Genomic DNA, 57671 nt, shown 5'->3' on the forward strand with positions numbered 1-57671 from the left:
CAAAGTATCCAACTTCTTACAATCCTCGTCATGCTAAAACAAGCATCAACTTTGTAGACGCACAAACAATGTTTTTTAACTGATTACTCAACAATAGTTACGTAACTATAGTTACACGCAATAGTTATGCGACTATATCGCGTAAACCGTAATCGCACGTTATCGTGGCAAAAATTGCAAAAATCGCAAAATCTGCCACGATAACTCGTTTTTGTATTTTATAAGTCCTGTAACGCAATTCTTTTATCTTCCGCAGACTGCTTAGACGACTTATCGTCTTTCTTAAGAGAATGCGCATAGCGAATAAGACTTCTTGCAATAAAGAACACTAAAGCACATATAGCAAGTGCAATAAGAATGTCAATTATTGGACCAAATAATGCATAGCTCATGATTCATCCTTTCTTTTTCTATATTCGTTTATGAGTGTTCGAGCTGTGTCAACATCGTATTTATCGTCAATAGCAAGACTCTTTACTAAAAGAACGAACGGGTCTTCTGGTTCATTGTCGCTTATTCGAATTTTTTCAATGAGCCTGTTAAGCCTGATTCTCATCGTTGGGTAAGAGACTTGATACATTTGCGACATTTCTTTTAACGATCCAGACGATAATACAAAGTTCTTTATAAACGACATGTCTTCGTCTGTGAGATTAGCCATCCATCTTGGAATATGATCCATATCACCCCTTTCTTCAGCCTATAAACTTTAATTAAATTAAACTTTTATTAAAAATATTAAAGTCACTGTATGATTTTGTCAAGAATAAGCATAAGAAATATGATACAAAGCGACATTTTTATGTCGCCAAAATTGTCGTCTTGTCGCCAGCGCAAACAATGGAGATACGCAATAAATGGCGAGAAATCAACATTTATGATAATCTCATAAAAATAACGCGACATTTTTATGTCGCCAATGGGTACAAAATTTAGTCATTTTGCTTAGCATTAAGAACGTTCAATAAGTTTATAATTTCATCGAGTACGCTTGAAAATGTTATTCCTTTCGTATAGCTATATTTTTTCGAATAATTTTGCCACTGTTGATTTTGCGTATAATCAGTTTTAAAAGACTCTAGAAGCTTAATTATCTTATTAAAATCTAATTCTGTTTCACGATATAAGAAAGTTCTTTGGCAAGCTATCACTAATTGCGAAAAATCAATATCATTCTTTTTTAATTTTAAAAGAATAAAAATATCATAAAAATCTTTACTGCGACTATTTAAAAAATTGCGTGAATAAATAGTCTGGAGCTTTTCCGCTAATATACTTTCAACGTTATAAGCAATAATTGGGAATGTTTCATCAGTAAAAATAGCTTTATAGTAGTAATTTATTGGCTGTGGCGTAACAACATCACCAGTAGCAATATCCAAATGAACAATTTGTTTAATATTTTCCAGCTCACACAAAATTGTTGCGCGATACCCTCCATAATCATCGCTTTCTTTAATAGCTATAATAGACTGAATAGAAAAACTTATATCATCTTTTGAATCTGCAAAAACTTCTGTTAGTTGTTTTTTAACTTTTTCTTCTGAAAGTTCCATTTTATGAAACTGAAAGTCAATATCCACCGTACTGCGGGAATTGATACCTATTATGTTTGACAGAAGGAATCCACCTTTGAAAACATAGTGATTTGAATAATGACTTTGGCTTAATCTTTTCAAAATAACTTCAAGAAAATAATAAGTCATAACAGAATTAAATGTTAAACCAGTCTTTTCGGACATTTTATGACACAATGCTGTCAGTTTTGCTTTATTCACAGTAGCACTTCCAGTGTTTGCTTAACTTTATTGGATATATTCATTTTTATTGCATACTCATGAAGTTTTATAAGATCTTTCCCGTTATACTTACTATAAGCTTGAAGAGTTTTAACAAAGAGTTCAGAATCAATGCTGTTTCTGTTTATTATAAAATCACAAATAATACGTTCAAAATCATAGACACGTACTTCATTCCCCATTGGGGTAGCCGTTTTAGTAACGCCTAACTTGCTATACAATCTTGAAACCCAATGAATAGCTAAATTTGAGGGTGGATTATTAAAACGATATCCTCTAGGAACGCTTACTTCAAAATGTTGTGGAATTTCATCTGTAAAACCTTGAAGATAAAGAGCTGAAACATAAGAGAATACGGCCTGTGGATAACGATATTGAAAGAAGTAATATTCGTCATAATCACCATTGGAAGAGAGAAAAATCCCCCTTTCAATTCGATTAAGAACACCTTCGTCTTTCAAACGAGTTAAATATATAGTTGGAATATCTAATGTTTTACAATCCTTGTATGTAATTATTCCATGATTATTATCTAAATAGTTAAGGAGTATCTCTTTGTTTGACACAATAGCCTCACTTCTGTTGCTTTCATACTAATATTTTATATTTTTTGTAGTGTAAAAGCAACAAAGAATTGCAACGCTATATTTTTTTAAGCACGTTATCGTGGCAAAAATTGCAAAATTAGCAAAAACTGCCACGATAACTCCATAAGTACGTCTCTACTTAAAAATAATTCCAAAACGGAAATATCCTTAAATATTGATTGTTGGAAACATACAAACTGCTAATAGTAAAAGTTTTTAAAAGTTTTCTAAAAGCACTATCGTTAAAAATAGGTACGCCTATTTGTGTAGATAAAATCTGCACGTTAGTATGTTGATAATTTACAAAACAAGAATCACGAGTAGGTGCTTATTATGACTAATCCTTTGCGCGGTATACGAGAAGAGGATATTGTTGAGTACTTTAAAGCGCATAATCTTTCAGTTGGTAAAACGTATGTGCTTACTATGAAGTACGACCCTTGGTGGAAAGATTTAATCAAACTATTTTTATTACCTCGATTATTCTATGTAGCGCAAAGCGTTGATGCGCGTATTGTTGCCGCCACTGATAATGAGTTTATTGTTGTTAATCCGAATGCCATTTTAGGCTCGGGCAATCTAGCTAAATTAGACGATAAGCATCTTCATCGCATTACGTGGAATCAACTCACTAATTTTGAAGTTATAAATAAGCCAACAACTCAAATAATTCGCTTTACTGTCAATAGTAAAACCGAAGAATGGAGTGTGCCAACGGAAAGTGCTAGCGTATGGCACTTTAATGTGTACAATCTTGATAATTTGAGAAAAACAATACAATCGCACATCTCTTGATAAGTGGATTCCCAAACAAGATACCATATATTGTATGAACACTACTTACGCAATTGTTGATAATGACACGCTTGTATTGCGATATATGCAACTTCTTCTAAAAAGTCGTTTGCCTGAAAACTTTGTTTGTGCATGGATGTGTTCTTCTGCAAAACAAGCTATTCATCGTTGCGTTACAGAAAATACTCCTGACGTACTTTTAGTAGATATGTCAATGAGGGAAATGAGTGGCGTTGATGTAATTAAAGCAATTCGCGAGCGCAATAGCAATATTGTTTTAATTGGCATTACTTCCTACATGTTAGATGAATACGTATTGCAAGTTGCTAAGTCGGGTGGTCAAGCGTTAATACATAAAGACAATTTATCAGACGTAGTTGCAGCTATACAATCGCGCACAACAAGCTATGGGTGTCCAGAATTGCCACAATATATTGACTATTTTCACACTCCGCAAGAATCATTTAATATGATTTCTCAACTTCCGAAGACTTCAGTTTTGTCTCCTCAAGAATCGGAAATTATGCGCTTGTGCAAACAGGGGTATTCTACGAAAGAGATTGCAGATCAGCTTAATGTGAAAGTTTCAACAGTCAACACGCATTTACGGCGTATTTATGGAAAACTTCACGTCCGAAGTCGAATGCAGGCGCTTGCTGCGCTCGCAAAATATTCGCATGACATATAACGTGTAAGAAATTAACGTGTAAAAGTAGGTAGTTATGAAATTATTAACGCGTATGATCAATTTTTTGCCGCATGATGCTTGGCAGAAAATTGGAATTGGTGCAATCATAAGTTGTACTTTGATTCTTGAAATTTGTTTCTATAATAATCTTCATTACTACTCTAATTGTCATGCAATTGCGGTTGAAATAGTATGGATTGTAATCTGCTTATGCATTGCAATATGGCCTCGTAAAGCATCTTTTATTGTGCTTATTTGGATGCCGTTGGTAATTATTGCGCCAAATATCAACTATTCATCTATGATGCTTACCATATTGATTTGTTTGGCAATTGCTGTAATTACTCAACCTTGGTACACCGTGCTTTCTTCTTGCGGGGTATCTTCATGGTTTTTTATTATATGCGATTTTCAAAACGCTTATGTGTTAGCGTGGTGGCTTCTTATCACTCTTATTTCTAGCGCAATCGTAAAATACTATATTTCTACTATTCACCAGCAACAGGAACAGTTATTTGCACAGCGTTACAACGTTTTTCAAAAATATACCACTATTGCAGCAATTCGCATGCACGATGAAGTAACTAATGAGCTTTCCAGCATTATGATGATGGCTCAACAATCTATTGAACCTCAAACAACTCATGACCAAGAGCATGAAAATTCGCGAGAGATTCTTCAACGTGCTACTACAACTGTTCATAGAGCACGTAATATTATTTCTCTTCTTGACAATGCTGCAACTGCAAGCACTGGCGATGTTATGCAATCGACTACATGTTATAAAGATTTTTGCACAGGCTTACGTGTTTTATTTGACTGTGAACAAAAGTCATTTGAAAAGCTTGGCTATATTGGTTCCATTGACTTGAGTAGTGATTTAACTGCCGAAGATTCTCGGTCAATCCATTTGCCTTTTGAAGAATGTGCTCAAATTGAATATATTTGCAGAGAACTGCTTGCGAACGTAAAAAAGCATGCTGCAAAGCCTAAAGAATACGCTATGAATGTAATGCTTAATGACCATGAATGTCATATTACGTGTATAAATAGTGCGCAACGCGGTATTCTTGCTAACTTGCAATTAGGATATGGACTGCGTTTTCATAAGATGCTTGCGGAACAAGTTGGCGGAACTTTTAAAGTTATTGAAGATGGCGATTCGTGGATTATTAATGTACACGTTCCACTTCATGTAGAGAAATAGCCATTGTGCAAGAATAACTTATTGTACTTTCTTGCGCTTTAATCGAGTACTTAGATCTATTTCAATCGAGTATTTGGATGCGTTCTTGCGAAACAGATTCAAGCAAGCGGTTAATCTGTGATGCAAAATTCTGTTTTGTTGCTATGTTATAAGAGTTATCGTGGCAAAAATTGCAAAAATCGCAAAATCCGCCACTACAACATGCGTCATGTTTACAACGTTAATCAACTATTACAGTGCGCACATTCAATGATTAAAACCAAAATCACACATTTTAATATATTAAATATATTTGATTGATATTTACAGCAAAACAATACTCATAACAGCAAAACAACAATTCTAGATACATAAGGCATCGTTTTATGATTTTATTGACATCAATATAAATGCAATAGTAAAATTTTCAGTGTGTTGTTTAGTTGCACAGTAAAGATGCATGCAACTAGCGCTTTGCTAGTTTCTTTTATCAGTACGTGCTAAATATTAAAATTTTATGATATTTTTTATTCTTTTATGAAGGAGGTAAATAATGAATTCGTTAAAGGACATTTGTAAACGCAAGTATGCGTGGTTATTATTTATTCCACTTGACGCAATATGCATACTTACTCTTGCATATAGATATTTTATTAACACATCGAACGCGTATATTTTATATGCCGGTCTTGCATGGACGAGTGTAGTAAATCTTGTATTGTTGGCTTGTGTTATTGCATTTTGTCGCGAGCGCAAACGCTGGATAATGTCAATAATATTAGTAGCACTTTTTGTTATATCTACGCTTATTTGCATGTATGCACAATCATTAGCAGAACTACTACAAGTTCCTATGACAAATTATGCATATTATCCAGGCTCTGAAGTAAATACAATTCTCATATGCTTGAATTTTTGCGTACATAGCGTATTGGTTATGATTCTTGCATTTAATAGCGATAAGACTTACAACGAGAAAAAACAATCATAAAATAGTACATCTTGCAATATTGTTCCTGAGAGCAAAGATTTTAAAAACGTTCATTCTTTCTGTGCAAAATATTTGTGGATTGTTTTAGTAGTAATTGATGCTATAAGTGTTATATTGCTTCTTAGATTTTGGCTTACAGGATTGCACAATACAGTTAATTCAACATTGTATAATGCATTGCAATTATCTGGATTTTATGTACCAATTTGCTTCGCTATTGCTGTGTTATGCTTGTGCAACGATTCAATGCGCTGGAAAGCGGTAATACCTATTGTAATTATTATTTTTGATACATTAGGTACATTGCTATGGTCGAATGATACAGAAGTATCGTATGGATATTCAATCAATCCATACCCTGGTCCTCATATTTTCACTCTTGTTACTATGTGGAATTTCTACATAATAACTTGTACAGCTTTTGCTTTAATGTTGCACGAATATAAGAAAAATGTACGATTAAAGGCGATTGATAGCGTTCAAAACGAAAAAGATTAGATGATGATTCTTTTCTTTTGCTAAGAGCGAGCGCGTTATGTAATTATTTTGCAGAGTTAATTGAAGACTCTTTGCGCGCAACGTCAAGCGCTTTGTTGAATGCGTCACTAGTCCAACTTGCTCCAGCAACAACCGAAATATGCAAATCTTTTAGCGGCTTCCCAACGATTTTGCTAGAAATCACCTTAGAGAAAGCGTCCATATGCTTTTTTGAAACAGGCGTAAAAGGGTGAGGTGTGATTTCAACGCTGCTCACATTGCCGCTTGCAATATTTAGATTCACGTCAAAACTGTCTTCTGCAACTGGACCATATGTAGCTTTGATTTTATATTCGCCATCTTTGTAATTACCAGTGTCGACTTTATGCTGATTTTGAGGATTTTGAGGATTTTTAGAATCTGCAGAATCCTCAATTTGCGCAGAAGATTGAGATTGTTGAGCTCCAGAATCATACTTTCCAGAAGGATTACCACCATCGTCCGCGCTTTGACCAGAATTACCAGCAAACTCATCGTTCATTGGCACAGCATTAGGCTCACCGCAAGCAGAAAACATAGCAGATGACGCAGCTATAGCCGCAAGCGTAGCCACAGTTTTTGCAACTTTTTTAGTCTTCAACTCATTGCGTGAAACATCGTGAAACGTGTTATCTGAAACCATAAAACATCGCCTTCAAATCTTGTATATTTTAAAACTTCGCGCAACTAATCATCTAAATTCGCTAATTTAGGCGACTTAGTCGGATCATGACTTTGTAAAACTTCAGCAACACTTTCATCAACATGAGCACTTGTAAAAGCAGGCTTTCCACCAATCTCCTCGTACGTTTTGCGCGCATCATCATTATTCCAACGCTCACCAACAAGAACACCGTGATTGAGCATAATTTCTCGATCTGCACATTGAGCTACCAAAGAATCGTGAGTTACAACAATAATAGTCGTTCCCTGATTGTGTAGTTGTTTAAACAATTCGAGCACAATCTGCTCATTTTTTTCATCCAAATTACCAGTTGGCTCATCCGCAAGCAGCAACTTCGGGCAGTTGATAAGTGCGCGAGCAACACAAACACGCTGTTGCTCACCACCTGAAAGTTGGCTTGGCAAATGATGAGCGCGATCCTTCAAACCAACTCGATCCAAAGCATCCAAGGCTTCAGCTTCGTCAACAACAGAATGATAATATTGCGCAACCATAACGTTTTCAACAGCAGTTAAATGCGGAACAAGATAAAACTTTTGGAACACAAGTCCAATTACATTTTTACGAACGTCTGCAAGTTGTCCAGAATTAAGATCTTCAAGTTTTCTACCTTGTAAAGACACAGAGCCTTTAGTCGGAGAATCCATGCATCCAATAATGTTCATTAAAGTAGTTTTTCCAGATCCGCTAGATCCAACAATTGAAAGCCACTGCCCTTCCGGAACAGTAAGCGACAAATCGTCAACAGCGCGAAGAGATCCATAAATCTTGGAAATATGATCCAAAGTCAAAAGCATTTTTGGCTTAAGACAAGTACTTTCCAGCTTATTTTCTATATTCTGTGTCATATTAAATCCTTATTCTGTGTCATATTAAATCCTCAACTAAACTCACTAAAATTCTCAATTCAAACCTTGAATAATTTAAAAAGATTTTGCTTAAAACTATTCTTCTCGAAGAACAATCGCAGGATCAATTTTCGAAGCCTTCAAAACAGGAGGCAAAGCAGCAACACAAGATGCAATTACACTAAAAGTAACGGAAAACATAACTAACCACCAATTTACACTCAAATCTCTGGAGAATACCATCCTCGCAAGCAATCGCGCAAACACATAACCTACTGCAGTACCTGCAATTCCGCCAATAAAGCCATATAATCCAGACTCCATAGTGAACTCAAAGCAAATACTTCTCTCACTCGCACCCAAAGCTTTACGCAAACCAATCTCATTTCGTCTCTGCTGCACAATCGAAGATATAGTAGTGCTCACACCAACCATCATCAAAACAAGCACAACTAGCGAAACTATGCAAAACAGGCTACGAAGCATCGTAATAATTCCAGTGTCAGCAGCAGTGACTTTAGTAACTTGCTGAGCGCGCACACGCATAGAAGTCATATCGTTGATACTTCTCACAACAGCATCAACACTAGGAGCAGAAGACGAGTAAGCAATCACATCTGCTCCGCGCTTTATTCCTGTAAGAGTATCCACATCCGCATTAAGAGCATACAACATAGAATCTTCAGCTCCGCCAGTATCCAAGATGCCACAAACACGGAAAGTTGTGCCGTGAGTATCCATAATATCCGTTGAAACTCTGCCTTCAACAAGTTTTTGTTGAGATGAATTTTGCGCAGAATTATTCGCAGACTGAGTTGTAGATTGACCCGTAGATTGACCTGCAGATTTACTTGAAGACTTATCAGAAGACCTATCAGAAGACTTATCATCATGCTTGTCTGCAGGCTTATGAGAGCCAACAGTATTATCAGTAGATCTATACGCAATCGAAATACGAGATCCTATTTTCAATCCCATAGCGTGAGCTACGTCACGCCCAACCATCACATTTCCACTACTAGGCCAAGCGCCGTCAACATTCCAATGCTTATTTAATGACTTCACTAAACGAACATCAACACCAGCAAGCACATACGGAGCTGCATTGATTCGCACATTTTCATAGCGATACGTAGCAAAACGCATAGCACCTTTTGCGAGAACCATATCATTCGTATGTAAAACCATTGCACGATCAATACCGTTTTTCCACTCGCCATCAATTGGCGTTACGATAATATTTGCTCCATAGGCACGCATCTCATCACTCATCTGCTGAGGTACAACCAAGCATATTGCAGCCAAACAAAACAGAGTAGCAGCACCAACAAGAGTTGCAATAACAGCCATTAAAGCACGCGATTTACGGCGAAATACCGCGCTAAATAGCATTGTGATAAACATCGTATTATTTGACGTCATATAAGATTTACCTGCCATGAAGCACCTCCGCAGGACGCACGCTTAAAATCGAACGAATCGATGAGCCTGCAGCTACAAGAACAGTTAGCGCGAGCAACACAAACACAAGCACGAAAACCATTGGTCGGAACGAAATCGCAGAGCTAAACACAGTAAAACCAATAATCTGAGCTACTGAAAAACCAAAAATCATACCGAGCAATGCTCCGCCGAATGCAATAACAGCAGTTTCCATAAGCATAAGACGCATAACAGCACCATCTCGAGCACCCAATGCTTTGAGCAATGCAAGCTCTCCAGAACGCTCCGAGATAGAAGCTGCCATAAGATTTGCTACAGCAACTGCAGCAGCAATCAAACTTAATGCAGTCATCAAAACCATAACAGCACGAGTTTTATTAAGCACGTTTCCTTGCAACGCTGCGACTTGACGAACCTGCTTTGCTACAGCTTCCGGAATAACCTCTTCAATTTGGTAAGTAATAGAACTCGGGTAAGCCGTGCAATACCAAGTTTCCCACTCTTCCTGACTTAAAGCTGCCGGATTCTTAGCAGCTTTACGCGCTAAATCATTCTCAGGAGTAGTAAGTGCCTTTACTTCAATCGAATCAACCATATTCGGCTTATTTGCAAGGTTTTGAGCGTCAATAGAATTTGTGTAAATTGCATTATCGTCATCATCACCAGATTCATAAACACCCACAACGCGCAACGAAACATGGCGCCCTGAACGAAGCAAACGCAAACTCTGACCAAGTTTTACATGTAAACGCTCAGCTAATTTAAAACCAACCATTGCCTCAGATTGATTATCTTTTGCCCATCTTCCTGAACGTATCTTCCACCACGAGCGCAATCCTTTAACTCCTACAACTGTTGTTTCACCAGAAGCGAGCGAAAGCTTGCGATTAAACCAAGTTCCAATAATCGGAATTACTAAATTAGAAGAAGATTTAGATTCCAAATCTGCATGAACTCTTATTTTCGGCGCAAAATTTGTGATATTAAATGCCCAGAAAATCATTTTAATTTTCGCAGCATCCGATTCTTTCAAAAAAGCAGTTGACTCTTGGCTTTCTGCAACAGATAGACTACGTAAAGAAGAATTCGTCCGCTCTCTAGAAGCATACAAATCATTCACTACAGCGTTAGATTTTGGCTGAACAACAATATTTGAACCATATGAGCTAAGCTCTGCGTTAATTTTATCTCCAACATCGTAAACAACACTAAGCATGGCAACACTCACGCATGCGCTTAAGCAAACTACAAGCGCGATTAGAACGCGTTTTTTTAATTGTCGCACAAGAGATCGAGCAACCATGCGTATCATAAACATTTAAAGTTGCTCCTTACTTAAAATGCGAGCTAAGCGCATCTAAATCAGCAGTATGAATAGTGATTTTGCCGTGCGAAGCTTTATACGGGAAAGGAATAGGATTACAGCCACCCTTAAATCCAATTGTCGCTAAGTTAATTGCTACATCGCATTTGCGGCAAATAATTTTACCGTCTTTCTCGTAATATCCTGCATCTCCGCAATTTTCACAAGCATCCAATCCAACTCCGTACGCTCCACCATTCTTTTTAATAATAATAAAGCGCATAATAGTTCCATCTTTCGCTTTGTATTGGAAGCGATGAAGGTGGCCATCAGAAATTTGCACGAAGTTTATAGTTGCAATTCCATCATGCAATTCGTACGGTTCAGGAGGAGTCAAAGTTGGTTTAACATTCATAAGAGATACGCCAAAAGTAAGCGTAAGTATTACAGTAACAGCAGCCAGAAACGCCGCGAGCGCAGACTTTCGAGATTTCCTCTTAAATGCTCGTTTTACGCGCATCTGTGCAGTATTTTCTCCAACTGTTTCCGTCTTAAAACCGATTATGACAGAAGCAGCAGCAGGAATTAAAAACACGCAAATTTGCGCAATAATCATCATGTGAGCATTGTTAATAAGCCAAACAAGCACACTGAAAGAAAAATCATCTATGTAAAGAAGAATACTTCCTTGCATGATTTGCAAAAGTGACGTTACGTGCTGAACAAGCAAAATAATCATGCTAAGCACAATTGCAATTTTGAATGAAATTGCGTTAGACGTAACTCGCAATGAACGCACCATAAGACTTAAACAAATAGCTACAATAACACCAAGAACAAATCCAAGAGCACGAAGTAGCATATCGGAAGTAAAAGGCGGAGTACTTGAATCTACGAAAATCGTAAGCTGCAAAATCACGTCTGGAAGAGCATAAAATACAGTAAATGCTAACGAAACCGCGCCAATCGCATTACTTATATGTATTAGAATAGGGCGCTCACGCCAGTTTTCAACAGTTTTATGTGAGCAAACTACAACAACAATAGCTGCAATATCTATTGGAACTGCAATGCATAATGCAGGCATGTTAATAAAATTGCGCTGATTTATTACTACGCTTGCGCGAAGAATAGCAAAAATAAGTGCAGCAACTGTGCCTAAAGATAATCCATATAATCTCCATCGCGCGCTTATAGGCTTATCTTTTCCTTCTCCAACACTAAGTGAGGAATTTAATCCCATTGTAAGTAAAGCAAGAGGGAGCAGCCCAGGCAGCACTGTAACAAACAGTCTGAGCATAACTCCCTCCTTTGCTATTATTTACGATCTATAATTCAATAATTGCTAACAATATAATTCAATAATTGATGACAATTACCAACTATTGCTTACTGTTACCAATAATTACTAGCAATTAGTAATTATTACTACCATTGACGAGGAGTGTACTTCCAATCATCGAATGTTGCTTTGATTGGCTCAGTCCAGAATCTGCCGGTCACACCTGTAGCAGGATCAACGTGCAACATCCAACCCTTCTTTTCTGGGGATTCAATTGAAAGAACGAGCTTATAGTTACCAGCCTTGTCAAGCTTAACGTTTGCACCATAGTGAGGACCGTCAGAAGCATTCATTTGCATGAAAGTACCTTTACCTGCAGACTCTCCACTAGACTTGTCAACAATCTCATAATTCACAGTCAAATCTGGAATAAACTCGCCTTTACCGTAGCCAAGCTTAGTACCTTCCTTATTCGCGTGAATATCTGCCTCAAGATGGAAACTAGCCTCTGAAGCTTTCAAGCCCATTCCTGCAGGGACCATATCAACTGGTTGGAAATACACTGCACCGATAGTAAGAGGACCAATGTTTTGATCTTGATGAGGTCCAACTGGTACTTCTTCAAAGCCTTTATCTTCACCTTTATCGTCAGCTTTCTGCTCAGAAGACGCTGGCTTATCAGCACTCTTAGCAGAATTACCATTAGAGCCGCAACCGCAAAGCGCGAGCATACCAGCAAGCATTAAAGCTGCGATTGTAATTATCTTGCTATTTTTCATATTTAGCCTTTTCTTTTATTTTTATTTAACCAGCATCTAACCTTTTTATTTAACCTTTAATCGGATAATATTCGGCTGATTTTGATTATTAACTTTCTTATTACTTTCTTATTAACTTTTATTTTCACTATGCGTGTGATTTGCCGATAATGATTCCGTAGCATTTTGCGAAGAAACAACATGTAATGATTTCTCATCGCAAGAAGAACTGCAAGAAGAACCACGTGAAGAATCATCTTCGGACGCCTGTGTTGGATTTTTCTCCACACACTGTTTACGACTGCGCACAATAGAAGCACACAGCAACGCAATAACAACTATTGCGACAATAACTTGTGCAACAATAGTTTCAACATATGGATAGAATCCAAGCCAATCGTTAGTTGGCAAGCCTTGAATATACATACCAGCAAGAGCGTCTCCTTCTATTAACGCATGCACTCCACCACCTGCAAAAATCACCACTAACACAGACATAAGAGCACTTGTTCCTGTGAAAAATGGTCGGATTGGAATGCGTACTGACGCGAAACGAATTAACAAGAATATTACAACTAATACCAATGCAGCAGATACGAATCCTCCCCAAATCGTAGAATCAGCTCCATTTGATACAGCAAAAATTGCTTGATAAAAAATTACAGTTTCTGCTCCTTCTCTAAATACAGCTAGAAAACTAAGCAATGCAAGAGAAATCAGACTACCAGAAGATACAGCAGAAGTAGTTTGCTCACGAATATAAGAGTTCCACGCTTGTACAGAAGATCTAGAAATCATCCAATTACTTGTATAAAGCAACATGAGCATAGCAAACAAAGCCACAACGCCTTCTGTAATTTCCTGCTGTGGACCAGAACCGTTGAATAGCAAGCCAAACAAACCTGCAACTATAAGAGAAGCAACGATACCAGCAATCAAACCTAAATAAATATACTTAACCATATTTTTGTGGCCTGTTTTAATTAAGTAAGCAATAATTGCTGCAACCACCAGTAAAGCTTCTAATCCTTCGCGAAGTAAAATCACGAATGCTTGTCCAAAAGGACTTGTTATGAATTGCATTAAAGAATTAGCGTTAGAAGAAGTACCGCCATCAAGTTTTGCAGAATCTTCTACAAGCATTGCTTTAAGATCTCCAACAACTTTTTTAACTTGATCAACACTAGCGCTACCGTTCATAGATTGTCGGCACTCTTTGAATTGATATTCAACTGTAGAAACGCGACTTCCGCTAATCGCATTCATCACATTTTTTTCAAATCCAAGTTTTTCGTAATACTGATAATATGCATCGTTTATTAAATCTACAGCTTTAGCGACATCAGTTTTGTTGCCTTTTGCATGATTGTAAATTTTTAAAGACTTATCAAGAATAACGTTCATTTCAGACGCAACTTGACTCCAAGTCCTGCCATTTCGACCTAAATTCTTCTTTTTTGCAGCATCAAGTTTTTTACGTTCAGCTTTGATTTGCTCACTCAATTTTTTAGCATAAACATTCGGTTTATCTAGCTTAGGATTCGCATCAAGCTTTTTCGCAGTGTCTAAAATATTTGCATTCAAAGCATTTACGACTAAATCAATCTTAGAACCCTGATTTTGTTGATAAACTAACGTTTGAAGCTGTTGAAATTGATTAGATTGAGATTGTACTTTATCTTGCCCGATTGTATCTCTAACAACTGTAATAAAGTTTGAACCAACATAAACAGAATTATAAGCTGCCTGAAACCTTGTTGAAGCACCAGATATATTTCCGTCTTTGTATTCACTTTTACCTTTGCTTAACTCATTATCAATTGCTTGAGAAACTGAAGTCCAAGTTGCATATGAACCTTCAGAACCTTCAGAACCTTCAGCAAAAGCAAAAGACGAAACGCTGGAACACGCACATAACATTACAGATATGCACAATATAACTAGCGCGAAAACTCCAGAATACCTCTGGCGCGATGTTATTGACGCGCGCATCGCATCTCCTCTCGAAGCTTCCCCTTAAAGCTCGTACAATCTATATCACTCACTCACAAAATTTCTGCGTCTAAAAGCACATACCCCTTATACGCACAGTCCCCAAACTAAACGCACATAATTTATAATATCGACATATCATTGATATTGATATAGCTAGAGAGAAAAAATATAACTAAATTGCAAAATGATAGTGATAATGAGAATTATCTTTCGTAATTGGAATCGTATTGAGAAAAACCAATGATTCCAACAAACTCATTGAACAATTCTCTCATTCTGTCAATAATACGAGTTTTCTTTTGAGCGCGAGCGCGAGCTGCAGAACCAAATCTGCTCATACGCGGCATGAGATCATTAATATCAGTTCCGAGCTCACTAACTTCACCTGCGTTAAAAGACTTATACATGAATCTGCGAGTTTTAGAATCATTCAATCCCTCACTTTGTATCAATTCAGATAAATCATGATCGTATTTTTGCTGAACGTATTCTCTCTATTTCTCACCATTATAATAGACGACATTGCCCGGAAGTTTAATATTTGGTATCCATATTTTTTGATTATTCCATCCTTTTGAACCAGTGACTTTATACATCGTTAGGACAACTCTATCTTTAATAGAGTCACCAATGGCTCGATCATTCGGGGATAAAAGGGTACCAGTACCTTTCCCGATGTCTCTATTTCTACGAACAATCAAAGCGCCTTGCGAAAGCGAATTTTCAGCGATAAAAGTATTAATAAATCCTTCAAAGACGGATTCATTCCAATCATTTTCTTCAGATCCGGTTTGCTGAATAATCTTTTTTATTACATTTAAACTTACGCTATATTCACCATCATCAAAGGTAGACATTATATTATCAAGTGTCTCAACACTCTTATTGGTAGGATAGAAAGGAAAATAATTCACACCTCCCGAATAAACCTTAACCGTTTTATTATCCAATACGTTTTTCCTGGTTGGACGCAAGCCAGTTGGATAGTAAACCTTTATATCATTTCCATTCTTCTTATCCTCTATTTGAGCAATAATATTCTCATTCGTCTTATTGATATCCGAAAAAAGTTTAAATAGCTTCGGTGGCATAAAAACTCTCATCAAATCAGGGTCTCTGTCATATCCAAACATTCTCGAATGTTGCCACATTGTATCTGCCTGAGGATTTTTGGCCACTCTACAATAATAAATTGTTTGAAGTTTCGGGAAAGTAACGCCACGACCCAAACTATTACCACCGACAATAATATTATTACCTTTTTCGTATTGCGTATTTTCAGTATACGAAACACGAGAATTTAGTATGCATATGTTTATTTCATCATTTTCAATTTCTGTTACAATTTCTCTGTAGATCTCTTCAAACCTTACAATATCAACTTTTGTTTGCTGTAAGGAGTTATAGATTTGTAAGAAACTTTCTTTTGTCTCAGATTCTTCGTATGCCCCATTGAGTTCATTAATATAGGTTCCTATTTTTTCAGCAAACTTAGCATGTTCAGATGTTCTAAAGCTTGGATGTATTAGAAAGTTACACACCTCACCACCAGAAAGCTTTATATGTGCTGATGTAATTAAATATATCATCAAAGCCTGTTTTAACCCGTTTTCCGGAAACTCATCATCTGCCAATATTTCTGCCGACTCCGTGTTATCTGTCAAAATGACATGGGAATTTTCATCTTCTCCAAAGAAAAAATCTCCCCCTAAATAACCAATTCCAGGTTTAAAATAATAAATAAAATATGGTTTCCACATACTTTTTTTACTTTGAAGAAGTATAGATTGTGGAGTTCCCGTTACCTCAAGGTATATGCTGCTTGATGTAGTAAGCCTAATATCTTCTAAACACCTATTAATTTTACTTTGCTGATTTTTATTTACTTTAGTATTTAAACTTGCCGCATCTGCCTCATCATCTACAACAAATAAAGGATTTCCAACCACAAACTGTGTAGATGAGAGATTGTTCTTCCATTGTTGAAGTACATTCCCGTTTTTCTTTAGTACAATAACAGCCGGCTTTCTCATATTGTTATTCAAAAACTTAATATAATCATTTTCGTCGCAAACACAAAAATCGCATAAATCTTTTTCAGCTCTTTTAAATGTTTGTTGCTGAAGCATGATGTTATCCGTGGTAAGCAAAATAAATATTCCAAATCCCTCATCTGCAGCAGCACACATCAAACCAAACATATGACTTGTTTTACCACTTTGAACATCACCAAAAAGCAAGCCTACAACATGTTCTGTGTAAGAAAATTCAGTTATATAATTAGGGACTATATCATCAACTGTTTTTTTAATTGCTCGTGCAAGATCTACGCCTTTATTTTCACGGATTCTATTGAAATAATTTTCAAAATATTTTCTCATAGCTTCACCCCAAAATCCAAGTACCACGTATCCGGAATGGTTGTCTTTGTTAAAGTTATTGTATTGCGCCCATACTTTCTCAATGTCTCATTGGTGACAAGAGTCCCAACAGTGAGCGCCCCAGCGTTTTCTAAGCGACCTTTAATCCATTTTCCAAGAATTTTCAAATCGCCTTCCGAACGGAAATTCTTATTGAAATCACCACTTACTTTGCATTTGAATTTCCAACCATCATCCGTTATAACATCAAAAATCGCATTGGGAGTTCTTGATATGGGGTAACCCGGTTGCCCAGCAACTTGTTTCGGAACGATTAACTCAACTTCGTACCAGTGTCTTGGCTTTACTAGTCCGTTCTTTCCTATTCTTCCTTTTCCAAAAAAGACATTAAGGTTGCTTTGAGGTGAATTCTCTGCTCCTTTTATAGGAATCTCAAACGACATATTAGTCAGTGATGATATGCACTCAGCAACCCCTTCATGGTCAATTCTTTTAACATTTTCATGTTCTTCAAGTACAGTATTACTCTCATTAAACTTTTGGATATCACAATCACTCAAATTTGAAGTCGCAGTATTTTTTAGATCTACAATAAATTCATTAATTGCCTTGGCCTGATCCTTATCATCAACTAAAAATGACGTTTCATAAACTCTGCTTCCTCCGTCAACTATGCTTCCGAGATTGTTTGATCCTACAATTCCAGCATAAACACCATTTTCATTGCTATATGAATAAAGCTTTCCATGATATTTAAACGGGGTTACAAGTCGCACCTCTCCTTTGCCATTGTGCATTAAATAATCATTCAACCCTTTTGCAGCGTTATACTGTACATGAGTAAAATTTTCTAAATAGTGCATACCTATCATTAAGTTTACTTGTGATAATTCATCGTTTAATTCCACTATCTTTTGTAACTCTACAAGTGAATCTGAGGTAATATAGCCAACAGCAATATCCAGAGTTTTTGCATCTGCAAGAAGCTGATAAAAAGCATCTATAAAAGACGAACTTATAGTGCGTAGTGGCGGATAATTTGATTGCAATAATTCCATTCGACTTAATCCTCCTAATTCATCTGCTCCGATACGTATTCAAGCCGTTCTTTCACAGACATACTCTTCATATTTTCATATTCTGAATTAAGATCGACATGTTGGTAGTTTCCACTAAACAACGGAAGTAATCTTCTGGCAACTAAATTAACACCTTTTGGTGGAACAGCATTCCCTATTTGACGTCTAACCTCCGTAATATTCCCCTTAAATATAAAGTCATCTGGAAATGACTGTAATCTCGCTCGTTCTCTATTCGTCAATGCTCGTGGTTCAGGATAATGATAGCCCCATGTTCCACCACCACCTGATGCAATTATTGTTTTTGCTGGTTCATTTCTGGTTATTCTTCTATAAACGTGACTAATCATCCCTTTAACATAAAGAGGACTATCTTGTGGTATGTCTGTATAGTTCCCACCCTCTGGAATCAATTCCAGCATCTTTTTTGTTTTTTCCTTTATGTTAATTTTTTCGTTGTTATAGGGGACTTTATCTGCACCTTCTAATGCTTCTCCTGCAGTATAGTACGGTATTTTACCGTTTGGTCCGTGTGTTGGGAGTGGGTGGACAAAATTAAATCCTGTGTCAATACGAATCCCTACAAACAGCACTCGTTCTCTGAACTGTGGAACACCATATTCAGCAAAGTTATAAAGATGTGGTTTAACTACATATCCTGGTGTTATACTTTCAAAGTCTTTTACGATTGTTTCCATAGCTTTACCACCATTTGCAGTTAAAAGACCCTTAACATTTTCAGCTACAAAAGCTTTCGGTTTTTTTGCATCTACAAACTCTGCAAAATTTCTAAAAAGTCCCCCACGTTTTCCATTTAATCCAGGTTGTTTCCAGATTATGGAAAAATCTTGACAAGGAAATCCGCCAAGAACCATATCACATGACGGTATAGTCTTGTCAGTATATGGATTAATTTTTGTAATATCTTTAAGAGTGATTACATTCCCAAAATTAGCGCGAAAAGATTCAACAGCAGCTTCATCGAAATCGTTGGCCCATATTGTCTGATATCCTTCTTCATGAAAGCCAAGATCCAAACCCCCACAGCCAGAAAAAATAGATACTATTGTCGGTTTATATTTCTCCTTTACTCTTGGCATAACAGTAATCACTCCTCATTTTCAACCAGCTCTTTATTAACATCAAAATCTATATTATTGTCAGCACAGTAAGTATCTATGCGTTTCATAGCCCTTAGATTGGGCTTTGCTTTTCCTATTTCCCATCGGTTAACTGTTGCAAATGAAACACCTATTTCTTTTGCGAAATCTTCTTGGGTTAAATTTTGTCAAGCTAACTTTTTTATACTTTCTTGAAATTCCATATATAACCTCGCAAGCGGTATACTAGCATTTATATAACATTTATATGACCTTATACTATACTTCTTGCATTTTAAATCAATGTTTCATTACTATGATCCGCTTTTCTTATCAAAATACCCTTATGACGCATTTCCACTTTGGCCATTTTTCACTTGATATCAAACTGTTGACATACTTTCAAATAACTACTCTTTTGGTTAACTGCACACATTCACTTCGGTTTATATATACGTTTCCATGTAGCAATACGGGATGATTGCCCCTCGTTCGAAAACAAGACACCCCTGCGATAAACAACACACCCCCTTAAATCAAAACAGACACCCCTAAAAAAGAAAAAATCCAGCGTCAATTCACGCCGGACTTGCATTCACGTTCTTCTGTTTCGCAAGACTACAATAAGCCCTTATTTACAGTGTTCTTCTAAGCAGCAGCAACCAATCTTTGTATCATTTCCTGTAAAGTTATCTCATACACGTCCGAAATTCTTGATTTTCCAGTAGTTCCAAGACGCGTGAGCAGCATCGATACTTCTGCAGGCGTAAAGTATTCACCGCCAGACTTTCCAGCGTTAGAAGCGTACAAGCCCATCAAATATTCGTAAGCATCACCAAAAGCCTCAATCACATTGTTGCTTACACTGCCAAGTTTCATCTCACTAATCACTTGCAATAACTTCACAAAACGCTTATTGCGACCTTCAACAGTGTCTGCAAGCTTAATGTTATTCACATCATAATCTGAGAATAATCCCTTAAAATCACCAGACGAATCAGTGCCTTGAGAAGAAGCTTCAATATTGCGGAACACGCGACTCAAAGTTTCGTTTAGATTACTATCTTGAGGAGCACGCTTCAACACATTACAAAACAGTTCGCTAGGAAGTATAAAGAAACCTTTAGCAGAAATCATTTCGCTTCGAATAGACTCAGCATCTTCATCACTTATTTTCGCATAATCAAAGTTTGGATCTCCGCCTTCAGATTCATGCTCGTTTTTATTGATATAATCGCATAAATTTTCGGAGATGTAGCGATAAAACATAGTGCACAATACGTATGCTTTGAAGTCCCAGCCATCAACGGAACCTCGCAAATCATCAGCAATTTTCCAAATCGTGCGATGCAGCTCAGCGCGTTCTTCTTCTTTGCGAGTGTCCATTTTACTACTCCCCATTTGTGCAAACGTATACGCAATAATTAACATACGCAATAATTAACTAAGCGTTCTTTAATATTCTACTGTAAGCGCGCACAATAAACATTGCTAAACAATTCAGCATAACTAAACATAATTTTCTTCACTCAAGTATTTCATTCGCTTTTTTAGAAAGCGCATACCGAATAGGGCGCTCACCCACCGAATCAACCATTTCAAGCTCAATCAAACCGTTAAGCGCGCTAACAATCTTGTTTGCGATATTTTGTTTGCGCAATTTGGCTTATATACAAATAACGCATTTATTACAAAATGATTGCTTAGCTAACGTAACAATCTATTCTATACCGACATTTTGCCAAAATGAAGGCATAGCGTGCAAAAAATATTCATCTATACTGACATTTTTGCAAAACAGCACACAAATCCCACTTCGCAAATTTGAAAATTTTTTAATTTTGCGAAATGAGTGGATATTCATACAAGCCGCAGAATGTAATAAACACAAACCACTTCGCAACGCTACTTAAGCAGCCAATCAACGATGTTTTCGACACGAATTCCATCGTAATCATCATCTAAAGCCTTACTCAAAGTAATAACCAGCTTCTCATAATTATTCTGAATCTTGCGAAGCGGCTTTAACTCTCGCTCACGCACAGACTCATCCATCATGCTTTCAGTTACTTGAATATAAAGCTTTTCGGAAGAAGAAGTAGCAACAAAATCCACCTCCAAATTATCTATTTTGCCAATAGCAACATCATATCCGCGCCTTAAAAGCTCAAAGAACACAACATTTTCTAGCGCATGCCCTCTATCTCTATCCCTAAACCCGAGCAAATAATTACGCAACCCAATGTCAACAACGTAATATTTGCCAAGAGTGCGCAAATAATCCTTTCCTTTAATATCAAAGCGCTTAACATCGTAAAACATGTAAGATTCTTTTAACGCACCAATGTAAGCGGATATGGTTTGGGTTGCAGGTTTAGTGCCACGTACGCGCAAACCGCGAGAATTACTATCCGAAGAGTCAAAAATATTTTCCGAAGAAAGCGTATTGCACATAGAATTTAAAGACGTATTGTTCCCAATATTATCCGCCAAAAACATAATGATTTTTCTAAGAAGGTCTGCGTCTGTAATCTGTCTCTGCCCGCGACGCTTTGCGCGCTCGAGTATATCGCGAACTACTACAGTGGAATAAATTCCATCCAACAAAATCATTGCACTACTCTGATCAAAACCTGATTCTAAAGCAATATCGCAAATTGCAGGCATACCACCGTAACGCATATAAGCTGCAAACAAGTCAACAAGCTCTACACTATTACCATTCTTACTCACCGCTCTTTTTTTCAAATCGCCAAGCGGAGACTTATATTCTTCAATCGAATAATTCTGAAAATCAACGAACTCTTTGAACGAAAGCGGATACATTTTCACTTCCACATACCGCCCAGACAAATACGTTGAGTACTCCGAAGAAAGCAGATACGCATTAGAGCCAGTTATGTAAATATCACAATCAAAATCTACGCGAAACGAGTTAATTGCATCTTCCCAACGATCTATACGCTGTAGCTCATCAAAGAAAAGATACGTTTTTTTAGGAGGCTTAATACCAGAGGATTCAATCTTGCTTTTAACGTAATTGTACAAGTCTTTGTAGCTCATATCTTGAAACTCGAGTGACTCAAAGTTTATAGATATAATTTGATTTTGCTCAACTCCTGAATTAAGCAGGTACGATTGCATGAGTTTAAGCAGAGTTGACTTACCGCAGCGACGAATGCCGGTCACGACTTTTACAGGCTCTGTATCTTTGAAAGCTATAAGTTGATTAAGATAAATATCGCGATTTTTAATATTTTTGCCGACTATTGAATGGCGATTACTGCGCATCGAAATATTCGCGCTTCCAAGTAACTGATTTTGCGAATTTACCATAATAAGCCTCGACTCCACCTAAAAAATAGCAATTCTTAAAACAATGCTTATCTTGATTGCAAAGTCACAAAATTGCAAAATTATGGAATTGCAAGATTGCAAAATTACAAACTTTATGAGTTTTACAATCTTACGAATCTTATAAATATTATGACCTAAACTTTTATTTTCCACAAGTTTAAGTCATCAATAACCCAAACTTTTATTTTCCACAAGTTTAAGTCATCAATAACCTAACTTTGAGTCAAATCATTGCAAAGCGTGATAACGCATTAAGCAATGAGGCGATTAGATAGCATTATTAACTAAAAAAGTGTGCTGGGAATGCGCGCGTTTTTTTAACCGTGCAATTTGGCAGTATTACAGCAAACTCAGCTCTTGTAGTTTGCGCGATTTTTTGCAAATCATTTTCGGACGAAATAAATAAAGCTGTTGCGAGCGCATCCGCATAAGCAGTTGGATACTTACATGATTTTTCTGAAACATACGACCAGCTAGCTACGAGTTTTCCAGATGGGATACCGTCAATCGCGTTTAGAATATGATGCACTAGCAGACTTTCATTACAATATGTAACGTTCCAACGTTTTCTAGCAATAGAGGATGCACACACAGATCCACTTTTTACATGCGCTACTCCAACAGCTTGTGTTGTATCAAAAGGATTTTCAAGAGCAACTTTTAATTCTTGATTTTCATCTCTTAAACTCACTCGCATATCTCCGCCGGCATCAATCAGCACATCTGCTTTATTTTGCAACGATTCTAAAATCATGCTCATAATTAAATCCACTAAATACCCTTTGCCGATTGCTCCAAAATCTAGCTGTATAGGATGATCTATTTTAAGAGTAGTGCTATTTTTATCTCGAAAGATATTCGACCATTTCATAGGTGATACGCGCTTATAATTATCCCAATTATGCCAATCAGCTACGCGAGATACACCAGATGCACAAGATACACAAGATACACCAGCAGAATCTGCTTTAGCGCGCATATCACATTTATTTCGTGAAGTTTCAGGAAGAAATTGCACTGAATTATCGTAACCGAGTTCTAACAAATCAGCGCCAACACAAGCATCAAAAGTTCCGTTAGTTGCATCATAAAAATCATCGTAAAGATTAAATAATTCTAATGCCCAACACGGGAATCTAAACTCTCCACCATTTTTTGATTTTGCAATGGAAGATATAATCGAATCCTCACGAAACCTAGAGAACACGCGCTCATAATCGTCAATAAACAATCGCAGTTTATGCTGCAAGCTTGGGTTAATAGGCTCAGTACTATATAAAATAATCCCCGCACCAAGCGCTCGTTCAAACGCAATAACATGATTGAACTTAGCAGAATGCGCAAACTCCGTCATACTATCCCAAACTCCTAACGTATTAACTAAGCCACACACTTAAGCAAATTCATATACATAATTACGCGCATAGAAATAAATTACAATACTTAAACAAAATTCCAAACTCAATTAAATTCCAACACTTAAACAAACTTATGCACTTAATTAAAACACTAAACTTTAATCTATATAACTACTTAATAATAACTATAGTTTAATAATCTAACCTATATTGCAATGAAACATCCAACTATTTATATATGTAAAACATCACATATTGATACACGCAAAACATATTGTTTTACACATAAAACAAACATATAAAAAGAAGACTCCAACCAACAAGTTGAAGTCTTCTAATATTTAAAATTGCGATAGCGTTTATAACTGCATCACTACGAGAATAGCAGCCAACGCAATATACACAATTATTCTATTTTTTTGAAAAAGATATAACTAATTATTTCTTCTAATAGCATTTTTATTCAAAATAACTAATCCAGCAATCATGCAGCACAGAGCAGCTAACACAATAAACACAAAAACAGTAGAATCTCCAGTTTTTGTCAAATACGATTTTTTGTATTTAGAAGACTTAGATGTATCTGTTTTATTTTGTTTATTGTTTTGCAAATTATATCCAGCTTCATTAGAAGATTGGCAAGAGTTTTTATCGTTGCAACAAATCTTGCAATTATCAGTGCAATTTTTACCGTCTAAACCATTTTCTCCTTGCGGACCTTGAAGACCCTGAAGACCTTGTAAGCCCTGCTCGCCTTTTTCACCAGGATCACCCTTGTCACCCTTTTCTCCAGGATCGCCCTTGTCACCTTTATCACCTTTATCACCTTTTAGAACACCTAAATCAAGATCTTTACCAGTTCCATCAGCGAAAGTAATATGTAATTTTTTCTTATCGCCATCCTGCTTAACCTCTATGTTTACTACAGGAACCGGGTGATCTATTTTAAATTTGAATATATAAATAGTGTTATTAGATCCGCCATATAAAACATAGAATTTGTAATCGCCATTTTTAAATGATGCAGAATTTATTCCAACACTATTTCCAGAGGCACTACCTTTTGTAATTTTACCAGATGAATCCTCTATATTGTAGTTAATCCAGGTCAATGTACCTTTTTTAATTTCGAATCGGCTAGGATTTACACACACATTATTTTCAACTTTTTCGCAAGTAAAATGACCTATTTGTTCATTACCAATTCCATCTACATTTTTCCTAGTATAGTTATCTGCAAAAGCAGGACTTATTCCAACAGTTAAAGAAATCAACACTAATGCAACAGACAATATAGATGAAATTAAACTTACTCTCTTACTCATCTTTTGACCTCACTACTATGATATTCAAAAAACATGCAGCGGCAGGTTAAAAAAAAAAACGTAAAAAGTCAATAACGCTTTATGTATCTTCACGTTTTATACACATTCTTATACATATTTCATATATACATGTGTACGATTTATTTAAATAAATTCAATATTTTTGCCGTAATTTTTTAAAAACAGACACTCAATATTGCCAATACTTAAACAAAATTCCAAACAATTCCAACACTATTAAGTAAGTGATGACGATCATAAGCTCAACGTAAATGATTATTCTTAACTGCTTTAGCTAGATCACGATTCTGCCAACGCTGATGCAATGCACAATAGCCACCAAAAAGCACAAGCCAAATAAGTCCGCCGATTGCAGATCCGCGAGTATCGTCACTAATAAACAGCGTTATATAAACAAACGCAAAGAACGCAATCGTCAAAGAATCAAGCAACTTATAGTGCGGCATCAAGAAACCATTCTTCATAAAATCAGGGGATTTACGATACTTCATATGAGTCACCATAATCAAAATGTAAATCATGATTATTACAGCAGAAGAAGCAGAAGCAAACATTATAAACGCTCCGTGAACTCCTGGAATAGAATTTATAACAGGAGAAAGCAAAATTAAAGCAGAAGAGAATAATATTGCGCGAGCCGGAACCTTAGTTTTAGAAACTTTACTAAGCTTAGAAAGCAGTTGCGTTTGCGATTCTAACGCAATCTGATACATATGACGACCAGCAGAGTAAAGCAAAGAGTTAAGCGCAGAAGCAGCAGCAGTAATAACCACAAAGAAAACAAGCGCAGAAGCCCAATGTATTCCAGCATACTGGAACACCATAATGAATGGTGACATAAAAGTGCCTTCTGCATTCGTTGCCTTAAAACGCTGCCATGGAACAATAAGCATAATTGCCACTAGAGCACCAACGTAAAAAACAAGAATACGCGTGATTATCTCGTTTATAGCTTTAGGCAAAACTTTACGAGGATTCTTAGTTTCAGAAACAGTCACGCCTACAAACTCAATAAGCTGATACGCATAGAACACCATTTGGAAGCTCATTAAGAACGCAACCCATCCATTTGGCATAAGCGAAAAATTATTGAAAATATTATCTAAACCAACATGACCAGCAGGATTTATAACGCCACCGTGAATCTTTGTTGCAGGATAATGGTACCCAATTACAACCATCACAATTGCAGTAGCTATAAGTGCCACTATAAGCGTGATTTTAATCATTGAGAACCAAAATTCTGTTTCACCAAATAGTTTCACAGCTATTAAGTTAATAGAAACTAAAATTGCCAAAAATGCGACTTCTATTAACCATTTCCAATTACTCACATCAATATTAAAAGTTTGGAAAAATGTTACGCAATATGTACTAACAGCTGTGATTTCGCTCATTCCAATTAGTACTAACACCATCCAATACGACCATCCAGCAAAATTACCCCATCCTTTTCCAAGATGACGCGTAATAAAACTGATGAAAGTGTGCTGATTAGGATCTTTATACATAAGCTCGCCGATGGCACGCATCAGCAAGAACATAATAAAACCAACAATAATATAAACAAATACAATACTTGGACCTGTTAAACTAATGGATTTTCCAGAGCCAAGGAATAAGCCAGTACCAATCGTGCCACCTATAGCAATAAATTGCACATGGCGCTTTGTAAGACTTCGCTCCATTTTGTTACTAGATTCATCACTTACGGATTCATCGCTTGCGGATTCGCTAGAAGATCTATAAGAACTAGATGAAGTATCAGACAAATTATTAGATGAAGTACCAGATAGAGTATTAGATGGAATATTATTTGTTTGCACGGCAGAAGATTCCATATTGTTAGAACCATCTTTTAAGCCACTATCGACCATACCGCTCATCAGCATAACTCCATTCTTTATTTACTCACGAAATTTTAATTTTATCGTCACCCTTAACTATTTTCTAAGAATATTCACTAAGACTTTTTGATAAAACTTCCAACAAAGACTTTTTACAAGACTTTTTACAAGACTTCTAAGAACTGGACTATTCGTCAAAACCATCCACCAACTCAAAACCAATCACTCAACACTTTTAAGCGAACTAACTGGATCAATTCGATCTAAAGCAGGATTAGTTGACAATTGAACTATTAAAGCGAATACAAGCGTAGCAAATCCTGCAATAAAGTAACTCAATGCAGATACTTCAACTTCAAAATACAAAGACGGCATACGTAAAGCACTAGTAAGCAAACTTGCAATAACTCTGCCTAAAGGCAAACCGACTAAAATTCCAATAATAGTTAAAGTAAGCATCTCTTTATGCACATAAGCATGCACTTCTCGCTTATAAAAACCTAGAACTTTTAAAGTTGCCATTTCACGAGTACGTTCAGAAATATTAGTACTTGCAAGCGTAAACAACACAGCTAAAGCTAAACCAGCAGCAAGTGTAACTATAAGACCAACTACAGCATTCATTAAATCAAAACTAAAATCACGCTTCATTCTAGTAATATTCATTACTGAAAGAACACCATCAAAATCAGCAAACTTTTCAGCATATTTTATTTTCATATCGTCATCTCCGCGCAAACGAAGAAGAAAAGCATTTTGATTTAATTTCTCACTATCTTTAACTCCAAATATGCGCTTGTAACAATTAGAAGTCATATACAAGTTAGAACCAATAAGATTACGAACAATAGCTCTCACTGGCACTTTTGCACGCTTAAGAGAAACATTAGTTATAGAAATAACGCTGCCGCGAGAAATATCTAATGAAGCTGCAGCACTTTGAGAAAGTAATGGAGCATCATCGTTAAGCTCAATATTTTTCAAATTATTATCAACATCTTGCAACTTCACTATTTTAGACAAAGTATTTACATCTTTGACTACAATCATTTGAACGCTCTCAGAATCTTCAACACCACGATTCTTAGATTTATCATTTGACTTATCAGAATACGATTTAGAAATTTCTCCAGAACTCACGTACGCTGGAAGCATAGTTTCAATAAGATTTTTAGAATAATCTTCATCGACTATTTTCTTCATATTTGTAAATGAATCCGGAGCAGAAATAGAAATCATATCATACTTGTAGATTCCATCATATTGTCTAATACCTAAAGTCGCTACAGTATCATTCAAAGCTAAAGCACACAATATGAGTGCAGTGCAACCTGCAACTCCTCCAATAGTCATGCATAAGCGACCTTTAAAACGAGCCAAATTGCGTATAGCTACTTTATTTAAGAAACTAAGTCGATTCCATATGAATGGCAATCTTTCAAGTAATACGCGAGCGCCAGCTTTTGGCGATTTAGGACGCAATAAAGACGCTGGAACTTGCTTTGTTTCTCTCCAACTCACAATTATTGTGCATATTGCAACAGGCACAACAAACGCGAGCACACACAAAGATCCATATAACCAATCGTATCTGAGAGTTACTCCCGGAACTGTATACAAGCCACGCAAAATTTTAAGCAATAACGATGGTATAGCCAAAAAGCCCACAATATCGCCAATCCCACCGCCTATAAAGCAAGCAAAAATAGCGAAGAAAGCGTGCCTGGTAACAGCAGCTGACCGTCCGTATCCCAAACTTAAATAAGTGCCAATCAATCCTCGCTCTTCTTCAACCATTCGAGCCATAGCAGTTAAGCTCATCATCATAGCAACTACGAGAAAAACAGCAGGGAAAGCGTAACCGAGAGATTGTATTGATGCCACATCGGATCTCAAACTTGCATAACTACCATTCGATATTCGAGTAATAATATGCCATCTGGCTTGAGGTACTCTTTTTTCTACTTCTTTTTTAATATTTTCACGAATCTGATTACGACTATTTTCAATTATTGAATGAGGTGCGTTTTTAAGAGCCGGAATTTTAGCTATAGCTTTATTCACTTCCGCATCCGTATACTCATCAATTACTTGCTTGCGGCGCGCGCTTTCACGCTTTGTTTTCACAAAATCGTTGATCTGCTCAGATGCCTTTTCAACAATATTCCTATAAGATTGCGAAAAAGTATTAACTTTGTGAGATTCATTTAATTTCACAAATATTGACGTATACACACAATCCTTCGAATCTTTAGGCACATTATACGTAAAAACTTTATACCTTGAAGTTACAGAGCCACGAAAAGCTTTAGATTGATATCCGTTTGGATTATTCAAATCATCACTATCAAGAACGCTGCCTACAATACGCAACTTGTAATTTTCAGAAGATTTTTCATCCTTTTTTATATTCACTTTGATCATATTGCCAATATGCAATCCGCTATCATGCAAAAAACGTTGCGTCACAACAGCTTCAAAATCGCCTTTAGGCATATTCCCTTGTAACAAATGCAAGCGATTCATATTTTTATTAGCGTGATTATATTGAATAAGATTCGTTGCATACAAAGAAGTTTCATCATGCAGCGGAAAAGTAGTAGCTTTCCAAGATTTTTCTGTATCTACTTCTTTTACACTAGGCAATTTACTAACTGAATCAACATCTTCTTTCGTTAATCCTAATGTAGACACAATCTGTAAATCATAAGAATTAAGCTTGTTATACATATCGTTAGCGCCAAGAAGCATATCGTTGCACCCAGCATAGATGCCAGTCATAACAGCAACGCCGAGCATAGCTATAACAGCAAGCACGCAAAATCTCCGCCACTCGTGCAACCACATACGAACAGCGCTAATAAAGACTATTGGTAAAATCGAGTGAGTTCTTTTATTTTTATTAGATTTTTTACATTCACTTTTATTAGATTTTTTACATTCACTTTCGCGACTTGTGATCTTATCTTCTGATTTCTGATTTCGTTGACTCTCGCTACACATTGCATATCACCACTCAATATCTGCAATTGCAGTAGGATTTTCTTGCACAGTTTCACTTATTACTTTTCCAGAACGAAAACGCACGACTTTATGCGCCATCGGTGCAATTGCAGCATTATGCGTAATAATCAACACAGTCATGCCTTCTGTTTTGCAAATATCTTGCAATAATTGCAAAACTGCTTTACCTGTTTCATAGTCTAAAGCGCCAGTAGGTTCATCGCACAACAACAGTTTAGGCTTCTTTGCTAAAGCGCGAGCGATAGATACTCGCTGCTGTTCGCCACCCGAAAGTTGAGAAGGAAAATTATTAAGTCTATTTTCCAAACCAACATCAATAAGAGTTTGAGCTGGATCAAAATGATTCGCACAAATTTGAGATGCTAGTTCAACATTTTCCAAAGCAGTCAAGTTTGGAACAAGATTATAAAATTGAAAAACAAATCCTATATCTTCACGACGATACTTAACTAAACCTCTAGCGTCGAGCTTAGTTATATCGCGATCGCCAACCATAACTTTACCGCTTGTTGCAGTATCCATTCCACCTAAAATATTTAGTGCAGTAGTTTTGCCAGCGCCTGATGCCCCAAGTATTACAGTAAGCTGACCTGCTTCAGCTGTAAAACTAGCATCGTCAAGAGCACGAACAGCACTAGAACCAGATGGATACTCCTTAACAACATGATCAAACGTTATATAAGACAATCTACCCTCGCTACTATTTAGTTATAAGTTATAAGTTATAAGTTATAAGTTTCAGTTTCAATTTCAGTTTAAGTTTCAATAATTTGAAAACATATTTTGCGAACAGTCAACCCACTACAATATTACTAAAATTATTGCACAAACACACTATTATAAGAATCAAAAATACTAATAAACAGTATGTAAACAGTATGAATTGCAATACTTTTAACGGAAAAGTGAAACTCCTCTGCGAGCCATGCAATAAGCATTACCAAGCCAAGTATGACGAGAGTTAGGCCACACAGCGCCCAATCGTGGAGCACCTTGACTCATCCAAATACTAGGAACACGACCATCTGTGCTTCTAGATCCTAAAAGATTAAAACCACTTTTATCTTCTAGCCAATCCGGATGCTGCGTAACAATTGCCAATCCTTCTTCAAGAGTAAGTGGCAAACGCTCATCCGAATCAATAAGTTTACGAGCTACATCTGGCTCTCTGTTCACATAAGAAGTACCAACATGCGGATCAATAGCAACATAAAACGGCCCTTCAGGAGGCTCAAATCCATCATGAGGTAGAAAACTAGCAATATCTCGAGGAGGCATAGTTGTAAAGCCTGCCATTCGATCAATACTTGTTCTAGAAATTAGCGATTCTGGAGAAACCAGTTCACGAGTAGGGACTAAAAGTATATTAGTTCCTAAATCACTTCGCTCAAGCGCACGCAACAAAGGTTGAGCTAGAGCACTAAAAGCAGCAGCACTGATATCTGCAACATCCGGATATCCAAGTGCCACTATTCGATCAAGCTGCTGCTGTATTTCTTCAGATGCTATTGACATAATTTACAGTTTACGCAAAATCTTTCACAATCGCGAGGCAAAAAATCTCATCAATCTATAAAATTGCGTTTCTTAGCAACAATTTCCGCCAATTGAACAGCATTCAAAGCAGCGCCTTTACGCAAATTATCGTTAGTAATAAACATAGCTAATCCGCGTTTTCCTTCTACAGCTTGATCTTGACGAATTCGCCCAACATAACTTGCAGATTTCCCAGCAGCCAATTGTGAAGTAGGAATATCGTTAAGCTCAACTCCAGATGCATCTTTCAAAACTTCACGAGCCATATCGGGTGTCACATTATGCTCAAACTCAGCATTAACGCTCATACCGTGCCCTGTAAATACTCCAACGCGCACGCACGTGCAAGACGCAACTAGTTTTGGTAAGTGTAAGATTTTGCGACTTTCATTACGCAACTTTTGCTCTTCATCTGTTTCTTCTGAACCATCATCAACTATTGCACCAATAAACGGAACTACATTAAATGCAATTGTTCGAACGACTTTATTAGGCTCTGGGAACTCAATCGCACTTCCATCAAAAACTAATTTATCTGCACCTTGATCTAATGCAGCTTGAGCTTCATTCATCAATTGCAATACGCCAGCGCGACCTGCGCCTGAAACAGCTTGATAGGAAGACACTATTAAACGCTTCAAACCAAAAGAATCAGAAAGTGGCTTCAACACGGGCATTAAAGCCATAGTTGTGCAATTAGGATTTGCGACTATCCCATTTTCAATCGTATCTAAATCTTCAGGATTTACTTCAGCAACTACCAAAGGAACATCATTATGCATACGCCATTGAGAAGAATTATCTATTACAATTGCACCAGCTTTAGCGAATTTAGGTGCCCAAATTTTTGAAGTGCCACCACCTGCAGAGAAAATAGCAATATCAATTCCACTCAAATCTGCTTTCTCTACGTCTTCTACAACAACATCTTTGCCACGATATTTCAAAACCGTGCCTGCAGAATGCGCAGAAGCAATAAAACGCAAATCTTTTATAAGAAAATCACGCTCGTCAAGCACACGACGCATTACCATACCAACTTGACCGGTAGCACCCAATATCGCTAGATTAACGCCCGTTTCATTGATAATCGTCATCTTACTTCTCCTTATATTCTTTCTCTTTTAATAATGATTATGCAAATAATTTACGGCAATATATTGAAATTCACGAAAATATTAACGGCCACTTCCACCATAAACAACAGCTTCAATTTGATTAGCATCCAAACCGTATGCCGTATGCAAAGCACGAACTGCTTCATCTAATTGATCAACAGGAACAAGTGCAGCAATGCGAATTTCTGAAGTAGAAATCATAAGCGTATTTATTCCACTCTCACTCAATGCTGTAAAGAACGTGGCAGCAAGACCGGAATGAGTTTTCATTCCAACGCCAACAACTGCAACTTTGCCAACAGTAGGATCAACATCCATAGAAGTGAATTTAAGATCATCACGAGCTGCTTGTAAAACACTACGAACCGCTTCAAGAGATGAGCTAGGCGCAGAAAGAGAAATATCAGCTGTTCCTGTAGATGCGCTTGCTTGAGCAATCATATCAATATTCGCATTCGCTTTTGCAAGAGTTGTAAACACTTTTGCAGCCATTCCAGGAACATCAGGAATACCACGAACTGTAATCATAGATTCACTTCGATCGTGAGCAACCCCCGAAATAATAGGCGTTTCAACTCCCAAATCTGGAAATAAATCGCCCATAGTAGAACGAATATCCTGATTTACCATTATTACCGTCCTTATATTTAATTTCTCTTAATGTTATCAATTATTTTTATTCAAATTAGGCAAATTATTTAAATCAACATTATTAGGAACAATCAGAGTGCCATTTCTATGCGAGAACGAACTCCTAACATGAAGAGGCATGCCAAATCGCTGAGCATACTCTACACAGCGCAATGCAAGCACACGAGAACCACAAGAAGACATTTCTAACATGGAATCATAATCAATAACAGGAATACGTTTAGCAGTTGGAACAATACGAGGATCTGCTGTAAAAACGCCATCAACATCCGTATAAATTTCGCAAATATCAGCGCCTAAAGCAACAGCAAGCGCAACAGCAGATGTATCTGATCCACCTCGTCCAAGAGTAGTATCATCACCAACTTCACTAATTCCTTGAAATCCAGCAACAATCGCCACACTACCTTTACTTAACGCTCTTCGTACGCGATCTGGTTTTACTGCACGTATATGAGCAGCACCATATTGAGTATCTGTTATAAACCCTGCTTGAGAACCTGTGAAAGAGTAAGCATGAGAACCTTGCGCGTGTATTGCCATAGCAAGTAAACTCATAGAAATTCTTTCGCCTGCTGTCATAAGCATATCCATTTCGCGTGCAGGCGGATGAGCATTAACACTTAACGCTTGATCAATTAAATCGTCTGTTGTATCTCCCATTGCTGAAACAACAACTGCAACATCATGTCCTTCAGATTTAGTGTCGAGAATACGTTTAGCCACTCTTTTTATGGCATCAGTATCTGCCACGGAAGATCCACCATATTTTTGTACGATAAGTGCCAATTTTTAACTCCTTGACCTTTACGCCTGCAAAATACAATACATCAAGCATTTTGAAACGACTCTTTGATAGTCAGACTACCAACAATGCTCTATTTATTTTTCTAAAAATAAATACTTTATTTAATAAATTTCTAAAAATAACTAGGAAAGCCAACTAAAGATATAACTATAAAAAGAAAAATATAAAAACTATAAGAAAACTATAAAAAGAAATAGAAAACTAGAAAGAGATGACTAGAAAAAACAGTTGCACAAACAAAAAACATACAGTCGCACAAACAATCACACAATCACACAATCAATCAAACAGATTGTCTACCTGCAAAAGCGCGAGACAAAGTTATTTCATCTGCGTATTCTAAATCTCCACCAACAGGCAAACCACTTGCAAGCCTAGTAACACTTATTCCAAGCGGATCAAGCAATCTAGCTAAATATGTAACTGTAGCTTCGCCTTCAATATTTGGATCTAAAGCCAAAATAACTTCTTTAACACTAGGATCTTTAAGTCGTTCTAGCAATTGCGTAATATTCAAATCAGCAGGTCCAACATTTGCCATTGGATTTATTGCTCCGCCTAACACATGATAAACTCCAGAATACTCATGCGTACGCTCGATACTCATAATATCTTTTGGCTCTTCAACAACGCAAATTTTCGTATGATCTCTACGCGGATCTTCACATATCATGCAAGGACTTTTCTCACACACATTTCCACAAACATCGCAAAATCGCACACTTTGCTTTACATCATCAATTGCTTCAATTAAAGCTTGCACTTCGGAATCTGGTTCAGAAAGTATATAAAATGCTATTCTTTGAGCGCCTTTAGGACCGATTCCCGGCAAATGCGAAAAAGCGTCTATAAGACGACCAATCGCGCCATCATAAGACGATGCATTGCGCAATTTTATTTCTCCTTAGAACGATTATTTTTGGAGGATTTCTTTTTAAGAAGATTTATTGGATTCTGCGAATCTTCAGAAGAAAATTCACGAACTTCTTTAACTTCAAACATTTTTTCTATTCCCTCTTCATCAATTCCAGAAACGCTTTCCAATTGACGATCTTCTAATGAATATTCGTATAAATCATCTAAAGAAGAACTTGAATTTTGATTAACTGTATTAGACGAATCCGATTCTGAAGATTTTGAAGACTTTAAGGATTCTGTAGACTCTTTAGACTCTGCAGAGTATGCAGCGTATGCAGAGTCTTTCCCAATAGAATCACCAAACTTCATGTTTTTTCTATAGTTATTGCTATTTTCGCGATTCGCACTATTTTCGGCATTATCGCTTATGACGCGAGTTTCGCGGCTTTCGTGATAATTATCCTCGCGAGAATAATTACTCTCCCGAGAATAATTGTTATTATTTAAATCTTCATTACTTGAGACGTTATATGCATTATCATGATTCACGTTATTTACAGTATTTACGCCCAATACAGGCATAGATGAAACATTCTCCCAAGCATCATTTGAATCTAATATAGTTCTAATTTCTGCAGTATTATTAGATTCCGCCGATGCTGCATAGCCATCAGCGCTATGAAAATTTGATTCCAACTTTTCATCTTTTTGCTTAGTGTTATCGTGAACACTAAGAGATGAGGATCCAAATCCTGTAACAGAGCCAGCTCTACGCATAAGCACTTCGCGCTTAACTTGACTGAGTCTTTCTGAAGACATCTTAGTTACAACTTCTACAGTTTCTCCATCAGATGTAACAGAATCTGGAGCAATCATGCAATTTTCACCAAACTCGCGTTTAACAGCATTCATTACAACAACGGGAACTTTTTGACCTTCATAAGGGTCAGTCGTACATATAGCGAGCGCAAAAGCATATTGACTTATAGGCTTATTAAATGTCAATACAAGTCTTTGCTTGTTATTAGCAGATTGCACAAGACGAACTTTAGTAACAAAATCCCTAGATACGTATTCTTTTACATCTTCAGGTAAAGATGAAACAACGTTATCCCACATCTCATCTGTACTTAATTGTTTCTTGGAAGGTTGAGTTGAAGAAACTTTAGGCTCAGACGCAATTTGTTTCCGCTGCTTTTGGACGAATCCACTTGGCTTTTTCTCCTGAATTTTATGCGAGTCTTTAGAGGATGAAAGACGATCTTCTTTTTCGCACAACAACCGCGACATAAGAATTTCCAAATTCATACGAGGAGAAACAGCACTTGACATTTCACTTAATGCAGAATTAGTCATTTGCGCCATTCGAGATAAATCAACAAGATCTAATTTTTCAGATTGGCGCTTTAATTGCGTCAATTCATCAGGCGCTAAATCATTCAACAATGAAGAAGTAGCTTTTACTCCAGCAGAAACTACAAGTAGCAAATCGCGCATTCTCCCTAGCAAATCTTCCACAAATTTACGAGAATCAAATCCGCTAACAATTACTCTACTTACTAAATCATAAAGTTTCGCACCATCATGATCTATTAAAGCATCTATTACTTCACCAATAAGTGAGCTAGGAGTAAAACCTAATAGTGCAACAGCAGAATCCAATGAAATTTTTCCATCTACCGCGCATAACATAAGCTGATCTAGAATCGAAAGAGTATCTCGCATAGATCCTCCACCTGCTCGCATAGCTAGACGCAATACTCCAGGCTCTGATTCTATTTTCTCTTTCTTGCAAATTTCTTCCAAATAAGGACCCATTATCTCCGGAGGAACTAGCCTAAAAGGATAATGATGCGTACGAGAACGTATAGTACCAATAACTTTATCTGGCTCAGTAGTTGCAAATATAAACATAACATGCTCAGGAGGCTCTTCAACAATCTTAAGTAGAGCGTTAAAACCTTGCGGAGTGACCATATGAGCTTCATCGAGTATAAAAATTTTATATCTATCTCTTGCTGGAGCAAAACCTGCACGTTCACGCAATTCACGAGCATCATCAACACCGTTGTGGCTTGCAGCATCGATTTCTACAACATCTACAGACCCAGATCCGCCAGTAGCTAAATCTTTACAACTCTGGCATTCTCCACAAGGATGAGATGTAGGACCTTTTTCGCAATTTATGCAACGAGCCAAGATTCGAGCGGAGCTTGTTTTTCCACATCCTCTCGGACCTGAAAACAAATATGCATGCGTAATTTTCCCTTGATCAAGCGCTCTACACAATGGAATAGTAACTTGATCTTGCCCTATAAGACCATCAAATGTGTCTGGACGATACCGTCTATACAATGCAAGAGCCATAACTAACCTACCGCCACCTGACTTTTAATAACCTACAACTATTCAAGACTAGCAGAATCCACCACCGTAAAACTCGTATGAAAATCAGAGTCTAAACAGAATCCAATCAGAATTTTAGATATCAACTCGACTAATCATCACATGAAACTAATCCAGCTTTTACTGTATCAACAATTTTAGGTATAAACGGTATTTTAGTTTGTACACTCACAGTTATTGTCACATCATCATTTTCAGATTTACAAGATTCCATAGTTACATTATTCGCATTAACAATATTTTTAACAACATCGCACGCACCGCCTTCTAACTTTTGCAATACTTTTACTCCAGATAACACTGCAGAGGAAGAAACTGCGTGAACTCTATGCTTTTCAATCAATATATATCCAATATTTACCGAAAGAATAAGCATTGAGCAGACGATGATAATCAACCCTACCCCCAAAATAGTCCCCGAACCATCATCTGCTCGATGCACCCATTTACTCAAACAAAGCTTAGCTAATTTACGCAATTTTCAACACTACTCCATGCACACCTGAGCTTATTTACTCTCTAGAACAGGGATCAAATAAGCAAAACACTACTCCACGCACACCTGAACTTATGAATACTGTTATTGAATGTTTTATAACCAAAAGCTACGGAAATATATTTAACTATTTAAGTAACAATTTGCTTAATATCACTGTGCACTACTGTTGGTAAAACATGCATAGGGTCTGGAATAACAGGACAACTTACTGAAATATCAACATTGTTACCATATTTTTTTAATTTCAAACTTGCGTCTGAACCAGCAACTCTATGAACAATATCTTCAAGAGAAGTACCATCATTATATGCAACTAAATGATAAGCAACTTGTCTTGCAGCACCATGACAATTCATTGAGCATACAACAGTTCTACCGACACCTAATAATATTAAAGCAACGACTATTGCTGCAGGTAAAACTACAGAAAACTCCGCAGTAACAGCTCCATAATCATAAGATCCAAAAAACATTTTCAACTTATTTTCTGCCAATATTCCCCCAAAAATAACGAATAACAGATTTTATTTAAGAAATATGCAATGCACGTTTTATTAAGTCATTTAACATATTTCTAACAGACTCAGATTTCAAAACAATAATCAGTAAAGCAGCAAAACCAGTTGCAGCAATAAGCACAACAGCATATTCAGCAGTAATAGCACCACTATCTTTTTTACTTAATTGTTTACTAAATCTATCTGAAAAATCGCATAATAATTCTTCAAAGCTATAGAACAACAAATTCATATGCGTACATGCAATTAAAAAGCATGAACGAATTACTTGCACAACCCCAACCATAGTTATAAACCTTTCTTCCTAAGCAGAATGAAATATTCTGATATGGATATCTTTACACATAAACTTGCTCTTACAAAGCAATTTAATTCAATGTGGTCAGAAGTTCATAACCCTTGGAAAATAAGGGAAATTCAAACAAAAAATAAAATTTTAAGAAATATTTCTAAATAAATAATAAAAATTTCAATTTCAAATTTGATTAAATATTATTGAATAAAAGATGCAACCGTTGGCAATATTCCTATGCAAATAAAAGCAGGTAAGAAACACAATCCAACCGGAAGTAATAATCTTACAGATAATTTAGCAGCTTCTTGTTTTGCAGCATTTTGCATAGTATATCCATAATTTTTTAATACAGCTTTTAATATTGGAAGCGATGGAATACCGTTATACCAAGATTCACGCAATGATTTTGACAACCATTTAGCTAAGAGAGGATAATCCGTATTTTTATAACTTAATGATTTATTACGTACAAGCATTGTGAAACCAAGAATTCTACAAACACTGAAATTAGAACGATCTCTGCAAACATTATTTTGTAAAACATATGTAGAAGACCATGATTCTTCCCAAGTACTACCTTTTTTAAGAGCGAATGCAACAGCACGCATCCACTCTCCATTACTTTCGAAAACAGAGCCAACAGCTTCTATTGCAAAAGGCAAAGAACTTCCACTTTCTAAAGCAACTATAATCATATGCAATCCGAGAACAGGACTCAGTTTTATAAAACTATTATTTTTTGTATAACTCATGCGAGAAGCAGATAAATCATTACTTGCACGATTTCCTAATGAAATACAATCAGATTTATAACTTACACATTGACAAACAATAATACTTACAAGAAAAGCTATAAAAAGTAATTGATTACTAGCATTCATAAAATTCATCTAATCACCATTTTATTTACAGGATTTTCCTTTTTGTTGTTGCTGAGCTCTCGGAGTTTCTCTCATCGCAAGATTTTTACATTGCTCTAAGAGAAACTCCGAGAGCTCTTTGCATGTTTAGTCTTTTAATCTTCGGTTAATCACTGAGATTTTTCGATTTTTCTTCTTCATTCGATGAATCACCATCGGGCTGCGAATCGACCGAGATTAAAGCAGCATAGTGCGCTTTAAGCTCCCTCGATGAGTGAGCTGGCACAGAGAGGAAGTCCAGTGGACTTCCCTGCCAGCGAAGTGTTGAGCTGTTACTGCGTGCGCGATAAAAAATTGCACTAAAAATCTCATTCAGGGCGAAAAATCTTAAATCTCTGCCTAACTAACAGCAAAGCATACGTTGCAAATTATTCTATAAATTAACTTACGCGAAATGTTCAAACGTTCACGACACGTAGAACTCACGCAACAAACAAAACTCACGCAACGCATAGCAACTAAACCGCTCACAACACAGCTTAAACTAATCAAAAATACATGCAGATATTAGTCTTCATCGCACATCATATTTTTACGAGATTGATCTAACATAGTTTTAACCCAAATCACACCAATCGCATAACTTACAAGCCCTACTGAAAGCATTATGAAACCTCGAGAAGTTGTAAGAAGCAACTTCAACGGATTCGAACCCATCAATTCACCTGCAAACAATGTCAATAACGGAAGTGCTGTAAGCAAAGTTATAGTCGCTTCAGGCATAGCAAGTACTTCATTACGAAGTGCTTCAGCTCTGCGTTTATATCTATAAGAAGACGCTACTGCATCTACACAATCCAACATAGAGCAGCCAAGATTATTACTAAGTTTATAAGCTGCCATCAAAGATTGCGAAATCTTGTTTATATCATTTTCAATCTTATTATTACTTTTACGCTCATTATTATTTTTATTGCTATCAACAACACTATTTATATCGCTATTTTTATTGATATTTTTATAAATATCGCATGATTTACAACGCCAACGCAACCAATTAGCAATAATTTCTGCACTCATGCTCGTAAATTGATAAGATTTATTAACGCTTTTACAGGATCTGCTATCTTTACTAACTTTTGAAATATATGCAGAAAAAATTACATCACGAAAACTAGATCCTGAAGCGAGTCCAGCAGATAAACTAGCTAAAGATTCTTCAATAAAATTAACTTTATCCATAAAATCACCACTTCTTAATCTTCCACTTTTGTGCAAAAACATTCCAACACTTACTCGGAGCTAAATAATGAGCTCCCGTACTTTTATCAACAGTCATGCACATAACGGGAATACCATGTAACACAACATTTTCAGAATTATTTTGCAAACCTAAACAACGCGAATAATCATCTGAACCGTTTGTAAGAACTCCAATTTCATGAATCATTCGCTTATTATTCATTCTTTCTACATGTATAACTACATCGAAAGCACCAGCAGCTAAAGCACACAAAGCTCTAGGCTGCAATCCAGCAAGCAATCCTAAAGACATAAGCCTTGCTGGAACTTTATACACATCATCTGCGTGCAATGTAGTCATGCCACCGTGATGACCTGACGTAAAAACTCTCAACAAATCAGCTATTTCTTCACCTCTGCACTCTCCAAGAACTATACGATCTGGCCTCATTCGTAAAGTCGCTTTTACAAGTTCAGGCAAACAAATTTCACCTTTACCTTCTACATTTGATTCACGCGTGCTCAAAGATACGTAATCACCTTTAAAACCGCATAATTCTCTGGTTTCTTCAACTGAAACTATTCGATCATTACTATCTGCTTCTGAAAGCAAAGCTCTCATTAAAGTAGTTTTCCCAGATCCAGTACTCCCAGTAATCAATATGTTCGCGCGCATGCGTACAAGCAATGAAAGGATATTTTTTACACTCAACGAATACATTCCTTTTTTATATAGCATGTCTAAATTGCACACGCCTTGAGATGGAAAACGTACTGCAATCACAGCACCCATTGATACGATAGGAGCTAAAACAGCATGTATTCTTATTCCAGATGCACTAGATACGTCTGCTATAGGACGCGCATCATCAAGCCTTTTACCTAGCTGAGCACAAATCCAAACAGCATATCTACGTAATACAGATGGATTATTCATTGGTATTCTAGGAATTTTTTCCTTTAACCCATCTCCATAATCTAACCAAATACGCCCGTTTTCTGTAATTACCATATCCGTTAAACGCGGATCTATTACAAATTCTTGCAATATTCCAAAATCAATATCGCGAGCGCAAGAAGATTGCGAAGACCCCACGCAAGAAGACCTCACGCAAGAATCCCCAATATCAGAAGACTCAACATCAGAAGACTCAACATCAGAAGACTTCACAAAAGAAGATTTCACATCAAAATATTTCGAAAATCGCGAAGGAAAAGAAGAAAAACTTGAATTAAAATTACTATTTGTAATCTGATTTACTCGCTTATTCTTTTCTAATGCACAATTGCACATCTTAACATTGCCCAACTTATACTCCCCCGTATTTATATTTATTATCTACTCACTTACATGTAACTCAATCACACACAAATCACGCACAAATCACGCACAACTCACGCACAACTCACGCACAACTCACTTATCTGCGTTTATATTGCACACTTCCAACACCCAATTTGATAATTGCTCAATTATAAAACGCGAAGATTTTGGAATTTTACGAATACCATACCCTTCAATAATGTCTTCATGCAAACGCGAATCATATTTAATCGGGCCAATAACAGATTTAGACAAGTATTGCGAAGCTTCATCAATATCTACAGCACACAATTTAGGCGCTAATCCATGCGGCATAATACCAACTGTAATTGAATTTTCGTTTATAAAATCAATATTGTTAAAACTATCGTCAGATTGCTGAGAAGAATATCTATACAAGCAATTTAATAAATATTCTTTAACAATAGAAATCTGATAATTATATGCACGCATACGAGCCATTCCTAAAACAGAAAGTTCGCTTGCATAGATTATTGGCGAAAAAGCTAAACCCATAATAGTATTAAAAACATTAAACGAGCTTATTCCGGAACCAACATCAACAATCACAACATCATTACATTGAGCTAAACCACGAATAGATGCATCTAAAAGCCACGGTTTTAAAAGCGACGAATTACGTAACTCATCTTGAATCACATCATCTTTATTTGTTGATAAATCAGCTTTGCTAATTTCACTCACACACATACGCCATGGCGCATATGCAAGCACGCCTACACCATTGCAATAAATAAGTTCATCTTTTAACACCGAGCCATCTAATCTACCTAGTGGAGCTTCAACTTCTTGCAACCTTCTACCATCATCTGATTCCAAGCCAAGTAAAACATCTAATCCACCATGTGAAACATCTGCATCAACAAGAGCAACAGAATATCCATATGAAGCTAAATTTTGAGCAATCATTGAAAGACTAGTACTCAATCCAACTCCATCACTCGCAGAAGATCCAACTATTACGTTAGAAGGTAATAATTCAGGAGAAAAATACTTATAATTTTTACCAAAAATCGCAATACTTGCAGAAGGGCGACTAACTTCTGACGAAGCAGTACGGTGACTAACGCCTGACAATGCAGCATGACGACCTGTAGGCTCTGCATCTTTCGCAAATTGCAAATCATAAGAATTAGCTAAAGAATTACAAGATGCTACAACAGTGCAATCATCCTTATATTCGCCAGCACGCGAATCACTTGCTCGCAAATCACCAACACTAGCTTCACAAGAACGCAATTCGCCAGCACGAGATTCGCCAACATAAGCCCCACCAGCACGCGAATCACAAGCATAATCCCCACTAGAGCGCAATTTATATTCAAAACGCGATGACAGCGAGCTTGCATGAGTATCAACTAAATCATTCATGCTCTTATTACAACGCGTTAAATCACATTACACAATATTTTTTAATCAATGTGGTCAGAAGTTCTTAAAATTGCAGACTTATCCACAAAAACAGAAGGATCATTAGCATGCTCTACAAGATAACGTTCAAGCAATTCGCCATAAATAGGCTTAGTTTTCAAAGCATCCGAAACTAAAAGAGCAATAAGAGCAGAAGCAGCAACCGGTAACATGTGAATTAGTGTTCCAGACATTTCAACTGTAAGCAAAATTGAAGTAATCGGAGCTTTTACAGAAGCAGACAACGTTCCAGCCATTACACACACTGCAAATATTGATATAAATTTTGCATCGATTCCAAAGTTTCCGATTATAAACCTAGAACAAAAACCACCAGCGAGAGCACCGACAGCAAGAATAGGCATAAAAATACCGCCAGGAGCACCACAACCAAAACTCGTGGAAGTAAATAGCATTTTCGCTACAAACATTATAAAAAGTATCCCAAAGCTAATCTTTCCATATTCAGAAATACGTACTAAATTAGATCCTCCGCCTAAAACTTCTGGAATAAAAAGACCAACAGGTATAGCTATAAGACAAGCAATTATCGTAGGCATCCACTTTGGCATATGTTTATATAAAGTTTGAAAACCTAATAATGAACGATTCATTAAAGAGCCAATAAATCCTGCAAAAATACCTAAAGGCAATATCCAAAAATGCAAAGATATAGGCAAATCAGGAATATTACCGAAATCCAATACTGGCTTCAAACCCAAACAAGTTTGAGCAACAAAATCAGCACATAGCGAAGCTACAGCAGCCGTAACAAGAACAGTAGAAGACAAACTATGTCTAACTTCTTCAAGAGCAAACATCAACCCTGAAAGAGGAGCACTAAAAGCGGCAGAAAGACCAGCAGCAGCACCAGCCGTAACCATATAATGCTCTTGCTCATCTGAATAAGAATCCTTCCCACGAAAAATTCGCGAAAACATTTGAGCACCGCAAGCACCAATTTGAATAGAAGGACCTTCTCTACCCAAAGAAAGACCAAGCAAAGAGCCAATAAAACCAGACACAAACCTCACTGGAAGAATTGTGTGCCATCGCATATCTAAACCGCGATTTTCATATCCAACGACTTGAGGAATACCACTTCCAGATGCCATCGTTTCTTTACGGCTCATCCAACCAATTAAAGCACCTATTATTAAAGCGCTTACAACAAGAATCAAAAATATGATTAACGCAATATTAAAATGTTGCTTTAAAATTTGCGCATAAATCCAACGAGCAATATCAGTACCATATTCAATACCAACACGATACGTTACTACCAATATGCCTGAAATAACGCCAACAGCAACACCAGCACATACCATTTTCCAACGCAACTGCTTAAACGTTGAAAAAATTCGTGCAAAAAAATTGCATGCACAAAAGTCGCGCAACAAGCTAATCATATTCTTAAATTTCACGACTACTCGATTCTTGCATAAAAATTCAAAATCACACTCACTACTTACTAGTTACTACTAGCTACAAACAAAATTTGAAAAATTATTGCAATTACATGTTTATTTTCAAATCTAATTCCCAATATTAAACGATATTAATTAACACAAACATTGAGAAAAAGTATCCAATTGAAGCAGCAGCAAATGGCATAATAAGCTCATAAGAAAGCAGAAACACACCATCTTTTATTTTTTTATTTTGAATAAGATCCACACCTTCAAAAATTGCAGTAGAAAATGTTGAAAATCCGCCTAAAAATCCAACAAACATGACGAATACAAAATTTGAAAAATAAATTGAATAAAATACAGAAAAAACATTAAAAGCAACACCTAAAACAAACGAAGCAAAACAATTGATAATTAAGGTTGCGACAGGAACTTTGCTTTTAATTATAGAGGAAATTCCTTTAGTCAATGCAAATCTACAAACAGCACCAAAACCGGCAAAAAAGCAAGACAAAATAGTAAAAACAAGAACATACGAATAGTTGTTGTAGATCATTTACTTCACCACCTTTTCATCTATATACGCAAGATTTTTAGCACGCCTTTGTTTCACGCAACGCGCAATTCCACTACCAATCCAATTGCCAATAAAAACCATTAAAATACCTAAAATAAAAGAAACAATTATTCCTAAAATAGCAAATCCTGCTCGCGTAGTCACAGACGATACAGCGCCTTCAAAAGCAAAAGTAGACATAGTAGACAATCCGCCACAAAAACCTGTTCCCAATACGCATTTGTATAGATTTTGTTTCTCACGCGATACAGCAATAACAGATACAGATGCAACAAGCGCAAAAATAAAGCACGCAAGCATATTAGATAAAAAAGTTCCTAAAGTTAGCTTGCCAAATATAAGCGACTGACCATCGAGCGGATAAATCATGCGAGATATTGAAGACATGATTGAACGAACGAGAGCACCAGCCGCGCCGCCAATAAAAACTAGATAGTACAATTTTCTACTAGATTTGGAACTTTTTACACTGGAACTACTTACATCTGCGACATTCGAGTTGGAGCTATTTAAATCTACACCATTCGAATCTGAACCATTCGAATCTAAACTATTCGAATCTAAACTATTCGAATCTGAACCATTCGAATCTAAACTATTCGAATCTGATCCATTTACATTATTTAATTCGCTCATTTTATTTACTTTCGCTCCTTAAAACCACACACAAATCCCAATTCAAAATATACACTCGTCAACTAATCAACTAATCAACTAAGACAACTAAGACAACTTAAGCCTCATAGCAAATTTTCATAGCAGATTTCTAAACATAAACCAAAACGACACTCCCATTTAGAAGTGCCGTTTCGATAACAATCATCAGATTTTAATAATAAAATTAAATAATCCAATAATTAAATAATCCATATCTTAGTAAATCAGTATTAAATAATTCATATCCTGAGTCAATATATCCTGAGTCAATATATATCAGTCAATCAAAGAATGAACACTAATAATATGATCTCTTTGAGGACCAGTGCCTATAGCCGAAATACGGCAATGCGACAAATCCTCTAAACGCTTCACATAACTTTGAGTATTTTCTGGCAAATCTTCAAATTTATGAATCTGAGAAATATCTTCGCTCCAACCTGGAAGCATTTCATAAACTGGCTTAGCAGCAGCGAACAAAGATTGGTCTACAGGCATTTCGTTCAATCTCTTAACAGTGCCATCAGCCAAAGTTACATCATATGCAACGCATACTGGAATATCTTTTAATCCAGTCAAAACATCAAGCTTAGTTAGAACAATATCCGTTAAACCATTAACCCTAGAAGCATAACGAGTTACAACAGAATCAAACCAGCCACATCTACGAGGACGTCCTGTAGTCACACCATATTCATGACCATGCTCACGCAACCAATCACCTTGCTCGTCTAAAAGCTCCGTAGGGAAAGGACCTTCACCAACACGAGTGATATATGCTTTCGCAACACCAATTACGCGAGTAATACGAGTAGGTCCTACTCCAGTACCTGTGCAAGCGCCACCTGCTGTAGGATTCGAAGAAGTAACAAATGGGTACGTACCGTGATCAACGTCAAGCATTGTAGCCTGTCCGCCTTCAAAAAGCACAGTCTTTCCTTCATCTAATGCATTATTAAGCACAAGAGAAGTATCTGCTACGTAAGGCTTCAAACGCTTACCAAGTTCCACAAGCTGAGCAGTAACTTCATCAATATCAATAGGATGCTGGTTATACAGCTTGATTAGCATTTGATTTTTTTGATGTAAGCTAGATTCAACTTTATCTCGCAAATGCTCAGCATTGAACAAATCATGTACGCGGATTCCAACTCTATTGATTTTATCTGCATAAGTAGGTCCAATACCGCGACCAGTAGTACCAATCTTATGTTTACCTAAGAAACGTTCTGTTACTTTATCGATCACGCGATGATACGGCGTAATAACATGAGCTTCTTCACTAACTAAAAGTCGAGAACAATCAACACCACGAGATTGTAAAGCATCAATCTCTTCAAAAAGAACTTCTGGGTCAACAACTACACCGTTACCGATTACAGGAGTAACATTCGGGCTAATAACACCACTAGGAAGTAAATGTAATGCGTAGGATTTATCTCCAACTACAACAGTGTGACCAGCATTATTTCCACCATTGAAACGCGCTACAAAATCCACTTTAGAGCCGATTAAATCTGTCGCTTTGCCTTTACCTTCGTCACCCCATTGAGCACCGATAAGCACAATTCCAGGCATGGAACACCTCCATAATGAGCTTTATAACAGCTCAATTCGCACAAACCCTACTCGACAAGACTAGCGCAACGGGCATACTGAATAATTAGCAAACTATTTCAAAGCTTTTCCAGCAGATCCAAGTTGCACACACGCTTCAACAACTCTACTTGCCATTGCATTTTCCGCTTCTCTACCCCACGAACGAGGATCATAAAGCTTTTTAGCGCCAACTTCTCCATCTACTTTTAACACAGCATCATAATTTTGGAACATATGACCTGCAATCGCACGAGTAAAAGCATATTGCGTATCTGTATCAATATTCATCTTAACTACTCCATAGCGAACAGCTTGCGCAATTTCTTCAGGACTAGATCCAGATCCACCGTGAAACACAAGCAAAAATGGCTTCTTAGCATCTCCAAAACTACGTGAATCACAGTCTGACTTATACTTTTGATACACAGAATCTTGAATTTCTTCAAGCAATTGCGGACGCAATTTCACTACTCCAGGTTTATAAGCTCCATGCACATTGCCAAAAGTAAATGCAGCCATATAAAGCCCACGCTCGCCTAAGCCCAATCTATTAACAACTTGCATAGCATCTTCCGGAGTGGAATATAAACGCTCATCTATATCTGCTCGATGACCATCTTCTTCGCCACCAACTGCACCGATTTCAATTTCGAGTACTGTATGAGCTTTTATAGAAGAATCCAATAGCTCTTGCGCTATATCTAAATTATGATTCAACGACACAGTTGAACCATCCCACATATGAGATTGAAAAATAGGCTCTTGACCGCGATTAACCTGATCTATTTCATGTGCAAGAAGTGGACGAATCCAATCATCTAAATATTGCTCTGCACAATGATCAGTATGAAGAGCAACAGTGATATTTGGATATTGAGATGCAACTTCATGAGCAAATGAAGCAAACGCAAGAGACCCAACAACGCGATTATTAACTGTATTGCCAGAAAAATAAGCAGAACCACCAACAGAAACTTGAATAATACCGTCAGATTCAGCCTCAGCAAAACCTTGAAGAGCAGCATTTAAAGTCTGACTACTAGTTACATTGATAGCAGGATACGCATACCCACCTTTACTAGCAGCATCAAGCATTTGCTTATAACGTTCAACAGTTGCAATAGTCATAGTTTTTATTATCGCTCTTAGTGCGCATATTCAGAGCGATCTGCAATAAGTTTATGACGCTTTTTAGATTCAGAAACTACAAATTTATGATACTCTCGCGCGATTGATTGCTCTAATCCTGCATCCTGAGCAATAGTACATAAACGAGCAATCTGTTCATTTTCACGATTAGAATCGTATGGAGCAAATCCTGCTTGTGCTTTAATGCTACCAATACGATTAGTTAGAGCAAATCTTTCAGCTAACAAATAAATAACAGCGTTATCTATATTGTCAATCGATTGACGCAGTGTAATAATTCTTTTTGCACAATCAGCTAAATCAGAATCATCTAAAGACGCACATACGTCAATCGAAGACTTATCAAATCTATGTTGAGACATCATTGACTCAGAAGAATCACACATATCTTAATTAAAAATTCTTAACTAACTAATTTAATCAAAATATGTTTGCAAGACCATCGTAGTTTCAGTACTAACAGGAACAGTACGATGAATCATGTTAATCAATTCTTCCAACTTGCCTGGTGTTGCAACACGAACCATAAGCATAAAGCTTGGGCTTCCAGTAATAGAGTAACAAGCTTCAATTCCAGATATATCTTGTAATTTTTCTGGAACAGTTGCTTCCTGCTCAAAATCTAACGGAGTAACTGTTACGAACGCGCTAATTGGCAAACCACGACGTTCATAATCAATCAAAGCTCTATATCCGGTAATAATACCCCTACGCTCAAGTTTTTGAACACGAGATTGAACAGCAGAAACAGATAATCCAGAAGCTTTAGCAAGACGAGTAAGTGTTGCTCGTCCATCATGTTCAAGAATATCAACAATGATCGCATCAGTAGAATCCATAGCAGAACTATTTTCGATTCTGTTAGAATTAGCAGTCATACGGCCTCCTCCATACTCACTCGGACGCTGGCCGGAATCGACACTACGCCACCTTGTAGTTCTTTCAGCTTACAGTATTTTTTAAGTAAAAAGAATAAAAAATTACTAAAAAAATCTATTTTTTAATAAAAATGCCAAATGTTTATACGCCTAAACCTTTGTTTAGATTGCTACAACTCACTATTTATTGAGTTTATATGCTATATTTATAGGAAAGATTACTAATAATACTTAGTAATTCCGTAATTTTCCCATCTATATGCGTTATTTTGACAAACAGCCATATACATACAGATTGCGAATAATTCACAGCTTATACTAAAAATAATTAAATAAAATCGCATAAAGCAAATCGCATTAAAATGCAAAACAAAAAATAATTATCCATACGCCAGTAGCAAAAGGAGTTTATATGTCGACTTTGGCACAAAATGCTATATCTATACCAAGATCCGGCATTAGAGATGTATTTGATCGTGTAGAACAAATTCCAGATGCAATTTCCTTATGCTTAGGCGAACCCGGTCAAACAGCGTCACAACACATCGTTATAGCTGCATGCAAATCATTAAAAGAAGGCAAAACAAAATACACAGACGTTTTAGGAATACCAGAATTTAGAAAAGCTGCATCGTCATACACAAAACGTATTAAAGGTTTGACTTATGATGCAGACACAGAAATACAAGCAGTTGACGGAGCGACAGTCGGTTTATATTTAGCTACAAAAGCTCTTATAGACCCAGGAGATGAAGTAATTATCCCATCGCCATTCTTCACATCATATGAAACAGACGTATTGATGTGCGGAGCAACTCCTGTAACAGTTGCATTAAAACCAGAACATGGCATGCGCATAAACGCACAAGACATACTAAATGCAATTACACCACGCACACGCGCAATAATCATAAATTCTCCAGGAAATCCAACAGGCGCTGTAACAACGATTGAAGAACTAGAAGAAATCGCCAAAGTTTGCATAGAACATGATTTATGGGTAATTTCCGATGAAGTTTATCATCCATTCGTATTCTCAAATAATCCAGAAAGCGAAGTGAATTCAAAAACGGTAGCACCTTCCATAGCTTCAATAAAAGGAATGCGCGAAAGAACTATAGTAGTAGAAAGTTTATCTAAAACTTTTGCTATGACAGGTTGGAGAATAGGATACATTCTAGCTCCAGCGCAAGTAATAGAACAGACAAGCAAAATCGCAGAAATGATACATTCTTCAATAAACTCCACAGCACAATATGGAGCAGTAGCAGCATTAAATGGACCTTTAGATCACGTAAAAGAAATGCGAGAAGAGTATCGTTCTAAGCGAAATCTAGTTATGAAAGAACTAGCTGATTGCGATGCAGTAAACTTAATTGAGCCACAAGGCGCTTTCTACGCGTTTGTAGATATAAGACCTACAGGACTTAGTTCTAAAGAATTCAGCGATCGCTTGTTAGAAAAAGAGAAAGTCGCAGTTGTTCCAGGAGAAGCTTTTGGACTAGAAGGCAGCGGATTTGTGCGAGTATCATATGCAGGAAAACCTGAAGATATTTCAGAAGGCGTAAAACGATTGAAAAGATTTGCAATCGAAATGAAAGCAGAAAACAATCGATAAATCAGAAAACAAACAATAAAAAATACTAAAACCAATTAAAAAATAAAATACTAAAACCAATTAAAACCAAAATTGCCCCCTGATTTCTTAAAACCAAGGGGCAATTTCAATATAATCGCAATTTTTAAGCAGCGCTTTGTGCTGTACCACCATTTGTAGAATTATTTGCTTGCTGCACAATCGCAGAAAGGAAATCGCGATTAGACGCAGTCTTCTTCAAACGAGGTACCAAAGTCTGATACGCTTGCTCAGGCTCAAGTCCGCCAAATAGGCGGCGCAAACGATAAATAATTGGCAATTCTTGAGCAGAAGTAATTAACTCTTCACGGCGAGTACCGGAAGAATTGATATCAACTGCAGGGAAAAGTCGTTTATCTGCCAAATCGCGGCTCAAACGCAATTCCATATTTCCAGTACCCTTAAATTCTTCGAAAATAACTTCATCCATCTTAGAGCCTGTTTCAACAAGCGCTGAAGAAATAATCGTCAAAGAACCACCATTTTCAATATTTCTAGCTGCACCAAAGAACTTCTTAGGAGGATACAAAGCTTGAGCATCAACACCACCTGAAAGAATACGTCCGGAAGTAGGAGCTGCAATATTGTATGCACGAGCCAAACGAGTCATAGAATCAAGCAAAACTACAACATCTTGTCCAAGCTCAACTAAACGCTTAGCACGTTCAATAGCGAGCTCTGCAACTGTAGTATGGTCTGTTGCAGGACGATCAAAAGTAGAAGAAATAACTTCACCTTGAACAGTGCGCTCCATATCCGTCACTTCTTCAGGTCGCTCATCTACAAGAACAACCATCAAATGAACTTCAGGATTATTCACAGCAATTGCATTTGCAATATTTTGCAACGTGATTGTCTTACCAGCCTTTGGAGGTGAAACAATCAAACCACGCTGACCTTTACCAATAGGAGCAACTAAATCAATAATTCTGCCAAGAATACGATTTGGCGTAGTTTCCTGCTTCAAGCGCTCTTGAGGATACAAAGGCGTAAGCTTGGCGAATTGCGGACGCGTTTGAGCAGCCTCTACACTCAAACCGTTAATCGTATCAATACTTTGCAAAGGAACAAATTTTTGACGCTGGCTGCGGCGATCACCATCGCGAGGAGCACGAATCGAGCCTTGAACTGCATCACCTTTACGTAAACCATACTTTTTGATTTGGCTCATAGACACGTAAACGTCATTAGGACCTGGCAAATATCCGGAAGTACGTATAAAAGCGTAAGACTCTAGAACATCAACAATACCTGCTACTGGAACAAGCTCTTCTTGAGGTTCAACACGACTAGATTGGCGATCTGCTTGCTCACGCTGATCTCTTAAATCATGAGAATCGCGAACTTCACGATCACGAAGATCTTCATCTCTTTCAGAGTTACGATCTTCATCTCTTTCAGAACTACGATCCAAATTACGATCTACGTGAATTGACTGAGTATCGTCAAAATCACGCGTTCTGGCGCGCATACGGCGCTGGAAACGATCTCCTCTAGCAGAATCTTCACGCTGAGAAGAACGTTGACGGCGACTGTCAGCATCATAATTAGAATCTGCTCTACTACCAGACTGAGCTTCGTCCAGTTCGTTAGGCAAAGTAGCTAAAATTTGATCTAAATCAACGACAGAACTATCTTTAGATGAAACTGTATCATCGTTTTTCTTAGAAATTCGCGCTAAATCACGATTTTCTTCACGATTCAAATTTTTAGATTCATCTCGAGAATCTATACGTGCATCTCTAGAGAATTCGCGGCGACGACGTCCTTTAGCAGCTCTATCTCTAAAACGAGATCCATCAGAGGACGAAGACTCGTCAGAGCCGCGATTCACATCGCGAGTACTTGCATCATTCGAATCATTACTATGACGTTGCATACGATGAGCAGAATCAAAAGAATGATTTTCTTCAGATTTAGTATCTTCAGACTTTGCATCAGCACCACGAGTATCGTCAACACGACTTAAATAGCTATCACGAGCAAAATCATTACTATAAGATTGCTTAGAACGAATAGGATTTGCAGGTACACGCACAGTTACACCAGCAGGTGCTTCACCCCCATTGCGCGCTGCAGTCAGAGTGGAAACTAGATCTGACTTACGCATAGTAGAAGTACCACGCAACCCCATTTGCTTCGCAAGATCTTTCAGCTCAGATAGCTTCATATCTTCAAGATTTTGGCTTATTGCCACAATTATGCCTTTCCTCTACCCCACAGTTAGACCCTGAGGAGCGTTTTTACGGAAGATTACGGAAAAATCCGTTATGAATATAACGGCAGCCGCATAAACAATGTGACTGACTCGTTGATATTTGTATGCTACTACATTCGTAAGACTCAAAACATTACGGCGTGGCAAGCTAAAAATTACATTTTACGCAATAGATAAAAATATATAAATTTAAACACAAAAACAAAGAAGAAAATACACAAAAACAACGAAAAACAAAATTAAACTAAAAGACAAACACAAGAACAAGTGCATCAAAATCACAACAAGATATCAAAAAATGGCAACAGGCGCAAAATCAGCAACTGTTGCCATTCTAAATCTATAAAAATCAAGCCTTACTTTTTCTCGTGATAAGACTTTTCAGTATTTACAGACCACACATTTTCTTTTGACTTACGACCAGTTCGAATATTATCAACAGCTTCAATAGCAGTTGCCATAGAATGATCTTGATTGTTGTAACGATGCTGTCCATTACGTCCAACACAATACAAATTACCAAAACTATTCAAATATTCAACTAACTCTGGCATCTGTGCATAAGTATCAAAATATGCAGGATAAGCCTTAGGAACGCGCTCACGATGAGCATCAAGCACATCTTCCTCGCCGTCAATTACTTGCATACGAGTAAGCTCGTCAATAGCAGATTCACGAGCTTCATCATCGCTCATATTCCAGAAATCATCGCCTTCATTGCAGAAGTATTCAAGACCAATCCAAACAGTATTATCAACGTCACTGACAAGATATGGGCTCCAGTTGTTAAAGATTTGCAAACGACCAACTTTATAACCAGGATCTTGTACATAAATCCAACAATCCGGAACAATAGGAGGATTTCCAAGAGTAGGAATCGAAGTAGTATTACGCAAACGCATGTGCTTAACAAGCAAACCAACAGTCACAAAATCTCGATAAGGCAAGCCTGAAGCCACACGCTTCATTTCAGAAGGAACTTCAGCGTTTGCATCGCCTTGCGCACCTTGCTCAAGAGCTTCAACCAAATCCTTAATTGGCATAGATGAAATAAACTGATCTGCATGAATTTCGCAACGCTCGCCATCAGAATTTTCAACTGTAACACTAGAAATATGGCCATTTTCTTGTGAGATAGCAACAACTTTCGCATCCGTACGAACAGTTACGCCATTTTCACGCGCTTTACGCTCTACAGTTTCCCACAATTGACCCGGACCGAGCTTCGGATACCAAAATTCTTCAATTAAAGAAGTTTCAACTTCTTTCTTCTTGCCATTCTTTTTAGGCATAAGCTTCGAAAATGCATTCTTCAAAACTTCTACAATGCTCAAGCCTTTAACACGCTGAGCGCCCCAATCTGCAGAAATCTTGCTAGGATGCCTACCCCATAACTTCTCTGTATAGCCTTCAAAGAACATAGAGTAAAGCTTTTTACCAAAACGATTGATATAAAAATTCTCAAGATTAGTTTCTGGCAATTTGTGAATCATAGACCAAAGGTAACTAAAACCAACTTTCATAGTTAGCACAAAACCCATGGAACGCAATGTAGATGCAGAAAGAGAAATAGGATAGTCAAAGAAATGATGATTCCAAAAAATCCTAGAAACACGATGACGCTTTAACATAACCTCATCTTCAACTTCAGGATCTGGACCGCCTTCTTCCAAATCGTGATGACGACCAAGTTTTTTATCGTCATAAGAAGGAGCGCCTTGCAAAGGAAGCATATCGCGCCACCATTGCATAATTCGATCATCTTTGGAGAAGAAACGATGGCCACCAATATCCATACGGTTGCCATTGTATTTTACAGTACGAGAAATGCCGCCAAATTCTGTTGTGGATTCAAGAACAGTCACATCATAACGATTAGAACCACCATCTTTTACGAGTTCCCAAGCAGCTGTTAGGCCTGCAGGACCACCGCCAATTATTACAACGGATTCTTTTTTTGATTGCGTATCTGACACTTTTCCTCCATAATCAAGTATGTGCTTATCAAGTTTTAGAAAACTAACAACAAACCTCATGTGCGCAAATTTTTAACAAACGCTCATAAAGAGTATACACACACTGTAAGATAGTGAGATTGTATAAACTTTAATAGTACCGAACACTAAGCAAACTACAACAATCGCTCTAAGTTAAGCAATTGATTCAGGAATATCAATATCTGTTTTTTGCACTTCTTCAACATTCACATCTTTGAAAGTCACTATACGCACTGTTTTTACAAAACGAGTTGGTCTATAAACATCCCACACCCACGCGTCAGTAAGTTGTACATCAAAATAAACATCCTGACCAGCAGCGCAAGCCTTAAAATCAACCTTATTCGCTAAATAAAAACGTCGCTCAGTTTCCACAACATATGTAAATAATTTTATTACATCGCGATACTCTTTATACAAAGCAAGCTCTGCATCAGTTTCATAATTGTCAAGATCTTCAGCGCTCATTCACTTCACTCCCAGTTGTAGTGTTATTTACGCGACTCAAAGCAGAATTATCAAGCTTATTGTTTTCGCTTTCACTAATTTTATTATTTCGATTATCGCTACTCTTATTATTCCACTTATTGCTATTGTGATTATTGCGATCCCTTCCTAAAAATCTCCACCAAGCTCGCTTAGATTGCTTCTTCGATTTAATAGAATTGTTTCCATCATTCGAGTAGTTTCCAGCATTCCCAACATTTACATCATTTCCAACATTCCCAACATTCAAACTAACACTGTCGCTTTTAATCGAAGAAATATTAGAACTACTTTCATCCTTAGAAGAATCATCAAAACTTTCCGAATTGTGATCCAAAACACCATTAAATTTAGATTCTCCAGGCTTTTCAAATGAAGATGAAGTTTTAATAGGGACAGCAATAGAATGTTCATGAGCACTTAAAGCTTCACGAACTCCAGGATTTTCTTCAATAACATGCAGACCAAAGGCATCAAGCGAGCGAATAGCGTCATATTCATCTGCCAAAGTATCCATAACAACAAAATCTTGATACTTTTGATTATAAGAATCCCACAACGCATCACGCGCAGTACCTGTACGCATGAAACCTAAAGATTGATAAACAGAAAGAGAACGCGTATTAGTTGCAGGAACACCTACCCAGATTCTATGCATTCCAAGACCAACAGGCAATGACGCAAAACCATATGTCATAACGCGAGGCATCGCATCACGAGAATAACCGCGACCACGATAATCACGACCAAGAACAACCTGAATTCGCGCAGAACGAGCCCATCCGTCAATATCGATCAAGAAAATCATTCCAATAATAGACGCAGACTTATTTTCTTCGTCATCTAAAACATCTGGCACAATCGCCCAAGCTATAGTAGGACGCGATTGAACATCTCCAGAAAAACGGCATTCATTGCACCCATTAGAAGAATCATCTGCAAAACAACTATTTTTCGACCATTGAACAGATCTTTCAACCCAAGCGTGCACCATAGTACGTTCAGATTGTGAATCTTTCCCTGTTATTAAAGCAGCTGAATCAAAAGCATGCAAATCATCCATTCTAGACAAATCATCAAGCGTAGCAGGACGAAGTTTAGCCATCTCACCGCGAATTTCTGGAATATCTATACTCACAGGAAGTGCA

At 37.1% G+C, this 57671-nt stretch carries 49 protein-coding genes and 5 pseudogenes (1 of these 54 running past the window's edge); 7 read left to right on the top strand and 47 right to left on the bottom strand.

Translation table 11 applies throughout. The annotated features are described in order from the left end of the window. Positions 1-218 precede the first annotated feature (218 nt). From Q0X59_RS00900 to Q0X59_RS00915, 4 genes are all read right to left on the bottom strand, one after another. Positions 219-392 carry a hypothetical protein gene (locus tag Q0X59_RS00900; protein WP_004110365.1) on the bottom strand — a complete coding sequence of 58 codons (174 nt, stop codon included), beginning with the start codon at positions 390-392 and terminating at the stop codon, positions 219-221. Then, a complete protein-coding gene (locus Q0X59_RS00905) occupies positions 389-682 on the bottom strand; it encodes a DUF2089 family protein (protein WP_004134118.1) in 294 nt (97 codons plus the stop codon). Before Q0X59_RS00905 ends, Q0X59_RS00900 begins: the two co-directional genes overlap by 4 nt. A 250-nt stretch (positions 683-932) precedes the next feature. Next, a complete protein-coding gene (locus Q0X59_RS00910; protein WP_075523845.1) occupies positions 933-1778 on the bottom strand; it encodes a nucleotidyl transferase AbiEii/AbiGii toxin family protein in 846 nt (281 codons plus the stop codon). Beyond that, on the bottom strand, positions 1775-2365 hold the full coding sequence (locus Q0X59_RS00915) for a type IV toxin-antitoxin system AbiEi family antitoxin domain-containing protein (RefSeq protein ID WP_297642522.1): 591 nt from the start codon (positions 2363-2365) through the stop codon (positions 1775-1777). Before Q0X59_RS00915 ends, Q0X59_RS00910 begins: the two co-directional genes overlap by 4 nt. 354 nt (positions 2366-2719) lie before the next feature. Here Q0X59_RS00915 and Q0X59_RS00920 point away from each other — a divergent pair, with 354 nt between their 5' ends. The 5 genes from Q0X59_RS00920 to Q0X59_RS00940 all read left to right on the top strand — a co-directional run bounded on the left by Q0X59_RS00920 (position 2720) and on the right by Q0X59_RS00940 (position 6544). Further along, positions 2720-3181, top strand: coding sequence for a hypothetical protein (locus Q0X59_RS00920; RefSeq protein ID WP_075523847.1), 462 nt, complete (start codon positions 2720-2722; stop codon positions 3179-3181). A 34-nt stretch (positions 3182-3215) separates the two neighbouring features. Then, positions 3216-3869 (top strand): response regulator transcription factor, encoded by a 654-nt coding sequence (locus Q0X59_RS00925; protein WP_103043412.1) that lies wholly within the window; start codon positions 3216-3218, stop codon positions 3867-3869. A 34-nt stretch (positions 3870-3903) separates the two neighbouring features. Further along, positions 3904-5076 carry an exodeoxyribonuclease V gene (locus tag Q0X59_RS00930; RefSeq protein WP_297642524.1) on the top strand — a complete coding sequence of 391 codons (1173 nt, stop codon included), beginning with the start codon at positions 3904-3906 and terminating at the stop codon, positions 5074-5076. Between the two features lie 532 nt (positions 5077-5608). Then, entirely contained in the window at positions 5609-6046 is a 438-nt protein-coding gene (locus Q0X59_RS00935) for a hypothetical protein (protein ID WP_296157771.1), read from the top strand. Between the two features lie 72 nt (positions 6047-6118). Continuing rightward, positions 6119-6544: a hypothetical protein gene (locus Q0X59_RS00940; RefSeq protein ID WP_296157769.1), complete on the top strand. Its 426-nt coding sequence runs from the start codon at positions 6119-6121 to the stop codon at positions 6542-6544. A 43-nt stretch (positions 6545-6587) separates the two neighbouring features. Here Q0X59_RS00940 and Q0X59_RS00945 read toward each other — a convergent pair whose 3' ends face one another. The 35 genes and pseudogenes from Q0X59_RS00945 to Q0X59_RS01110 all read right to left on the bottom strand — a co-directional run bounded on the left by Q0X59_RS00945 (position 6588) and on the right by Q0X59_RS01110 (position 46344). Continuing rightward, complete coding sequence (locus tag Q0X59_RS00945; protein WP_296157766.1) at positions 6588-7205, bottom strand: FMN-binding protein; 618 nt, start codon at positions 7203-7205, stop codon at positions 6588-6590. 116 nt (positions 7206-7321) lie between these two features. Further along, positions 7322-8044, bottom strand: a pseudogene (locus Q0X59_RS00950) (ABC transporter ATP-binding protein); the annotation flags it as partial. A gap of 147 nt (positions 8045-8191) precedes the next feature. Next, the gene (locus tag Q0X59_RS00955; RefSeq protein WP_297642527.1) at positions 8192-9535 is read right to left on the bottom strand and encodes an FtsX-like permease family protein; all 1344 of its coding nucleotides are present in this window, start codon (positions 9533-9535) and stop codon (positions 8192-8194) included. Further along, positions 9525-10856, bottom strand: a complete 1332-nt coding sequence (locus Q0X59_RS00960; protein WP_297642529.1) for an FtsX-like permease family protein — start codon at positions 10854-10856, stop codon at positions 9525-9527. Before Q0X59_RS00960 ends, Q0X59_RS00955 begins: the two co-directional genes overlap by 11 nt. A 13-nt stretch (positions 10857-10869) precedes the next feature. Beyond that, positions 10870-12141 (bottom strand): DUF2318 domain-containing protein, encoded by a 1272-nt coding sequence (locus Q0X59_RS00965; RefSeq protein WP_297642531.1) that lies wholly within the window; start codon positions 12139-12141, stop codon positions 10870-10872. A gap of 128 nt (positions 12142-12269) precedes the next feature. Continuing rightward, on the bottom strand, positions 12270-12902 hold the full coding sequence (locus tag Q0X59_RS00970) for an iron transporter (RefSeq protein WP_075523855.1): 633 nt from the start codon (positions 12900-12902) through the stop codon (positions 12270-12272). Between the two features lie 111 nt (positions 12903-13013). After that, positions 13014-14873, bottom strand: a complete 1860-nt coding sequence (locus Q0X59_RS00975) for an FTR1 family protein (RefSeq protein WP_297642535.1) — start codon at positions 14871-14873, stop codon at positions 13014-13016. Positions 14874-15079: 206 nt separating this feature from the next. Beyond that, a pseudogene (locus Q0X59_RS00980) lies at positions 15080-15355 on the bottom strand (hypothetical protein); the annotation flags it as partial. 15 nt (positions 15356-15370) lie between these two features. Continuing rightward, positions 15371-17257 carry a Z1 domain-containing protein gene (locus tag Q0X59_RS00985; protein WP_297642537.1) on the bottom strand — a complete coding sequence of 629 codons (1887 nt, stop codon included), beginning with the start codon at positions 17255-17257 and terminating at the stop codon, positions 15371-15373. Next, the gene (locus Q0X59_RS00990) at positions 17254-18315 is read right to left on the bottom strand and encodes a restriction endonuclease PLD domain-containing protein (RefSeq protein ID WP_297642539.1); all 1062 of its coding nucleotides are present in this window, start codon (positions 18313-18315) and stop codon (positions 17254-17256) included. Before Q0X59_RS00990 ends, Q0X59_RS00985 begins: the two co-directional genes overlap by 4 nt. A gap of 14 nt (positions 18316-18329) precedes the next feature. Continuing rightward, entirely contained in the window at positions 18330-19436 is a 1107-nt protein-coding gene (locus tag Q0X59_RS00995; protein WP_297642545.1) for a DNA cytosine methyltransferase, read from the bottom strand. Between the two features lie 8 nt (positions 19437-19444). Continuing rightward, a pseudogene (locus Q0X59_RS06175) lies at positions 19445-19612 on the bottom strand (helix-turn-helix transcriptional regulator); the annotation flags it as partial. Positions 19613-20129: 517 nt separating this feature from the next. Next, positions 20130-20822 (bottom strand): annotated as a pseudogene (locus tag Q0X59_RS01000) (type I restriction-modification system subunit M); the annotation flags it as partial. A gap of 519 nt (positions 20823-21341) precedes the next feature. Continuing rightward, complete coding sequence (locus Q0X59_RS01005) at positions 21342-22772, bottom strand: ATP-binding protein (protein WP_196489656.1); 1431 nt, start codon at positions 22770-22772, stop codon at positions 21342-21344. A 301-nt stretch (positions 22773-23073) separates the two neighbouring features. Continuing rightward, entirely contained in the window at positions 23074-24147 is a 1074-nt protein-coding gene (locus Q0X59_RS01010; RefSeq protein WP_297642551.1) for an FAD:protein FMN transferase, read from the bottom strand. A gap of 438 nt (positions 24148-24585) precedes the next feature. After that, the gene (locus Q0X59_RS01015) at positions 24586-25476 is read right to left on the bottom strand and encodes a hypothetical protein (protein ID WP_297642553.1); all 891 of its coding nucleotides are present in this window, start codon (positions 25474-25476) and stop codon (positions 24586-24588) included. Positions 25477-25739: 263 nt separating this feature from the next. Beyond that, a complete protein-coding gene (locus Q0X59_RS01020) occupies positions 25740-27269 on the bottom strand; it encodes an amino acid permease (RefSeq protein ID WP_297642691.1) in 1530 nt (509 codons plus the stop codon). A gap of 297 nt (positions 27270-27566) precedes the next feature. Then, positions 27567-30191 carry an ABC transporter permease gene (locus Q0X59_RS01025; RefSeq protein ID WP_297642693.1) on the bottom strand — a complete coding sequence of 875 codons (2625 nt, stop codon included), beginning with the start codon at positions 30189-30191 and terminating at the stop codon, positions 27567-27569. 162 nt (positions 30192-30353) lie between these two features. Beyond that, a complete protein-coding gene (locus Q0X59_RS01030) occupies positions 30354-31055 on the bottom strand; it encodes an ABC transporter ATP-binding protein (protein ID WP_075523859.1) in 702 nt (233 codons plus the stop codon). A gap of 207 nt (positions 31056-31262) precedes the next feature. Further along, positions 31263-31883 carry a DUF5701 family protein gene (locus Q0X59_RS01035; RefSeq protein WP_297642555.1) on the bottom strand — a complete coding sequence of 207 codons (621 nt, stop codon included), beginning with the start codon at positions 31881-31883 and terminating at the stop codon, positions 31263-31265. 50 nt (positions 31884-31933) lie between these two features. Further along, the gene (locus Q0X59_RS01040) at positions 31934-33001 is read right to left on the bottom strand and encodes an aspartate-semialdehyde dehydrogenase (protein WP_297642557.1); all 1068 of its coding nucleotides are present in this window, start codon (positions 32999-33001) and stop codon (positions 31934-31936) included. An 81-nt stretch (positions 33002-33082) separates the two neighbouring features. Further along, positions 33083-33652 (bottom strand): ACT domain-containing protein, encoded by a 570-nt coding sequence (locus Q0X59_RS01045; protein WP_075523862.1) that lies wholly within the window; start codon positions 33650-33652, stop codon positions 33083-33085. Between the two features lie 36 nt (positions 33653-33688). Beyond that, on the bottom strand, positions 33689-34462 hold the full coding sequence (locus Q0X59_RS01050) for an aspartate kinase (protein WP_075523863.1): 774 nt from the start codon (positions 34460-34462) through the stop codon (positions 33689-33691). A gap of 302 nt (positions 34463-34764) precedes the next feature. Further along, positions 34765-35373, bottom strand: a complete 609-nt coding sequence (gene recR / locus Q0X59_RS01055; protein ID WP_075523864.1) for a recombination mediator RecR — start codon at positions 35371-35373, stop codon at positions 34765-34767. Positions 35374-35375: 2 nt separating this feature from the next. Next, positions 35376-37706, bottom strand: a complete 2331-nt coding sequence (dnaX, locus tag Q0X59_RS01060; protein WP_297642560.1) for a DNA polymerase III subunit gamma/tau — start codon at positions 37704-37706, stop codon at positions 35376-35378. A 130-nt stretch (positions 37707-37836) separates the two neighbouring features. Then, a complete protein-coding gene (locus tag Q0X59_RS01065; protein WP_297642562.1) occupies positions 37837-38223 on the bottom strand; it encodes an Rv3654c family TadE-like protein in 387 nt (128 codons plus the stop codon). Between the two features lie 149 nt (positions 38224-38372). Then, the gene (locus tag Q0X59_RS01070) at positions 38373-38738 is read right to left on the bottom strand and encodes a TadE family protein (protein ID WP_297642564.1); all 366 of its coding nucleotides are present in this window, start codon (positions 38736-38738) and stop codon (positions 38373-38375) included. Positions 38739-38772: 34 nt separating this feature from the next. Continuing rightward, entirely contained in the window at positions 38773-39048 is a 276-nt protein-coding gene (locus tag Q0X59_RS01075; protein ID WP_230955933.1) for a DUF4244 domain-containing protein, read from the bottom strand. 206 nt (positions 39049-39254) lie between these two features. Continuing rightward, positions 39255-39947: a hypothetical protein gene (locus Q0X59_RS01080; protein WP_075523867.1), complete on the bottom strand. Its 693-nt coding sequence runs from the start codon at positions 39945-39947 to the stop codon at positions 39255-39257. 537 nt (positions 39948-40484) lie between these two features. After that, positions 40485-41159 (bottom strand): pilus assembly protein, encoded by a 675-nt coding sequence (locus tag Q0X59_RS01085; protein ID WP_297642568.1) that lies wholly within the window; start codon positions 41157-41159, stop codon positions 40485-40487. Positions 41160-41163: 4 nt separating this feature from the next. Next, the gene (locus Q0X59_RS01090) at positions 41164-42468 is read right to left on the bottom strand and encodes an ATPase, T2SS/T4P/T4SS family (RefSeq protein WP_297642570.1); all 1305 of its coding nucleotides are present in this window, start codon (positions 42466-42468) and stop codon (positions 41164-41166) included. A 108-nt stretch (positions 42469-42576) separates the two neighbouring features. Beyond that, positions 42577-43875, bottom strand: coding sequence for a hypothetical protein (locus Q0X59_RS01095; protein WP_297642572.1), 1299 nt, complete (start codon positions 43873-43875; stop codon positions 42577-42579). Positions 43876-43916: 41 nt separating this feature from the next. Further along, positions 43917-45338, bottom strand: coding sequence for a ClC family H(+)/Cl(-) exchange transporter (locus Q0X59_RS01100; protein WP_297642574.1), 1422 nt, complete (start codon positions 45336-45338; stop codon positions 43917-43919). Between the two features lie 124 nt (positions 45339-45462). Continuing rightward, complete coding sequence (locus Q0X59_RS01105) at positions 45463-45795, bottom strand: CrcB family protein (protein WP_297642576.1); 333 nt, start codon at positions 45793-45795, stop codon at positions 45463-45465. A gap of 87 nt (positions 45796-45882) precedes the next feature. After that, positions 45883-46344 carry a CrcB family protein gene (locus Q0X59_RS01110; RefSeq protein WP_199172749.1) on the bottom strand — a complete coding sequence of 154 codons (462 nt, stop codon included), beginning with the start codon at positions 46342-46344 and terminating at the stop codon, positions 45883-45885. A 44-nt stretch (positions 46345-46388) separates the two neighbouring features. Between Q0X59_RS01110 and Q0X59_RS06180 the strand changes: the two genes are divergently transcribed. Then, positions 46389-46613, top strand: coding sequence for a pentapeptide repeat-containing protein (locus Q0X59_RS06180; RefSeq protein ID WP_366517011.1), 225 nt, complete (start codon positions 46389-46391; stop codon positions 46611-46613). A 223-nt stretch (positions 46614-46836) separates the two neighbouring features. Here the strand turns inward: Q0X59_RS06180 and Q0X59_RS01115 are convergent, their stop codons facing one another. From Q0X59_RS01115 to Q0X59_RS01130, 4 genes are all read right to left on the bottom strand, one after another. Then, on the bottom strand, positions 46837-48138 hold the full coding sequence (locus Q0X59_RS01115) for an adenylosuccinate synthase (protein WP_075523871.1): 1302 nt from the start codon (positions 48136-48138) through the stop codon (positions 46837-46839). A 93-nt stretch (positions 48139-48231) separates the two neighbouring features. After that, positions 48232-49287 carry a class II fructose-bisphosphate aldolase gene (gene fbaA / locus Q0X59_RS01120; protein ID WP_297642581.1) on the bottom strand — a complete coding sequence of 352 codons (1056 nt, stop codon included), beginning with the start codon at positions 49285-49287 and terminating at the stop codon, positions 48232-48234. Positions 49288-49304: 17 nt separating this feature from the next. Next, entirely contained in the window at positions 49305-49670 is a 366-nt protein-coding gene (locus tag Q0X59_RS01125) for a chorismate mutase (RefSeq protein ID WP_075523943.1), read from the bottom strand. Positions 49671-49724: 54 nt separating this feature from the next. Continuing rightward, positions 49725-50186, bottom strand: a complete 462-nt coding sequence (locus tag Q0X59_RS01130; protein WP_075523873.1) for an AsnC family transcriptional regulator — start codon at positions 50184-50186, stop codon at positions 49725-49727. 412 nt (positions 50187-50598) lie between these two features. Here Q0X59_RS01130 and Q0X59_RS01135 point away from each other — a divergent pair, with 412 nt between their 5' ends. Then, on the top strand, positions 50599-51804 hold the full coding sequence (locus Q0X59_RS01135) for a pyridoxal phosphate-dependent aminotransferase (RefSeq protein WP_297642583.1): 1206 nt from the start codon (positions 50599-50601) through the stop codon (positions 51802-51804). Positions 51805-51928: 124 nt separating this feature from the next. Here Q0X59_RS01135 and rho read toward each other — a convergent pair whose 3' ends face one another. The 4 genes and pseudogenes from rho to Q0X59_RS01155 form a co-directional block, all read right to left on the bottom strand. Then, positions 51929-54019 carry a transcription termination factor Rho gene (gene rho / locus Q0X59_RS01140; RefSeq protein WP_297642585.1) on the bottom strand — a complete coding sequence of 697 codons (2091 nt, stop codon included), beginning with the start codon at positions 54017-54019 and terminating at the stop codon, positions 51929-51931. Between the two features lie 377 nt (positions 54020-54396). Further along, entirely contained in the window at positions 54397-56016 is a 1620-nt protein-coding gene (locus Q0X59_RS01145) for an NAD(P)/FAD-dependent oxidoreductase (RefSeq protein ID WP_075523944.1), read from the bottom strand. Between the two features lie 174 nt (positions 56017-56190). Further along, the gene (locus tag Q0X59_RS01150) at positions 56191-56505 is read right to left on the bottom strand and encodes a DUF2469 domain-containing protein (protein WP_075523876.1); all 315 of its coding nucleotides are present in this window, start codon (positions 56503-56505) and stop codon (positions 56191-56193) included. Between the two features lie 403 nt (positions 56506-56908). After that, positions 56909-57671, bottom strand: a pseudogene (locus tag Q0X59_RS01155) (GNAT family protein); its annotated part runs 53 nt beyond the window's last position; the annotation flags it as partial.

The organism is uncultured Gardnerella sp. (assembly GCF_947280595.1).
Lineage (GTDB): Bacteria > Actinomycetota > Actinomycetes > Actinomycetales > Bifidobacteriaceae > Bifidobacterium > Bifidobacterium vaginale_A.

Bases quoted from the DNA above. Each gene is read 5' to 3' on its own strand.
- Q0X59_RS00900 (WP_004110365.1), bottom strand. From the start codon at position 392: ATGAGCTATGCATTATTTGGTCCAATAATTGACATTCTTATTGCACTT.
- Q0X59_RS00905 (WP_004134118.1), bottom strand. From the start codon at position 682: ATGGATCATATTCCAAGATGGATGGCTAATCTCACAGACGAAGACATG.
- Q0X59_RS00920 (WP_075523847.1), top strand. From the start codon at position 2,720: ATGACTAATCCTTTGCGCGGTATACGAGAAGAGGATATTGTTGAGTAC.
- Q0X59_RS00925 (WP_103043412.1), top strand. From the start codon at position 3,216: ATGAACACTACTTACGCAATTGTTGATAATGACACGCTTGTATTGCGA.
- Q0X59_RS00930 (WP_297642524.1), top strand. From the start codon at position 3,904: ATGAAATTATTAACGCGTATGATCAATTTTTTGCCGCATGATGCTTGG.
- Q0X59_RS00935 (WP_296157771.1), top strand. From the start codon at position 5,609: ATGAATTCGTTAAAGGACATTTGTAAACGCAAGTATGCGTGGTTATTA.
- Q0X59_RS00945 (WP_296157766.1), bottom strand. From the start codon at position 7,205: ATGGTTTCAGATAACACGTTTCACGATGTTTCACGCAATGAGTTGAAG.
- Q0X59_RS00955 (WP_297642527.1), bottom strand. From the start codon at position 9,535: ATGGCAGGTAAATCTTATATGACGTCAAATAATACGATGTTTATCACA.
- Q0X59_RS00960 (WP_297642529.1), bottom strand. From the start codon at position 10,856: ATGTTTATGATACGCATGGTTGCTCGATCTCTTGTGCGACAATTAAAA.
- Q0X59_RS00965 (WP_297642531.1), bottom strand. From the start codon at position 12,141: ATGCTCAGACTGTTTGTTACAGTGCTGCCTGGGCTGCTCCCTCTTGCT.
- Q0X59_RS00970 (WP_075523855.1), bottom strand. From the start codon at position 12,902: ATGAAAAATAGCAAGATAATTACAATCGCAGCTTTAATGCTTGCTGGT.
- Q0X59_RS00975 (WP_297642535.1), bottom strand. From the start codon at position 14,873: ATGCGCGCGTCAATAACATCGCGCCAGAGGTATTCTGGAGTTTTCGCG.
- Q0X59_RS00985 (WP_297642537.1), bottom strand. From the start codon at position 17,257: ATGAGAAAATATTTTGAAAATTATTTCAATAGAATCCGTGAAAATAAA.
- Q0X59_RS00990 (WP_297642539.1), bottom strand. From the start codon at position 18,315: ATGGAATTATTGCAATCAAATTATCCGCCACTACGCACTATAAGTTCG.
- Q0X59_RS00995 (WP_297642545.1), bottom strand. From the start codon at position 19,436: ATGCCAAGAGTAAAGGAGAAATATAAACCGACAATAGTATCTATTTTT.
- Q0X59_RS01005 (WP_196489656.1), bottom strand. From the start codon at position 22,772: ATGGTAAATTCGCAAAATCAGTTACTTGGAAGCGCGAATATTTCGATG.
- Q0X59_RS01010 (WP_297642551.1), bottom strand. From the start codon at position 24,147: ATGACGGAGTTTGCGCATTCTGCTAAGTTCAATCATGTTATTGCGTTT.
- Q0X59_RS01015 (WP_297642553.1), bottom strand. From the start codon at position 25,476: ATGAGTAAGAGAGTAAGTTTAATTTCATCTATATTGTCTGTTGCATTA.
- Q0X59_RS01025 (WP_297642693.1), bottom strand. From the start codon at position 30,191: ATGTGGTTGCACGAGTGGCGGAGATTTTGCGTGCTTGCTGTTATAGCT.
- Q0X59_RS01035 (WP_297642555.1), bottom strand. From the start codon at position 31,883: ATGTCAATAGCATCTGAAGAAATACAGCAGCAGCTTGATCGAATAGTG.
- Q0X59_RS01040 (WP_297642557.1), bottom strand. From the start codon at position 33,001: ATGACGATTATCAATGAAACGGGCGTTAATCTAGCGATATTGGGTGCT.
- Q0X59_RS01045 (WP_075523862.1), bottom strand. From the start codon at position 33,652: ATGGTAAATCAGGATATTCGTTCTACTATGGGCGATTTATTTCCAGAT.
- dnaX (WP_297642560.1), bottom strand. From the start codon at position 37,706: ATGGCTCTTGCATTGTATAGACGGTATCGTCCAGACACATTTGATGGT.
- Q0X59_RS01075 (WP_230955933.1), bottom strand. From the start codon at position 39,048: ATGGTTGGGGTTGTGCAAGTAATTCGTTCATGCTTTTTAATTGCATGT.
- Q0X59_RS01080 (WP_075523867.1), bottom strand. From the start codon at position 39,947: ATGAATTTTATGAATGCTAGTAATCAATTACTTTTTATAGCTTTTCTT.
- Q0X59_RS01085 (WP_297642568.1), bottom strand. From the start codon at position 41,159: ATGGATAAAGTTAATTTTATTGAAGAATCTTTAGCTAGTTTATCTGCT.
- Q0X59_RS01095 (WP_297642572.1), bottom strand. From the start codon at position 43,875: ATGAATGATTTAGTTGATACTCATGCAAGCTCGCTGTCATCGCGTTTT.
- Q0X59_RS01115 (WP_075523871.1), bottom strand. From the start codon at position 48,138: ATGCCTGGAATTGTGCTTATCGGTGCTCAATGGGGTGACGAAGGTAAA.
- fbaA (WP_297642581.1), bottom strand. From the start codon at position 49,287: ATGACTATTGCAACTGTTGAACGTTATAAGCAAATGCTTGATGCTGCT.
- Q0X59_RS01125 (WP_075523943.1), bottom strand. From the start codon at position 49,670: ATGTCTCAACATAGATTTGATAAGTCTTCGATTGACGTATGTGCGTCT.
- Q0X59_RS01130 (WP_075523873.1), bottom strand. From the start codon at position 50,186: ATGACTGCTAATTCTAACAGAATCGAAAATAGTTCTGCTATGGATTCT.
- Q0X59_RS01135 (WP_297642583.1), top strand. From the start codon at position 50,599: ATGTCGACTTTGGCACAAAATGCTATATCTATACCAAGATCCGGCATT.
- Q0X59_RS01150 (WP_075523876.1), bottom strand. From the start codon at position 56,505: ATGAGCGCTGAAGATCTTGACAATTATGAAACTGATGCAGAGCTTGCT.